The 55,744-nt window shown below is 52.2% G+C and carries 58 protein-coding genes and 5 pseudogenes; 25 read left to right on the top strand and 38 right to left on the bottom strand.

Annotation, left to right across the window (positions count from 1 at the left end; genetic code table 11):
• Positions 1 to 675 precede the first annotated feature (675 nt).
• The 4 genes from J2X14_RS19065 to J2X14_RS19050 form a co-directional block, all read right to left on the bottom strand.
• On the bottom strand, positions 676 to 1,239 hold the full coding sequence (locus J2X14_RS19065) for a methyltransferase (RefSeq protein ID WP_352412774.1): 564 nt from the start codon (positions 1,237 to 1,239) through the stop codon (positions 676 to 678).
• A 93-nt stretch (positions 1,240 to 1,332) separates the two neighbouring features.
• Positions 1,333 to 2,706 carry a DUF3560 domain-containing protein gene (locus J2X14_RS19060; RefSeq protein WP_352412726.1) on the bottom strand — a complete coding sequence of 458 codons (1,374 nt, stop codon included), beginning with the start codon at positions 2,704 to 2,706 and terminating at the stop codon, positions 1,333 to 1,335.
• Between the two features lie 798 nt (positions 2,707 to 3,504).
• A complete protein-coding gene (locus tag J2X14_RS19055; RefSeq protein ID WP_352412725.1) occupies positions 3,505 to 4,104 on the bottom strand; it encodes a hypothetical protein in 600 nt (199 codons plus the stop codon).
• A gap of 111 nt (positions 4,105 to 4,215) precedes the next feature.
• Positions 4,216 to 4,860, bottom strand: coding sequence for a hypothetical protein (locus J2X14_RS19050; protein WP_352412724.1), 645 nt, complete (start codon positions 4,858 to 4,860; stop codon positions 4,216 to 4,218).
• Between the two features lie 179 nt (positions 4,861 to 5,039).
• On the opposite strand from J2X14_RS19050, the gene J2X14_RS19045 reads away from it, so the two are divergent.
• Positions 5,040 to 5,300 carry an EexN family lipoprotein gene (locus J2X14_RS19045; RefSeq protein ID WP_352412723.1) on the top strand — a complete coding sequence of 87 codons (261 nt, stop codon included), beginning with the start codon at positions 5,040 to 5,042 and terminating at the stop codon, positions 5,298 to 5,300.
• 208 nt (positions 5,301 to 5,508) lie between these two features.
• On the opposite strand, the gene J2X14_RS19040 is transcribed toward J2X14_RS19045, so the two are convergent.
• From J2X14_RS19040 to J2X14_RS19020, 5 genes are all read right to left on the bottom strand, one after another.
• A complete protein-coding gene (locus J2X14_RS19040) occupies positions 5,509 to 6,081 on the bottom strand; it encodes a hypothetical protein (RefSeq protein WP_352412722.1) in 573 nt (190 codons plus the stop codon).
• Between the two features lie 285 nt (positions 6,082 to 6,366).
• A complete protein-coding gene (locus J2X14_RS19035; protein ID WP_352412721.1) occupies positions 6,367 to 6,771 on the bottom strand; it encodes a hypothetical protein in 405 nt (134 codons plus the stop codon).
• Entirely contained in the window at positions 6,768 to 7,310 is a 543-nt protein-coding gene (locus J2X14_RS19030) for a conjugation system SOS inhibitor PsiB family protein (RefSeq protein ID WP_352412720.1), read from the bottom strand. The genes J2X14_RS19035 and J2X14_RS19030 overlap by 4 nt, the downstream gene beginning before the upstream one ends.
• Positions 7,311 to 7,375: 65 nt before the next feature.
• Positions 7,376 to 7,606, bottom strand: a complete 231-nt coding sequence (locus tag J2X14_RS19025; RefSeq protein WP_352412719.1) for a DUF905 family protein — start codon at positions 7,604 to 7,606, stop codon at positions 7,376 to 7,378.
• A gap of 59 nt (positions 7,607 to 7,665) precedes the next feature.
• Positions 7,666 to 8,196: a single-stranded DNA-binding protein gene (locus J2X14_RS19020; protein WP_352412718.1), complete on the bottom strand. Its 531-nt coding sequence runs from the start codon at positions 8,194 to 8,196 to the stop codon at positions 7,666 to 7,668.
• A gap of 1,065 nt (positions 8,197 to 9,261) precedes the next feature.
• On the opposite strand from J2X14_RS19020, the gene umuD reads away from it, so the two are divergent.
• Complete coding sequence (gene umuD, locus J2X14_RS19015) at positions 9,262 to 9,702, top strand: translesion error-prone DNA polymerase V autoproteolytic subunit (RefSeq protein WP_352412717.1); 441 nt, start codon at positions 9,262 to 9,264, stop codon at positions 9,700 to 9,702.
• A gap of 1 nt (position 9,703) precedes the next feature.
• Positions 9,704 to 10,975: a translesion error-prone DNA polymerase V subunit UmuC gene (gene umuC, locus J2X14_RS19010; protein WP_352412716.1), complete on the top strand. Its 1,272-nt coding sequence runs from the start codon at positions 9,704 to 9,706 to the stop codon at positions 10,973 to 10,975.
• 153 nt (positions 10,976 to 11,128) lie between these two features.
• Here the strand turns inward: umuC (J2X14_RS19010) and J2X14_RS19005 are convergent, their stop codons facing one another.
• Together J2X14_RS19005 and J2X14_RS19000 are read right to left on the bottom strand one after the other, a co-directional pair.
• Entirely contained in the window at positions 11,129 to 11,548 is a 420-nt protein-coding gene (locus tag J2X14_RS19005; protein WP_352412715.1) for a plasmid partitioning/stability family protein, read from the bottom strand.
• Entirely contained in the window at positions 11,541 to 12,518 is a 978-nt protein-coding gene (locus J2X14_RS19000; protein ID WP_352412714.1) for a plasmid segregation protein ParM, read from the bottom strand. Before J2X14_RS19000 ends, J2X14_RS19005 begins: the two co-directional genes overlap by 8 nt.
• A gap of 847 nt (positions 12,519 to 13,365) precedes the next feature.
• Between J2X14_RS19000 and J2X14_RS18995 the strand changes: the two genes are divergently transcribed.
• Complete coding sequence (locus J2X14_RS18995; protein ID WP_352412713.1) at positions 13,366 to 13,557, top strand: hypothetical protein; 192 nt, start codon at positions 13,366 to 13,368, stop codon at positions 13,555 to 13,557.
• 124 nt (positions 13,558 to 13,681) lie between these two features.
• Here J2X14_RS18995 and J2X14_RS18990 read toward each other — a convergent pair whose 3' ends face one another.
• The 8 genes from J2X14_RS18990 to J2X14_RS18955 all read right to left on the bottom strand — a co-directional run bounded on the left by J2X14_RS18990 (position 13,682) and on the right by J2X14_RS18955 (position 19,866).
• Positions 13,682 to 14,071 (bottom strand): hypothetical protein, encoded by a 390-nt coding sequence (locus tag J2X14_RS18990; protein WP_352412712.1) that lies wholly within the window; start codon positions 14,069 to 14,071, stop codon positions 13,682 to 13,684.
• 917 nt (positions 14,072 to 14,988) lie between these two features.
• The gene (locus tag J2X14_RS18985) at positions 14,989 to 15,276 is read right to left on the bottom strand and encodes a hypothetical protein (RefSeq protein WP_352412711.1); all 288 of its coding nucleotides are present in this window, start codon (positions 15,274 to 15,276) and stop codon (positions 14,989 to 14,991) included.
• A gap of 214 nt (positions 15,277 to 15,490) precedes the next feature.
• A complete protein-coding gene (locus tag J2X14_RS18980; protein WP_352412710.1) occupies positions 15,491 to 15,988 on the bottom strand; it encodes a hypothetical protein in 498 nt (165 codons plus the stop codon).
• Between the two features lie 753 nt (positions 15,989 to 16,741).
• A complete protein-coding gene (locus J2X14_RS18975; protein WP_502890034.1) occupies positions 16,742 to 17,518 on the bottom strand; it encodes a site-specific integrase in 777 nt (258 codons plus the stop codon).
• 2 nt (positions 17,519 to 17,520) lie between these two features.
• Positions 17,521 to 18,195, bottom strand: coding sequence for a hypothetical protein (locus J2X14_RS18970; protein WP_352412708.1), 675 nt, complete (start codon positions 18,193 to 18,195; stop codon positions 17,521 to 17,523).
• A 93-nt stretch (positions 18,196 to 18,288) separates the two neighbouring features.
• Complete coding sequence (locus J2X14_RS18965; protein WP_352412707.1) at positions 18,289 to 18,588, bottom strand: hypothetical protein; 300 nt, start codon at positions 18,586 to 18,588, stop codon at positions 18,289 to 18,291.
• Between the two features lie 78 nt (positions 18,589 to 18,666).
• The gene (locus J2X14_RS18960) at positions 18,667 to 18,846 is read right to left on the bottom strand and encodes a hypothetical protein (RefSeq protein ID WP_352412706.1); all 180 of its coding nucleotides are present in this window, start codon (positions 18,844 to 18,846) and stop codon (positions 18,667 to 18,669) included.
• A gap of 63 nt (positions 18,847 to 18,909) precedes the next feature.
• Entirely contained in the window at positions 18,910 to 19,866 is a 957-nt protein-coding gene (locus J2X14_RS18955) for a FitA-like ribbon-helix-helix domain-containing protein (RefSeq protein WP_352412705.1), read from the bottom strand.
• Between the two features lie 532 nt (positions 19,867 to 20,398).
• On the opposite strand from J2X14_RS18955, the gene J2X14_RS18950 reads away from it, so the two are divergent.
• From J2X14_RS18950 to J2X14_RS18940, 3 genes are all read left to right on the top strand, one after another.
• A complete protein-coding gene (locus J2X14_RS18950) occupies positions 20,399 to 21,325 on the top strand; it encodes a hypothetical protein (protein ID WP_352412704.1) in 927 nt (308 codons plus the stop codon).
• Positions 21,326 to 21,369: 44 nt separating this feature from the next.
• Positions 21,370 to 21,624, top strand: coding sequence for a hypothetical protein (locus J2X14_RS18945; protein WP_352412703.1), 255 nt, complete (start codon positions 21,370 to 21,372; stop codon positions 21,622 to 21,624).
• Between the two features lie 497 nt (positions 21,625 to 22,121).
• Positions 22,122 to 22,466, top strand: a complete 345-nt coding sequence (locus J2X14_RS18940) for an abortive infection protein (protein WP_352412702.1) — start codon at positions 22,122 to 22,124, stop codon at positions 22,464 to 22,466.
• Positions 22,467 to 22,641: 175 nt separating this feature from the next.
• Here J2X14_RS18940 and J2X14_RS18935 read toward each other — a convergent pair.
• Positions 22,642 to 23,166 (bottom strand): annotated as a pseudogene (locus tag J2X14_RS18935) (DUF4238 domain-containing protein); the annotation flags it as partial.
• 314 nt (positions 23,167 to 23,480) lie between these two features.
• Here J2X14_RS18935 and J2X14_RS18930 point away from each other — a divergent pair.
• The 5 genes and pseudogenes from J2X14_RS18930 to J2X14_RS18910 all read left to right on the top strand — a co-directional run bounded on the left by J2X14_RS18930 (position 23,481) and on the right by J2X14_RS18910 (position 27,935).
• Positions 23,481 to 24,476 carry an SMODS domain-containing nucleotidyltransferase gene (locus J2X14_RS18930; protein ID WP_352412701.1) on the top strand — a complete coding sequence of 332 codons (996 nt, stop codon included), beginning with the start codon at positions 23,481 to 23,483 and terminating at the stop codon, positions 24,474 to 24,476.
• A gap of 3 nt (positions 24,477 to 24,479) precedes the next feature.
• Complete coding sequence (locus J2X14_RS18925; RefSeq protein WP_352412700.1) at positions 24,480 to 25,412, top strand: S-4TM family putative pore-forming effector; 933 nt, start codon at positions 24,480 to 24,482, stop codon at positions 25,410 to 25,412.
• A 323-nt stretch (positions 25,413 to 25,735) separates the two neighbouring features.
• On the top strand, positions 25,736 to 26,002 hold the full coding sequence (locus J2X14_RS18920) for a hypothetical protein (protein WP_352412699.1): 267 nt from the start codon (positions 25,736 to 25,738) through the stop codon (positions 26,000 to 26,002).
• A pseudogene (locus tag J2X14_RS18915) lies at positions 25,990 to 26,591 on the top strand (hypothetical protein). The gene J2X14_RS18920 and the pseudogene J2X14_RS18915 overlap by 13 nt, the downstream one beginning before the upstream one ends.
• Positions 26,592 to 26,615: 24 nt before the next feature.
• Positions 26,616 to 27,935 (top strand): annotated as a pseudogene (locus J2X14_RS18910) (DUF1173 family protein).
• 5 nt (positions 27,936 to 27,940) lie between these two features.
• On the opposite strand, the gene J2X14_RS18905 reads toward J2X14_RS18910, so the two are convergent.
• Complete coding sequence (locus tag J2X14_RS18905) at positions 27,941 to 28,198, bottom strand: DNA polymerase III subunit theta (protein WP_352412698.1); 258 nt, start codon at positions 28,196 to 28,198, stop codon at positions 27,941 to 27,943.
• A gap of 40 nt (positions 28,199 to 28,238) precedes the next feature.
• Positions 28,239 to 29,273 carry a translesion error-prone DNA polymerase V subunit UmuC gene (umuC, locus tag J2X14_RS18900; RefSeq protein WP_352412773.1) on the bottom strand — a complete coding sequence of 345 codons (1,035 nt, stop codon included), beginning with the start codon at positions 29,271 to 29,273 and terminating at the stop codon, positions 28,239 to 28,241.
• Between the two features lie 176 nt (positions 29,274 to 29,449).
• On the opposite strand from umuC (J2X14_RS18900), the gene J2X14_RS18895 reads away from it, so the two are divergent.
• Complete coding sequence (locus J2X14_RS18895; RefSeq protein WP_352412697.1) at positions 29,450 to 29,923, top strand: NUDIX hydrolase; 474 nt, start codon at positions 29,450 to 29,452, stop codon at positions 29,921 to 29,923.
• 35 nt (positions 29,924 to 29,958) lie between these two features.
• On the opposite strand, the gene J2X14_RS18890 is transcribed toward J2X14_RS18895, so the two are convergent.
• Complete coding sequence (locus J2X14_RS18890; protein WP_352412696.1) at positions 29,959 to 30,753, bottom strand: AraC family transcriptional regulator; 795 nt, start codon at positions 30,751 to 30,753, stop codon at positions 29,959 to 29,961.
• Positions 30,754 to 30,862: 109 nt separating this feature from the next.
• Between J2X14_RS18890 and J2X14_RS18885 the strand changes: the two genes are divergently transcribed.
• A complete protein-coding gene (locus J2X14_RS18885) occupies positions 30,863 to 31,654 on the top strand; it encodes a sulfite exporter TauE/SafE family protein (protein ID WP_352412695.1) in 792 nt (263 codons plus the stop codon).
• An 82-nt stretch (positions 31,655 to 31,736) separates the two neighbouring features.
• Here the strand turns inward: J2X14_RS18885 and J2X14_RS18880 are convergent.
• The 3 genes and pseudogenes from J2X14_RS18880 to J2X14_RS18870 all read right to left on the bottom strand — a co-directional run bounded on the left by J2X14_RS18880 (position 31,737) and on the right by J2X14_RS18870 (position 34,100).
• Positions 31,737 to 32,339: pseudogene (locus tag J2X14_RS18880) on the bottom strand (site-specific integrase).
• A gap of 150 nt (positions 32,340 to 32,489) precedes the next feature.
• Positions 32,490 to 33,383 carry a dihydrodipicolinate synthase family protein gene (locus J2X14_RS18875; protein WP_317519111.1) on the bottom strand — a complete coding sequence of 298 codons (894 nt, stop codon included), beginning with the start codon at positions 33,381 to 33,383 and terminating at the stop codon, positions 32,490 to 32,492.
• Positions 33,384 to 33,404: 21 nt separating this feature from the next.
• Positions 33,405 to 34,100 carry a B3/B4 domain-containing protein gene (locus J2X14_RS18870; RefSeq protein ID WP_230047214.1) on the bottom strand — a complete coding sequence of 232 codons (696 nt, stop codon included), beginning with the start codon at positions 34,098 to 34,100 and terminating at the stop codon, positions 33,405 to 33,407.
• Between the two features lie 43 nt (positions 34,101 to 34,143).
• Here J2X14_RS18870 and J2X14_RS18865 point away from each other — a divergent pair, with 43 nt between their 5' ends.
• The 3 genes from J2X14_RS18865 (at position 34,144) to J2X14_RS18855 (ending at position 35,814) form a co-directional block, all read left to right on the top strand.
• Positions 34,144 to 34,746: a helix-turn-helix domain-containing protein gene (locus J2X14_RS18865; RefSeq protein WP_048998203.1), complete on the top strand. Its 603-nt coding sequence runs from the start codon at positions 34,144 to 34,146 to the stop codon at positions 34,744 to 34,746.
• A 61-nt stretch (positions 34,747 to 34,807) separates the two neighbouring features.
• Positions 34,808 to 35,269 (top strand): GNAT family N-acetyltransferase, encoded by a 462-nt coding sequence (locus J2X14_RS18860; protein WP_116361278.1) that lies wholly within the window; start codon positions 34,808 to 34,810, stop codon positions 35,267 to 35,269.
• Between the two features lie 26 nt (positions 35,270 to 35,295).
• The gene (locus J2X14_RS18855; RefSeq protein ID WP_286596715.1) at positions 35,296 to 35,814 is read left to right on the top strand and encodes a GNAT family N-acetyltransferase; all 519 of its coding nucleotides are present in this window, start codon (positions 35,296 to 35,298) and stop codon (positions 35,812 to 35,814) included.
• 185 nt (positions 35,815 to 35,999) lie between these two features.
• Here the strand turns inward: J2X14_RS18855 and J2X14_RS18850 are convergent, their stop codons facing one another.
• The 5 genes from J2X14_RS18850 to J2X14_RS18830 all read right to left on the bottom strand — a co-directional run bounded on the left by J2X14_RS18850 (position 36,000) and on the right by J2X14_RS18830 (position 40,815).
• On the bottom strand, positions 36,000 to 36,986 hold the full coding sequence (locus J2X14_RS18850) for an aldo/keto reductase (RefSeq protein WP_171862872.1): 987 nt from the start codon (positions 36,984 to 36,986) through the stop codon (positions 36,000 to 36,002).
• Positions 36,987 to 37,011: 25 nt separating this feature from the next.
• Positions 37,012 to 38,040 carry an alpha/beta hydrolase gene (locus tag J2X14_RS18845; RefSeq protein WP_101737586.1) on the bottom strand — a complete coding sequence of 343 codons (1,029 nt, stop codon included), beginning with the start codon at positions 38,038 to 38,040 and terminating at the stop codon, positions 37,012 to 37,014.
• A gap of 16 nt (positions 38,041 to 38,056) precedes the next feature.
• On the bottom strand, positions 38,057 to 39,103 hold the full coding sequence (locus J2X14_RS18840) for an NAD(P)-dependent alcohol dehydrogenase (RefSeq protein WP_352412694.1): 1,047 nt from the start codon (positions 39,101 to 39,103) through the stop codon (positions 38,057 to 38,059).
• Positions 39,104 to 39,119: 16 nt separating this feature from the next.
• Positions 39,120 to 40,337 (bottom strand): MFS transporter, encoded by a 1,218-nt coding sequence (locus J2X14_RS18835; RefSeq protein WP_352412693.1) that lies wholly within the window; start codon positions 40,335 to 40,337, stop codon positions 39,120 to 39,122.
• Positions 40,338 to 40,464: 127 nt separating this feature from the next.
• On the bottom strand, positions 40,465 to 40,815 hold the full coding sequence (locus J2X14_RS18830; RefSeq protein WP_352412692.1) for a cyclophilin-like fold protein: 351 nt from the start codon (positions 40,813 to 40,815) through the stop codon (positions 40,465 to 40,467).
• Between the two features lie 227 nt (positions 40,816 to 41,042).
• On the opposite strand from J2X14_RS18830, the gene J2X14_RS18825 reads away from it, so the two are divergent.
• Positions 41,043 to 41,942 (top strand): LysR family transcriptional regulator, encoded by a 900-nt coding sequence (locus J2X14_RS18825; protein ID WP_035897671.1) that lies wholly within the window; start codon positions 41,043 to 41,045, stop codon positions 41,940 to 41,942.
• Positions 41,943 to 42,212: 270 nt separating this feature from the next.
• On the opposite strand, the gene J2X14_RS18820 is transcribed toward J2X14_RS18825, so the two are convergent.
• On the bottom strand, positions 42,213 to 43,232 hold the full coding sequence (locus J2X14_RS18820) for an alpha/beta hydrolase (RefSeq protein ID WP_308741539.1): 1,020 nt from the start codon (positions 43,230 to 43,232) through the stop codon (positions 42,213 to 42,215).
• An 824-nt stretch (positions 43,233 to 44,056) separates the two neighbouring features.
• On the opposite strand from J2X14_RS18820, the gene J2X14_RS18815 reads away from it, so the two are divergent.
• From J2X14_RS18815 to J2X14_RS18800, 4 genes are all read left to right on the top strand, one after another.
• Positions 44,057 to 44,479: a MarR family winged helix-turn-helix transcriptional regulator gene (locus J2X14_RS18815; protein WP_352412691.1), complete on the top strand. Its 423-nt coding sequence runs from the start codon at positions 44,057 to 44,059 to the stop codon at positions 44,477 to 44,479.
• Positions 44,480 to 45,098: 619 nt separating this feature from the next.
• Positions 45,099 to 46,571: an aldehyde dehydrogenase family protein gene (locus J2X14_RS18810; protein ID WP_308741537.1), complete on the top strand. Its 1,473-nt coding sequence runs from the start codon at positions 45,099 to 45,101 to the stop codon at positions 46,569 to 46,571.
• A gap of 116 nt (positions 46,572 to 46,687) precedes the next feature.
• A complete protein-coding gene (locus J2X14_RS18805; protein ID WP_223263938.1) occupies positions 46,688 to 47,314 on the top strand; it encodes a TetR/AcrR family transcriptional regulator in 627 nt (208 codons plus the stop codon).
• Between the two features lie 198 nt (positions 47,315 to 47,512).
• Positions 47,513 to 47,947 carry a MarR family winged helix-turn-helix transcriptional regulator gene (locus tag J2X14_RS18800; RefSeq protein WP_352412690.1) on the top strand — a complete coding sequence of 145 codons (435 nt, stop codon included), beginning with the start codon at positions 47,513 to 47,515 and terminating at the stop codon, positions 47,945 to 47,947.
• On the opposite strand, the gene J2X14_RS18795 is transcribed toward J2X14_RS18800, so the two are convergent.
• Positions 47,944 to 48,354: an ester cyclase gene (locus tag J2X14_RS18795; protein ID WP_308741535.1), complete on the bottom strand. Its 411-nt coding sequence runs from the start codon at positions 48,352 to 48,354 to the stop codon at positions 47,944 to 47,946. The genes J2X14_RS18800 and J2X14_RS18795 overlap by 4 nt on opposite strands.
• A gap of 191 nt (positions 48,355 to 48,545) precedes the next feature.
• Between J2X14_RS18795 and J2X14_RS18790 the strand changes: the two are divergent.
• Positions 48,546 to 48,809: pseudogene (locus tag J2X14_RS18790) on the top strand (alanine racemase C-terminal domain-containing protein); the annotation flags it as partial.
• On the opposite strand, the gene J2X14_RS18785 reads toward J2X14_RS18790, so the two are convergent.
• Positions 48,787 to 49,986: a multidrug effflux MFS transporter gene (locus J2X14_RS18785; RefSeq protein ID WP_352412772.1), complete on the bottom strand. Its 1,200-nt coding sequence runs from the start codon at positions 49,984 to 49,986 to the stop codon at positions 48,787 to 48,789. The pseudogene J2X14_RS18790 and the gene J2X14_RS18785 overlap by 23 nt on opposite strands.
• Positions 49,987 to 50,399: 413 nt before the next feature.
• Positions 50,400 to 51,386, bottom strand: a complete 987-nt coding sequence (locus J2X14_RS18780; RefSeq protein WP_308741533.1) for an aldo/keto reductase — start codon at positions 51,384 to 51,386, stop codon at positions 50,400 to 50,402.
• A gap of 157 nt (positions 51,387 to 51,543) precedes the next feature.
• Here J2X14_RS18780 and J2X14_RS18775 point away from each other — a divergent pair, with 157 nt between their 5' ends.
• Positions 51,544 to 52,497 carry a LysR family transcriptional regulator gene (locus tag J2X14_RS18775; protein ID WP_308741532.1) on the top strand — a complete coding sequence of 318 codons (954 nt, stop codon included), beginning with the start codon at positions 51,544 to 51,546 and terminating at the stop codon, positions 52,495 to 52,497.
• A 410-nt stretch (positions 52,498 to 52,907) separates the two neighbouring features.
• Here J2X14_RS18775 and J2X14_RS18770 read toward each other — a convergent pair whose 3' ends face one another.
• From J2X14_RS18770 to J2X14_RS18760, 3 genes are all read right to left on the bottom strand, one after another.
• On the bottom strand, positions 52,908 to 53,153 hold the full coding sequence (locus tag J2X14_RS18770; RefSeq protein WP_059341985.1) for an Atu4866 domain-containing protein: 246 nt from the start codon (positions 53,151 to 53,153) through the stop codon (positions 52,908 to 52,910).
• A 112-nt stretch (positions 53,154 to 53,265) separates the two neighbouring features.
• Complete coding sequence (locus J2X14_RS18765) at positions 53,266 to 53,487, bottom strand: hypothetical protein (RefSeq protein WP_059341984.1); 222 nt, start codon at positions 53,485 to 53,487, stop codon at positions 53,266 to 53,268.
• Positions 53,488 to 53,725: 238 nt separating this feature from the next.
• Positions 53,726 to 54,448: an SDR family oxidoreductase gene (locus J2X14_RS18760; protein WP_059341983.1), complete on the bottom strand. Its 723-nt coding sequence runs from the start codon at positions 54,446 to 54,448 to the stop codon at positions 53,726 to 53,728.
• Positions 54,449 to 54,546: 98 nt separating this feature from the next.
• Between J2X14_RS18760 and J2X14_RS18755 the strand changes: the two genes are divergently transcribed.
• Positions 54,547 to 55,446 (top strand): LysR family transcriptional regulator, encoded by a 900-nt coding sequence (locus J2X14_RS18755; RefSeq protein ID WP_059341982.1) that lies wholly within the window; start codon positions 54,547 to 54,549, stop codon positions 55,444 to 55,446.
• The last annotated feature ends 298 nt before the right edge of the window (positions 55,447 to 55,744 follow it).

Below are 55,744 nucleotides of genomic sequence, written 5' to 3'. Positions count from 1 at the left end.
CAGGTGGTTAATTCATGTTTCGGTGAGTTCATCGCGGCAGAGGGCAAGTAAGCGGCGTCAGGCGGGCAGTGCAAGGGCGCCGCAGGCGTGCATTTCACCCTTGCGCTGAACGAATGACGTTGCTACGACCAGCCCTCCGCGGGGAACCATCCGGAACATGAAGGCACCGTTCGTGAGGACAGCATGAACACTTCCCGGACGTCTCCGACGGCCGGTCCTTACAGGTTGCCGCGCAGCGGCGGCCTGCAGAAGCGCCAGCGTCAGCTGGCTGCAGGGGGTTGACCTGGCCCTTGCCATCAGACCCCAGCCGGCAGGCCCGAAACGCCGCTTCTGGCGGTTCGGCGGAGCTTACCGGCTCAGCCGGTTAGCGCAGTGGGGCTGACGACCCGGCAACGCCGGGGAGCCGGAGGGGGCCATCAGGCTGTTTATGTCTTTGACCTTCAGGGACAGGAAACCGGAGAAGCAGCTGCAGCGCAGCACAGGGATTAACAGCAGCAGGAAGCAGAGAGAGAAGACCATGAGACAGCGCCCCGGAGAGAGAAAGCGCAGGCAAAAGCAGAATAACCGCCGTGGCGGCGCAGCCGCCGCAGCCGTTATCAGCCGCCATTGACGTTAGCGGCCTCAGCTGACGTCTCAAATCCGGCCCCGCTCGCGCGAAGCCGGTAAGACTTACGATCAGGCATCAATGCGGACAATCATTGTTGAAACGTCCGTATATGCGAACGTCCCGCGTGGCAGCACCTCCTGATGCGTCGCAATATCCTTAAATTCCCGCTGCTGACGCGGACCATTTGCGCAGACCGCCACCAGGTTACCGCCCGGCGCCAGCATTTTCAGCGCGTGCCGGATGTGCTTCAGATCCTCACCGTTGCGGAAAGGTGGATTCATTAAAATTCGATCATAAACGGCCTCCGGGGCGCAGCTCAGAAAATCCGCGCAGGTTACGGGCACCTCCGGAAATGTGTCTTTAAGATGCTGCGCCAGCGCCGCGTTCATTTCCACACATTCACAGCGGACCGCCGGCACGGCGGCAAGCACTGCGCGCAGAATGGCGCCCGTTCCCGCACTGGGCTCCAGTACCCGGTTACCCGGCCGGATATCAGCCAGTGTGACAAGCTTCTGACACACCGGATCGGACGAAACAAACAGTTGCGTGTCAGCATGTACCCGAGCGACGGGCTGCCTACTGCTGAGTTTCTGTTGCATCTGCGCAATTCGCGCGCTGAGTTCGGTTCGCATTTCTTTTTCTCCCATGCCGGCGCTTGCCGGCATGCTTTGTATAGCTATTTGTATATGCACGATTTCCCCGACCGCGCCGGGGAGCCTGGTTTGTCAGCGCGGCACCTCTACTGTCTTCATATCGGTGATATACACCGGCGACAGGGTGTAGCCCGTGGACATGACGCGGCGTATCCGGTAAGCCTTGTGATCGTCACCGGCCGCAATGCCCTTCACCTGTTTAAAATCGGCGTGCTTTTTGCTCCATTCCTCCTTTGTCATGCTTACGAAGCCCTCACCCGGGTAGTTAACGATCGGCGGACGCTTCGCGGCCGCCTTAGCCGCTTTTGCTTCCTCTGCACTGGGCGCCTTATATTCGGTGATGCGATCGGGCGTGATGGTGGTTGTGGCTCCTTCCCGACCCATGAATGAATATTCCGGCGTGACCAGCGAGCTGATTTTTCCGCCGCTGCGGTTTACGCGAATGATGGTCAGCCACTCCCCGCGACTTTTTACCTGGCCGCCCGGCACCATTTCGGTATCTGAGGCCAGCACGCCGCCGTGCTCGTCCAGCATTGCGCGCTCATAGGCAATGCGGTTGCGGTAGTGCGCTGTCCAGCGGCTTAACCGTGTGATGGTGCGTTCATGACAGGGAATGCAGATATCCCGCGCCTGCTCAGCGGTAATAATGTCCTCTTCGAGGGCAGACCAGATGCTGCGGCTGCCTTCGTACTGGCTTTTTTCAGGCGGGCGCGGAAACTTTTCCAGGCTAAAGCAGCAGTGAAGGTGATCAATGTTCGCTATGACAAGAGCCATCGCGCGGTTAAGGTTTTCAGATGACCAGAGTTTGATAAATTTCTGACAGTCCTGCAGGCGGCGGTCTGCCTTGCGCAAATCGGCCTCAATCTTTTTGATGCGGCGCCAGCGCACGTCCGGGCGCTCTTTGTAGGCCGCGTGACGCAGCGAGGCCTCTGCACGGCGCTCCCAGTATTCTGACGTTTCAAACAGGTTGACCGCGCGGCGCATACCGTTTTCAATCTTCTGCGCGTGCTTACGGGCACGGCGCTCGCTGTGGTGCCCAACCAGAATTGGCTGACCGAAAGGAATAGCTGAAGCCAGGCTGTCAACGGCGGCCAGTACCTGCCCTGACTCGGCGGCACGTTTTTCGCTGTACTCTTCAAAACGTTCCGCGCGCTCCTCCTGACGGTCAAACAGAGTCTGATCTTCATCTTCAATTTCGCCCGCCAGTTCGATTAGCAGGTCTTCCCGATCGGGCGTCCACATCGGCGCCACAAAAAGTGCCTGGCGCGGCGCGTATTTAAAGCCCGCATCTTTCACGCGCTGATACGTTTCCTCATCCAGCCGGTGCAGCGAATACAGGCGCAGCTTGTTATCATCCGGTGAATACGTTGCGCGGTAGTTTTCGCGTTTAAAAAAAGATGATTCTTTAGATTCTGAAGCCGTGGTGTTGACGTTCTGCTGTGACATGTTGTTTCTCCTGTTCAGGGTTAAGTGATGTTTCTCTGAGTTCCTCGCCGTGAGGGCAGAACAGGCGACCGGGCATCAGGCTGAACGCAGGGGGAAACGGCAAAGCCGCAGCCCGCAGGGACCGGGTGCCGCCGTTTAGCGTGCGACCCTTGCGTGAAGACGCCCGGGTGCCAGGTTTCTGCACGGCGAAGGGGCTCAGGGGAACAAAACAGGACGGCAGGAGATGAACAGGGCACAGCCCCGGACGGCGGCTTTTCGCCGCTCCGGTCCTTACAGGCGGCCGCGCAGCGGTGGCCTGCAGAGGCGCCGGCGCCAGCCGGCTGCGGGGGTTGACCCGGCCGTTGCCATCAGACCCCAGCCGGCAGGCCCGAAACGCCGCTTCCGGCGGTTCGGCGGAGCTTACCGGCTCTGCCGGTTAGCGCAGTAGGGCTGACGACCCGGCAGCACCCGGGAGCCGGAGGGGGCCATCAGGATGTTGGCGTTTTTGACCTTCAGGGAAAGAGAGCTGACGACACAGCTGCAGCGCAGCAGAAGGATTAACAGCAGCAGGAAGCAATGAGAGAAGATCGTGAGGCAGCGCCCCGAAGGGAGAAAGCACAGGCGAAGGGCAACCCCCTATAAAGTCGTGTCATGCCGCACAGCGAGTTACCCGGTTATAATTTCTGCCGCAACCCATTCACTAAAAAAGTTGTTAGGAACCCGATAAACCGCCGCCAGGGAGGTCGTCTTTTTTCTGGGCTTCGGTAAAGCCAATTGCTCCATCCTTAATTAGCCCGTCACAGCGGGGTTGTTGCAGGATTAATAACAATCTACTGTGGATGAGCTACTGCCGGTGATACCCACGCAAACCTTGTCGCCGATCTGGGAGATGGTTTGAGTATATCCCCCCATATCCACCGTACTGGAATGCAGGTTTTTTGTCGGATGGCGCTTCATTTCGCGAATACGGGCATTAAGTTGTTCACCCAGTTCTTGAGCTGCGGCGCGTGCGCGGTCACTTATGGCTTCATCATATTGCTTAATACTGGCGACAATTGCCGGATCGGGACTGTAATGCCCCTCGGTTATGTTACAGGTGAACGATACCCGATAGTCTTTTCGTGTTGCCCCGTATCCCGACTCATAGCTTTCCCCCATAAACAGCGCCTTGCCATATAGTGCCGGAGCCAATGTTTTAACCGATTCATCATTAGTGGCTGAAAAATCCGCATATTTCCCGATGTTCATGCAATAAGCATCTGCCTTTGCCGAAGCTTCGCCACGGGTTTTAGCAGAATAAATATTAACGCGGGCGGAGCTATAGCTATCGCCAAACTCATCAGCAGGGATTATATGCGGGTGTGGTGCGCACCCGGCCAGGTGGACACCAATGACGGCAATTAAAATCATACGTTTCATAAGGTTCCTTGTATCTACGCAGGATATATCTAACAGCGGGCTTAACTCTTCACGGTAGCTCTAAGTCATCTATTATCAGGCAACACGCAGTTCTGAGGAACACCTGTCGTATCATTCCCGCCCGGTTGCTGATTTACGTGCCCTTGCCGCAACATGGCTTGCGTAACTTTCCATACGGCGTAACGTTATTTTCGATCTCGATGATCTTATCTTTATCAGGCGATTTCTAATGGATTCTGCCGGATTAATTCCCCCTTCCCATGAGGTATGCCTGATTTTAAACGTCCGACAAATATCTTCTGATAACTCGATCACGTAAAGACCAAGCTTCGCATACAGCTCCTGCCTCTCTGCGTAGTAACCCGGAAACTCTGGCGGGTCTTGATAATAATCATCATCAAGGTTAGCAAGTGTGTTGATGACTTGAATATGTTTAAATTCTATGCTGTGCAACCGATACAGCATATCAGTACTGAGATATTTAAACTCGCCTTTCACCGCAGATAGCTTTAAATCTGGCTTATCATAATCCGTTGACATAAATTTTAATTCTTGACTGTATATACCATCATTATACGCAAGAAAATTACATTCAGAAATATACTTATCAAGAATAAAAATAAGCTGAATAATAATATAACGCTCTTCTTTTTTCCTTTTTTTTGTTTCCCAGACAAACTCTTTGGCTGTATTAAAAATCAGTGGTACTGCTACCGCAGTCGCAGCTCCCAGTAATGTCCATATTTCCTTTTGCATTGCTCCCCCTGCTCATGAGGCGAGTATTCTTATCATGCAGTTTACACCGTTTTACAGGTTCGCCCGCTTAGCTTTCATCAAAGCTGGCCTGCCTCTCAGACTCTGATTCTACTGAACCCTGCCGCACAGCGGTTTACCCGGTTATAATTGCTGCCGCAAGCCATTTAAAAAAGGGCAAGATGATGAAAACAGGACTACTTTTACTGGGTCTTATGACCACTACAACAATGCTCACCGGCTGCGACACAGGCGCGCAGAGCCTTGAGTGGTACAAGGCGCATGATAAGGAGCGCAATACAAAAGTTGAAGAATGTAAGAAAGCATCCGATCCGCGCGGCACACAAGACTGCCGGAACGCCATTGATGCTTCTGTTCGTGCTGGCAGCAACATTACGCATAACAAGCCCAAAGCGTGGACTCTTGATGGCTCAGGGGATTAACAGATATTAGATCGCCGCCAGATGATTTTTACGCCACTTTCCATCGATTTGGTGAAAGGATGATTTTACAGCCGTGAAAAATAAATTAAAATTGGTCAGAATTAAAACTGGCTCCCTTATTGAGGCTGTAGCCCGGACAAATGACGGGTGGCAATAACATTGTTACGCCCGTATCAGCTTTACGGGCTACAGGCCTCAGGAACTACTATTACAGTTCTGTTCCCTTATCTTTTGCTTCCTTCACTTTATTAGCCCATGCTATTACGTAATAAATATCAACGGGCCGCATCGCTATTACTAAATCAGAAACGAAATATCCTGTTTTCCGTGTAACAATCAGCAAAGGGGTATTTGTACCAGTCTCATTCTCAACCCGAAAACCCAGTTCAGCATATCGTTTGCTTTCTGAAAGGGATCGTTTCGTTTTTTCTCTTTTTTCAAACGGTTGCGCCGCCCAGTCAAGAAAATCCCTGAAGGGTATAGTATCCTTTTCAATGTTATCGGTATTAATGGTAGGCAGCCCAACATAGCTCCCTCCCATATCGATCCAGAATCGAACATAGCTTTTATCATCAGCTACTTGCATAGGAAAATGGGAGGGATTCCATTTATCCGTGACCCTGGCGCCGTCCTTGAATTGCCAGTAAAGTACCTCTGTTTTGTACGTATCGAAGAACGTGAAGGTCGCATATTTAAAAAACATGTCGGTAGAGTGCTTTGAACATCCACTCATTAGCAAGCCTGACAGTAATACCAGGGTAAGCAATGCTTTATTTTTCATAATTTCCCTCAGAATCAAAACACTGTTCATCGACCATCGGCAGGAAATCTTTAATATGGGTAATCAACTACCTGATTGATCCTCATGCGTGTGTTCATCCGCAGGTTTACCGTTCTTCAGGGGAATACTGGATATTTTCACTGTATTATCAGCAATCTGCTGAGCGGTTAGCTCAGCAGAAGTTATGAATGTCGCAGCAAAGCTAAAATGATGTGACGTCGTGTCGGCTGACCGTAAGATCATTCCTGACGTCACATCACCGTAATTGCTATTTAAAAAGCAGCATCACCATGCGCGCTGGTGCCAGACCCACGTCATATCAAGCAGATCGTTAACCCGTACGCCACGGCGGCGCCAGCATGAAAACCATCTCCGGTATGTGCTGACTGTCTGTCTGGCCAGCGCCGTTTCTGCCTCGCAGATTAGCCTCTCCTGCGCCTCTGCCTGACGCAGCATGGCCTGCGCAGAACGCCCGGGCGTCGCTTCTCCGGGCCGCAGGGCTGTGTCAGACAGACCTGGCGCCGGGAGCGTCGGCGCGGGGCTGACATCACCGTTATCAGCTTTACCTGAATTCACAACCGGCGCGAACGTATGTACAGAACATCGCGCCACGTCGTACAGATGACAACGTTTTTGCGTCTGCGGGTAAACAGGTGGAACCATTAATGGCGTCATCATTACTGTACTCATACGCATCCCCCTTTTCTGCCCAGCACCGCCACGATTTCCGCCGGCGTGATACCCGCTGACACCATTTCCTCTATGCGCATCAGCAGCCGGCCGATGGTTTCCGGCTCAAACCGTTCGGTGTTCAGTACGTACAGCCCGGTGTGATCGGGATTTATCCAGATAAGCCCGTGCCAGAACGGAGACTCGTTGCCCGGGCTCAGGATATCGAGCGTGACGTGACGGTTTTTCCGGTGCGTCAGGCGCAGGTGAACCGGGAACACCCCGCCCCACTCCTCCCGGCACTCGCAGTCAGTGAGCCAGCAGTCACTGAGCGGTAAGGCATGGAGCACGGCGCCGCACAGCCGGCGGCGGAACTCCTCGCCGCGTGCGCTGTAGGCATCAAAATCGCCCGGCGAAAAGGCGTACAGCCGTTGCAGCGTCACGCTCTCATCGCGCGTCATCTCACTGCCGCTGCAGCTGCGGAAACCGACCGACCTGCGGCCGTAGTACGCGGGGGTCTTGCCGTTACGGATTTTTTCTTTAGACTGGATAGCTGACATACCTGATTCCTCACAGATGATGATTGTCCGGCCCTGCGGAGGTGCAACTCCGGCAGGGCACCTTCTTAATGCGCTTTTGTGCCGTTCAGCTCGATATAAAGTCCGAGCCAGAACCCGGCCTCCGGCTCAACATTGAATGCCTGCCAGAGCATATTTCCCCCTCTGCTGCGTACGACCAGACGAAAGTGCGTGCCCTGATCGTCTTCAATCGTGACGTTGTTGTATGTGCGGGCAACGGCCTCTGCCTGCTCCCGGGTAAAGGGTCCGTTGGGAAGTAATGGTGTGTGACTGGTCATGGTATTCTCCGGTAGTGCGCCTGCCCTGCAGCCGCAGGTCAGCGGCGCTGCGGCCAACTCTAGAACGGGATGTCATCGTCAAAATCTGCCGGCGGGTGGTTGCCCTGCGGCGGTGCCTGGGGGTCAGGCTGCGGCTGTGCCGCACCGCGTCCGCCCCGGTTCCCTTTGCCACCATTACCTGACGCTGCCGGCGGCTGCTGAGGCTGGCCGCTGAACTGCTGTCCGGTCTGTTCGCCGCCGCCGCGCCCGCCCAGCATCTGCATGGTGCCCCCGACGTTCACCACCACTTCCGTGGTGTAGCGGTCCTGCCCACTCTGGTCCTGCCATTTCCGTGTCTGCAGTGCGCCTTCGATGTACACCTGAGCGCCTTTACGCAGAAACTCACCGGCCACTTCAGCCAGCTTTCCGAACAGCACCACGCGATGCCATTCCGTTTTTTCTCTGGTTTCCCCGGTCTGCTTGTCGCGCCAGGATTCAGAGGTGGCCAGCGTGATGTTCGCGACCGCACCGCCGTTTGGCATGTAGCGCACCTCGGGGTCCTGCCCCAGATTGCCGACCAGAATGACCTTATTGACGCCCCGTGAAGCCATAACATTTCTCCTCATGTAATTGGTTTTTTAACCACGTCACCCGTTGAGTTTCGGGAGCCGCGGTGTTGACGTTTTGTGGAAATCGGCTGGTTTTTTCCTCCGGTATTCACTTCACCCGTTTGAGATCCTTCGCCGCGAGGGCGTAAACCAGCGCGGGTGACGGCAGGCGTCCGGGGCGACGGGGAAATTTATTTCTGGTCTAACGAAGTGGCCGGAAAAAAATTTTCACGGCGTTCATTTCACCCTGGACGACCACGGCGCCTGTGCTTGTCTCAGCCCCGGCGAAAGGACTTAAACCGGTGAACGGCGTCGGAAAAGCACAGCACGATGCAGCAGCAACGGCGGCTGAGCGGCAGCGAAACGGCGTTGCGCCTCAGAGCGACGGCGGACTCTGGCCGTCGCGGTTCGCGCCAGCCCTGGGGCTGGCTGCAGCCCCTGCTTTGCCCTGCCGTGTCTGTGTTTTGGTCTGTGTTTTGGTCTGTGTTTTTTCTGCGGTTTTGGCCGGCTGCTGTTCAGCCGTCACCGTGCCTGCGTACGCGCCGCGGATGCTGGCAGACGGAAATGAGAAAAGCGGGGTGACAGAGTTTCAGAACAAATTCCCTATGCGACAGCTCCCTGAAAACTAACAGTGATCATACATAACGGGTTTCGCTTAAAAACCCTGCGCCGGCGTTTTCAGAGGAGCGCCAGCACGATTTCTGCTTTCGGCCCTCAGACCCCAGCCGACAGGCCCGGAACGCGTCCCCGGCGGTCCGGCGAAGCTTACCGGCTCTGCCGGTTAGCCGAGTGGGGCTGACGACCCGACAGGGGAGCCGGAGGGGGCCCTTATCCACATCTACGCTGCACATCCGGCGCATAAAGCTGTGGATAAACAGCTGCAGCCCCTGCCCACTGACGCCTGAAAAGCGCTGGTCAATAAATAACCTGCCGTTTCGCTGTAAAACTTTATAAATCAATGATCTTCTTTTTTTGCCATGCAGGTGTGATTCACTGTGTCTTGCACAGCCCTGAAAGCCAGTTAATACTACTGTAAATACATACAGCGTTTTAACAGGGACTTTTGCTATGTTTAACGCCTTTAAGTTGATGCACCCGGCGGACAATCCGCCGCCCAGCTTCAGGCCTCTTTTCCTGGAACGTGTACCCTGCGGGTTTCCCTCTGCCTGCCAGGACTATGCGGAACAGGAACTCGATCTGAACGAATATCTTATAGCCCACCGGGCAAGCACCTTCTTCCTGCGCGCGCAGGGCAACAGCATGCAGGACATCGGCCTTTATGACGGCGACCTGCTTATTGTCGATCGTTCCCTCAGACCAGAGCACGGCGACATTGTCATCGCGGAGCTTTACGGCGAATTCACGGTAAAGCGGCTGCTGCTTTCCCCGAAGGGTCCCGTACTCCAGCCCATGAACCCTGCCTACCCCGTTATCATTCCTGATCCGGATACGCTGGAAATCTTCGGCGTCGTTGTGCATTTCGTTCATACCGCGCGCAGGAGAAACTGACATGTTCGGTTTAATTGACGTGAACAGCTTTTACGCCAGTGCAGAGAAGGTCTTCCGGCCTGACCTGAAAAATGCACCGGTGGCCATCCTGTCGAATAATGACGGCTGCGTGATTGCCCGCAGCAGGGAAGCGAAGAAGTACGTGAAAATGGGCGAGCCGTGGTTTAAAATAAAAAATCAGCAATTCCCCGAAAAAATACATTTCTTTTCAAGCAATTACGCGCTTTACCACTCAATGAGTACCCGGGTCATGTCCTGTATCGAGGAGGTTGTGCCACGCCTGGAGGTCTACTCGGTGGACGAAGGTTTTTGCGACTGCCGTGGTATGGAGATGGCCATGCCCTATGAAGATTTTGGTCGCATGATCCGCAACCATGTCAAAACCTGCACCGGGCTGACGGTCGGCGTCGGGCTGGGCCCGACGAAAACACTGGCAAAGTCAGCGCAGTGGGCCGGGAAGGAATGGTCGCAGTTCGGCGGCGTGCTGGCGCTCACGCCGGGGAATCCGAGGCGGACCGAAAAGCTACTGTCTCGTCAGCCCGTGAGGGAACTCTGGGGCGTGGGCTCCCGGCTTGAAAAGCGCCTGCAGCTGCTTGGCGTGACAACGGCGCTCGATCTGGCGCGCACCTCCCCTACCCTTATCCGTAAAAACTTTGGCGTGGTGCTTGAGCGCACGGTACGTGAACTCAATGGCGAATCCTGCATCCCGATGGAGGATGCACCCCCACCAAAGCAGCAGATAGTGGTCAGCCGCAGCTTTGGCGAGCGCATCACGGAATACGATGCGATGCGTCAGTCAATTTGCGCTTATGCCGAGCGCGTAGCGGAAAAGCTGCGTGAGGACCGCCAGTTCTGTCATCACGTCTCGGTTTTCATCCGTACGTCGCCCTTCGACACCACCCAGGCCGGATACAGCAACACGGCATTCGTAAAGCTGCACATCGGCACGCAGGACACGCGAAACATTACTGAGGCAGCGGTGAAGTCCCTGGACGCTATCTGGCGCCCGGGCTATCGCTATGCGAAAGCCGGCATCATGCTCAGCGAGCTGCGGCCGAACGGCGTGGCGCAGCTGAACCTGTTTGATGATGAGGCGCCGCGTGCCGGCAGTGAAGCACTGATGAGCCTGATGGATTCGATGAACCGCTCCGGGCGCTACAGCATAGGCTTTGCGGGTAAAGGCATTGACCCGGAATGGAAGATGAAGCGGGAAATGCTGAGTCAGGCCTGGACGACGAACTGGAAAGATATACCGGTAGCAAAAGTGCGTTAAGGATGTTTACTGGATATCTGAAGGGATGACTCTCAGTTCATGAAGAGGTAAAAGTTTTCATATTAAGTGTCAGGCTGCCGGACTGCAGTGAAGGAGATTTTCTTTGCGTGCAGCCCGGCGCCTGTTTTAACTATCTGGAAAAAAACAGGCCCATCATTCGTCGTCCGGAAACATCCTGGAGCTGTTTGCGCGGGTATCGGCGACGTTTTTATCTTCCTGATGTACCGGTTTTTCTGCCTGAGCAGAATCTGTCGCACTGGCAGCCGGACCGAGTCTGGTCAGTAATGCCCGTATCACCGAATCGTCCGGCGTGAATGCATCAGGGATCACGCTGCTGATAATACGCTGGATATCCTGCAGCGTAACGTTTTCGGTTGCCAGCTCAGCGATCAGATTGGGGAGCCGGCGATCAATGGACGCCAGTGCGGCACCGGTGAGGAGAAAGGCGCGCATAGCGCGCCCCCGCTCTTTGAGGCGCGTTTCATCCAGCAAATCGACCGCTAACCTGTCCCCGGCCTGCTCATCCGGATACAGGTTAAACGCGATTTTGCGTGGTGAGGATTTTTCAGTCATTCGCGCTGCCTTCCTTCATTTCCAGCATGCCCAGCACCAAATCAAATTGTGGATCGTTGCTCGTGAAAAAGCGATCTGAGGGCACGTTGGTAGCTTTTTTTACAGCATCGGCAATCAGCTTTGCACCGCCGCCTACGCACATTACATGCGTATAGCCGGTAAAACGGTCGAGCGTATCCACCACGCGGTTAGTCAGAATGCGCTCTTTCTCTTCCATCGTGTTCAATACGGCCTGACGCAATTTGGCATCCGGAAGGCGATGTTCAATCCAGGCCTTTTCTTCACGGTGAACGATGATGTTATCTGCCTGAAGAGAACTGATGCGCGTATGCCCGGCGAGTGCGTTTTTAATACCGTTAGTGATAATGGAGACGCCAATTTTAGGATCGCACCAGGTATTCGTAATGCCGGACATTTTGCTCCGAACATGTGAAACGTCCAGGGTGGTACCGCCCAGATCCACAATAAGCAGTGAATCATCGTCCTGCAGTCCGGTCAGGACGTTGAAGCCTGCCGGAATGCTTTCAGGCAGAACAGTGACTTTGTCGATAGTGAAACCCTGCCTGTTTCCCTGCAGAGTAACGTCACGCTTAACGCTTTTTTTCTTGCGGGTAATATTTTCAGTTTTAGGCTGGAAATCAGCATTAAGGTATTCAGACAGCGGTAGCGTCACCACAACATCTATCACCTGTGGTTCTATGCCTGACTGCAGCAGTGCGTGATGAATTGCCACCGTATTAACCTGGCTGTACTGATAACGTGTTTCTGTTGTCACGACTGCATCGGCACTGCCTGGATCAAAGCTGAACTTTTCACCTTCGATTTCATAGTTTGCAGACTGACCATCATCAAACAGATTCAATGACCATTCTGGTTTAAAGCTGTTAGGGCTGATGAAGGTTTTAACCTCCCCATTTTCTTTCCACGCCAGCTTGATGTTAGTAGAGCCGTCGTCAACAAAAATGCGCATCGCAAACCTCACAGAAGTGGTTAAAAGTTAAAGTTCAGCAGAGATTACAACGTATCCTGAAATTGAAATGTATATAACACGAAATGGATAGTACCAGGTATCACCCCCCCTGTAAAGCAAAGATAGCAACTCTTACAACCCAAGTTAATGACATATATATATCACATAGTGACCTTCAAATGAGCGAGATACGAGTTAAGCACCATCTAATCTCTACATACATGACATATAATTAACATATACATATCTTTATCTTTTTTTGTACGAAGCCTAACAGGTAATCACATCAGGCTGTTTTGCTCGTTTCCTGATGAAACGCCGGTAAGCATTTGTCGTCAAAAAAACATACGGCTGGCAAACCTCGCCATCCTGGACAGCACCCCCTTCAGGCTTTTTATAACGCTTAACGGTACTGAGGGTAACATCAGATTCTTCAGCCACGCGCGGATGCTCCCATTACATGCGGCTTCTCCATAATCTCATCTCTAACCTTCTTTATTACCGTCCTATTAGCGCATCCGGTCCGCTGCACCACCCGTAAGGCCTTTATTAAGCAGAGCCTTAGCACTATTACAACAATGGCAACTGTTTAATGGATAAAACGAAGAAAATGGCTGTGAGACTTTTACTGGCAGGTTTAATGTGGCACTGCAGCTGGCGGACGCAGAACAGCACCTTGTTCTGTCAGACAAGCATCTGGCATACAATGAAATTTCGCTCACGCGTACTGGGAATTATATTTCCGATAGCATTACTGGGAGCCATTGTGTTGTTTTCCGGCAAATGACGTATGCTCCGTGTTCTTTATTCTCAATAAGAGCTTGAACGGCTGAAATCAGAGCTGAGAGTGTTACAGGATGAATATGACAGGCTCGCTGCTGAAGGCCCGGACGTTCTGGAAGAAACACGGCAAAAGAATCCCCGCGTATCAAGCGAGTTGCACATTCTTGAACAGGTAAGATACAAAACCGGACGCCTAAAGGCAGATCTCAATTACAAAAAAATCATTGTTGAAAAAGCAACAAAACACGCTCAATAAGCCGCTGCGAGGCGTTTTTTTACGTTGTTCTGCCCCCGTTCGGTAAAATGTCTGTGTTTCCAAAATAAAAATGCCGCTTCAGTAGCGGCATGATAAGCACCTTAAAGTCTCACTCTTATCAATTTCAGTCGTCACGGTAGCGATGGATCAGGTAGCTAGCCACAAGGATTAGCACCACAGCCAGAAACTGATAACCGCCTACACCGTACCACGGCCGTTCGTCGAAAAAGCCCATTTCCCTGGCACGTCCAACCACGCTGCCGAACTGTTCTTTATCTGCAACATAGTTAAGCAACGGGAACGTACCTGCAATGAACCAGGCTGCCAGAACGCCGTTAACCAGCCATGAAGGAAACAGGTCAATAAAATCTGACAGGCCGCCGCTGTGCCATGAAGACCGCCGCGCCATACTGAAAAAGTTATACCAGGATGCTATACAGAACGTCACCCATATAAGCACTGCAAAAACCATCGCCTTGAAAAAATTCACCCCGTCATAAATCGTATCAAGCATGTTGCCACCTCCTTTATCGCCTGAATGTTTAGCAGGGCTTATTAAATCACTTTTTCCCTTATAATTCGCGTTCTAACAATGAGTGATCGTCTCCAGATGTTTTTTATGCCATTCACCGGCCATTGGGTAAAACGCCAATTCAGCTGAACGCGGCGCAGATACGAAAAAAGGCGGGGTGGTCAGCCCCCGCCTTTGTTCAAGTTCCATCAGCCCTTAAGGGCGTCCGGTCAGTTGCTTAACGGCAACGATAATCTGCAATGTAACGTGAATTATCTTCAGCGCTACAAGGATAGTAGCCAGACTTATCACTTCGGCAGCCTCCTGTTATGGAGAGCGCCACACGCCGCAGGTGCTTTTGGGTTACCCCCCTGCGCCGCGTACCAGTAGTTAGCAGGTACAAGCAGCACTCTTTTGGGTGGAAGCAAACCGGACAGCACCACCTGTTTCCGGTCGGGGTAAAACTCTGCGCGTCTAAGCTTTAACCCACTTTTGAGAGGCTGCAACAGCGTAGCGCTGCCAACTGCGACGAGTATAAAGCCGTGCGGCCCAGGCCGCAACGTTGACGGGATCGTCAATCAGCGTTAATATTGAATACAGTTAGCAGGTACAAGCAGCACCGTACCGGCAGTGGTTACCAGCCGCGCCCGGTACAGAAAATTAACTCGGTTTACCAGACCGGGTTTTTTTTCGCCTCAAATATGCCGTTTCCGGCACAAGTCAGATCCTAACCGCTTTCTTTTGACTCAACAATTTTTTTACACCCCATTTTGTCCCCTTTTCTTTTTTTTATGGTATTCAGTAAAACGCCCATTCTGCAGAATCGTCTTTTACTACCGTCGGACACAAAAAAACCGCCTGTGAGGCGGTAGTTTTTGTAAAGCGGGCTCTGAATCCCTGCCATACTTTTAGATAAATCATCAAAGAATATAAAACAGGCAGAAAACGGCACATAATGAAAAAATTACTGTAATTGCCAGTGAATAAGCAACCTTTTTCCTTTCTGAGTCAATAATGCTATTTAACGTTGCTTCCTTGTTTTGTATTACCGACTCCCTGGGTAAATCATGCCAGTTTTTGAACTTTTTCATCTCTTCATATCTGCTAAGAGAGTATCGGATATAAAAATGATGCAACCAGAATAAAATAACCAGGCACAACGGTACCAGTTTGGAAAGGTTATCAAGGACATCGGTTGTTTCAGTCATATATTTACCTCTTTAACGTTCGGATTTTAGCGCTTCAGTTAGCGCCTCGACTGCCCATTTCGGGCACGTTCTGGAGCTGGGCTTGTCCGGATCATTTACCCACGATCTGACCGTTCTGACGGAGCATGGGCGGCGCGTGTACTCGCATATCAGCGTGGCGGCCTTGGCCTGCGTCAGCCCGTTTTCAGCCAGCAGGGCAAGAAACGCGGCTCTGTTATCTGACACAATAAGCACCGTTCTTTATAAATGTCACGCTGACCTTTCCTTTTGTCGGCACTTCCATTACTTCTCGTATTTTCTGACTGATCGCAATTTTTGACGGGCTTAGGCACTCTGGCACGCGGCCAAAAATCAGCCTGAACATGTAATACATAATCGTCAGGCAAATGCACATTGTAGTAATTGTACTGATGGTATAGGCCAGCCCTTCTGGCGTGGCACTTTGGATCTCTTTAATAAAGCCTGCCACTTCAGTTTCAGGACGGAACAAGCATGCAATCATAAATATCGCGGCAATGACGCCCAGGCTGCGAATAAAAGTAAAAAGAGCATGTTTAGCGAATTTAAAATAAATCCTGAAGTTGTCTAATACGGTACAGGCACGTATCCGCCAGTCTTTGTTTACCGATCTCACGATTTCTTCATACTGCTCAAGTGGCATCGCACCGACCTCGATACCGTTTACGCTGATAACTACCGTCCCCTCGCGCATCTAGCCGATCTCCGGTTACTGAGTGAAACAGGCACAATTGCCTGTTACAAATACAATAGGCACAAGTGCCTATCATGGCAAACACTTTTTCTCGTTTTTTTCGCCGTTCGGCAAAAGCCGCATAAAACCGGAGCCTGATTTAACAATGTCTCCCGCCCAGCAGTTTTTATCTGAGTCCTTAAAATAATCATATGGTAGTCTGTACCACCTGTTACTACAGAGGTTTATTCAATTGAATTGGTTCAAGATTTATAATCCAAAAACAAGAGAGTGGCGTCAGCAACATGAGGTTCAGGGGGTATATGGCCCTCTGATTGCCTTCACACAAAATGAATCCTGTGCAGGGTTCTGGTCTGAATCAGAAATTAGAGACATGACCATTCCAGCCGGAACAGAACTCATTGCGTTCAGCCCGACCCGGCATGATATCCGATACCGGGAGTGGTTCTGAATTACCCCGGCAGGCCTGTCCGTTTACCGCGCAGGGGTGATCACAGTGAATTTTCGTCCCATTCGGTAAAATCCTTATATTACCGAATGCACCCCGCAGCCACCGCAGAGAAAATATACTGTGGTTTTCCAGGCGGCTGCCGATACTACATATAGCGGCGAAGGGGAAGCCGGTGAGCCAACACCAGGGCAAAGCGTGCCGGTTCCCCTGCTGTGCCGTTCGGTAAACCTCCGGCAAGAGAGGCTTTAACCGAATGAGATTTACCGCCAGCATAAAAATAAAGGTTCCGGATATTTCCGTCTTCACAGCTTCTTAAGCATCGCCACTGCGTCAGTTCCCGGCATATGAAACTGCACTCGGTGCCGGGCAGCCACGTCCAGCGCAAACACCTTCGTGTACACTTCGGTGGACTTCATGCTTTTATGTCCCATCAGGCTCTGCAGCGCCTTCAGCGGAATGCCGGCGTACAGCATGTGCATGGCGTAGCTGTGGCGAAACGTGTGCGGCGTGACCGGCACGGAGAATGTCACGCCGTCAGCTGCTGCGGCCTCAACGGCTTCATTCAGCCAGGTCCGCACAGTCCTGTCCGTAACTGTCCATAAACGGACCTTCTCGGTACGCCCGGTCTCCGGATGACGCCGTTCCAGCGGAATGCGGAGCGTGGCAACCATCATTTCTAGCTGCGCGATAAACTGCGGATCGGATAACGGAACGAGGCGATGCGGAACCATCCCGGCCGGCATCCGGCCGGCACCCCGGGCGGCCTTTTCGCCCCGCTGCTTCAGGGTCGCCAGCTGCACATACGGATAAGGCGGCGCCAGGCTGAAATCCCCCCGGGTCAGCGCCAGCGCTTCGTTAATGCGCGCGCCCGTATTCCAGAGGGTGGTGAACAGCATCTTGCGGTGCAGATCCGGCACGTAGTGAAGCAGCGCACTGATTTCTGGCGCCAGAAGGTACTGCGGATATTCATCGTGCTGCGCGGCCATCTGGCGGAGTGCTAGCGCCGCCGGATAGTCGATGGCGACCGGCAGCTGGGTGACAGGCTGCTGTGAATAAAGTGATGGCAGTGTCATGATCATTCCTAATAATTATGTCGTTTTTCATGAGCCAACCGGGTAATCTCAAAAGCACGCGTCACTCGGGTTCGTCTGGCAGCGAAGATAATTGCCCTCTGCTCCCGGTACTGGGACCAGAGGTGGAGTGGTGCAGACCAGCTGTTCCCGGCCCCTTTCATAGCTGGCATTTTACAAAGTTTTCGCAGCCTGGCTGCGATAATAAATGCACGTATACCCAGCCTTACGGCCTGTTGCCGGTGCGCGAAGAAACCTTCGATGAAGTCGGGCGGATCGGCATCATCAAATGCTGTGCTGACAACGTTACGCGACTCTGCAATCATCGTTTCTAGCTCACGAATCTGATACATCAGATCAGACGGAAGTGAGCGCCAGTCGCCTTTGACGCCGGAAAATTCGATCCCGGGTATACTCGTCTCGAGGACTGCCAGGCCAGATCCATCCTCAGCATCTCCGTAGTCCGTGGCGGGCGGTACGCATTCTTCACCAAACCGCTCAAGCTGAAAAACCAGTTCGGTGGCAATAAAATACTGTTCCCTCTGAAGTTTTTCGCTTGCTGCTTTTCTTTCACGTTCAGCCGTGAAGTGGTGTGAAAGCCACTGACTTCCCAGCGCGCCGCCGATACCGGCCAGCGCTGCAATTGCCGGCATCCAGGCGGAAATCCCCTCAGCTGCGATGGTCATGAGCAAACTTTCCTAATATCGAGTTCCCAAGCAGTAATGCTGGTAATGGTCGGATTAATGGTAAATTCTTCCATATAGGCAAGAAACTCGTTGTCAGAAACAATCACCGTCATCCCGGAAACGAGCGTCCTCCTGAAGAAGTGTTTCTGCTGCTGCTTCAATAAAGCCGGAGACACGTAGGATGGCATCTGGGACCCGCTCTGGCCAGATATGTACAGGCTCATCAGCTAGAGTAAATCCATTGCGGTGAACCAGATCGTTACAATTGTCGATCACTACTCCTAGTTCTTCATAATCCCAGGCATGAGGCGTACTGAGCATGAGTTCAAAATAGCCTTTGATAGCATTGGGGTTCTGGAAGGTTTTTTTGACATAATGGCTTGGGCACGCCATGTAAAGGCCTTTTCAGGTGTTTCCTGTCAGAGCTTTTGCTCGAACCACTTTTTATTAAGCAGGGCCTTTCTTTCTTCTTCACTGCGCACCAGTTTGGTTGCATTTTTCATAAAAAAACGCAAAGTCGCTCCAGTGCGCCAGCTCCGGATACAGCTGACGCATGGCGCTCACTTCATCCACCGTTTCGGCACTGAGATCCGGCAGACCATCACCCGGGCTGGTAACAAACGTCATTTCATCAAACTCAAACGTATTCATAAAACATTCCTTTATGTCTGGCTTTTGTGCGCAGAATCAGGTGCGGGTTACTCGCGGGCAGGGTCATACTTTCTCTGCTCCACTGGCATCAGCCGTCATATCGCCCGGATTAACCTTCTCGCGGCCACCGAAAGGCATGTCCCGGATCTCCTTAAGATCAACTTCCCAACCGGTGAACCAGCCGTCCGGATCCTGCCCGGTCAACACCTGCTGCAGCCACCCGGACGTGGCGCGGCGGCGGAAATCCTGAAAATAAACCGGGTGATGCTGACCCACCACGGACCAGAAATCGAAGCTGTCATCCACCTCCCAGTCAAACGCGTTCATGGAGCAGTGTGCGCAGCGTTCTTTAAGGAAAAGCATAAAAGCGAGCAGCTTGCCGTGGCCGGTTCCGCCCGATCCGTCTTTACAGAGGTTAAATTCTGCGGTGACCGTTCCCAGCGCCATGTGTCCCGTTTCCGGATGAATACGCAGGCAGATCAGGGTGCCCTCGTGTCGCCCGCGGCTTATCCGGATAAACTCAAAGGCATACCGGGCATTATCCCCGGCCGGCAGAAAAAAATCGTGATAGTCCATGCCCAGGTCAGCCACCGGGAACGGCGCTTTACTGCCGTCAAGCAGCCATTCGGCGCGGGCATCAAAACTTTCGGCGATTGCATCGGCCAGCACAAACGGCAGCTCCTCCTTTCCCTCCATAATATCCATCAGAAGGCCGGGCGACGTATCCAGTTGCCGGGCCAGCTGTACGAGTTCAGGCACGCCTGCTTTATCTGCACGTCCGGACGTACGGTAATAGTTATCCGCCATCAGGCGATCAAACAGCCAGCGCAGCCGCCGGCCGGTGTCCTGCTGCCAGCGGGCGCGATCAGACAGGAGCGGACCGCTCTGTCCGGGAGGGGGATAGGCCGTCGCCAGCGCCATACGGATCTCGCCTTCCAGGGAGCGCTCATTTTTCATCGCTGACTGCTCAATGCGCTGATAAAGCCCCTCGTCAACGTTACGGGCCTGAATTTTCGCCATGACTCAACCTTTATTCCTGGTGTATGCGACAAATGGCAAACTGCACAAAAAGCAGAATGCGTCATATTAGAGGGTTATGAGTAACATTGTATTCATTATGAGTCAATAAGAATGCAAATAAGAGGCGGGAAGGATAATAACCATCACAACTGTTACTGAACGGAATTACCGTATCCTCTTATCCGCCACTTCCGACTTTTTCCGGATACGGCCGTTTCCGGAAGCGTAGCACGGGCGCCGTGCCGGGAAAAGCCCCGCGTCACCGGCTGCCATCACGGCCGCAACCCCATATCTGGTAGCTTACATGGTTGATCCTGCCACTACATGTAGTACGCTGCGCAAAAAACCGCCGCCGGAGGCAGCAGATCCGGTTCTAGGGGTTTTCGGATCTTAGTAAAGGAGGTGAACATGAAACATACAGAACAGTATACGAATTTTAAAAACGTATGCTTCGCAGTATTTAAATACGCTCCTATCTAGGATAGTTTATGAGTATTGCAGTAATGCACCCTCATATGAAAAGGTACGTTGGATGAGTGAAAAAGAACATGACATGACAAACGTCGGTGGAGAGAGCGTAACGTATACCCTGCGGAACATTCCTGCCGACATCGACCGGATGATCACCGACCTGGCAAATCATGCCCGTAAGCCAAAAGCGACATTTCTGCGTGAGTTCCTGGAAGAAAGCTTCCGCGACGTGATCGACAGTTTCTCCCTGAAGAACCCGCTCATTGCTTCCCTGGACGAGGAGCTGGCCTGTTACTTGGGCGCCGAGGTAATGGAGAAGCGCTTCCAGAGCCACTATATTACCCGCTCGAACCAGGAATACCAGAAGCTGCTGGGGATCTCGACCGAAGATGAGCTCCGCCGGGTCGTGCTGAACAATACGCCCTACCTCCAGGTACGTGCCGCCCAAGTGCTGAAAGGTTGGTCACGCATTCCGCGCGGGATCTCCCTGACTTTTTCCCTGTTTGCAGAGATTGCAGGGCGCGACAGGGAAACCATTGACCGTGCCTGGAACAGGATTTTCTACTCGCAACTGCAGGAGAAAAAACACCGCTTTTACCAGGATATCGAGGCCATCCGTGCCCTGAAAAAGCTTCCTGTCCTCTCTGGCTACCGCTGGACGAAGGATGACATTACCGTGCGTATCTACCGCCCAGAAGACTACGCCTACGGCGCATGGCGTGTTGTGCTGACCCTCCCTGAAAATTACGACATCCAGATGTGGAACATTCCGTTTCCCGAGCTTGAAAGCCGCCGCTTTACCGCCGACCCGGGCTACAGCGTCCTGATCAGCGCCGAACCCGACAGATGGGATCAGGCATTCCGTTTCGTGGACGGGACTTGTGAGCTTCATCTTTACACCAACGGCGTGGAAGAAGACCAGAATCCCACCCCGCTACCGGATGTCGCTCAGGCGTTGCTCAAAGTAGTGGCATATAACCTGCTGTAACGGTCCCGCGTCTGCGGGCACAACTGCATCATCAGGAGGGTGCAATGAAAAGACGACAGAGCCGCTATGTCAACGGCGGAGAGAGTTTCGCGGAGATCGCCCGTCGCCCGGCCGGGACGGTGGTGATGCTCAGCCTGAACACCGGTCTTGAGGATGCGCTGCGGGAGGCATCCAAATCCCTCAAGTCAGCCTTCACCCGTTCCGGGCGGAAATGCCGGCTGTCAGCGGGAACAGCCAAAGGACCGTTCTGCGGACGCCAGCAGGGCGTGGCAACCCATCTGTTTGTGGCGGTACTCTGAGGGGGCTCGGGCCAAAAAACTGGAAGATGTATTCGCTTGGCTGCCCTGTTTCAGGCGAGAATAAATAGGCAGAGACGGAATGAATAGCACTTTTTGCTAAAATCACACTAACAATATCATGCTATAGTTAGCTTAATGGATAAATTCGTCTTGCTAAACGATAAATTTTCCGTTAACCTTCCTTTCATAGTATTGCTCCGTCCTGCTGCCCCTCAAAAACCTTCAGAAATCCCGACCAGATGAGCATCCTCATTCCGGCCTGGCTTTTTTATGGATTTTTTCCGGGGGGGCATGGGTGACGCGCTTAAAATCAGTCTGACAAACAGGAGGATGAAAATGAACACACCATAGCTGAAGCGAAAGAAACAACATTCTGTACGGTATCAACAGCGTTCACATCAGTGAGGCGCGCGGTGCCTTTTACGAAAAAAACGAGGTCAAGAAGATGCTCATCACTAACACATCAGTGTTAACACCAACCATCCGATGGAGGATATATGGATTTTCTGAACGACACCGAGGGAACGGTTCTATTCCCGTACCAGACTGAAATCGCTTTTGTTCTGACGATTTTCACCACCGCTAAAAACCTTTCCGTCAGTGCCTGTGGGCATATCGGACAGAAGCAATACTGGAGCGCGAGTCTCTGTATTTTGCTTCTGCTGGCTTATGTGGGACTCTCTGCTGCGGTGGTTTGGGTTGTAATGCCCTGGCTGAAGGCCTTTGTTGTATCGAAATTTGCCGTTTCGGCACTGTGGGTCTCGCCAGCAAAAGGTGCGTTTCTCTGGGGTATCGGTAAGATGGTTGCAGCCATCCTCCCAAAACTAACGCCAAGCAACTAAGAGACGCAACTTATCTGAATAGAGGGAAAATGTCAACAGACATTTCCCCTCACCTCATGGCAGTGGCCCTGTGGTCACTGCCGCTTTCGCGTGGGTGCTACACGGCAAAATACCTCTGAGCAACAGTGTCTCCCGCCATCATTCTCCGACACAGGTGAGGCCGGAATTCGGACTGAAACGTAAACCGCGGGCCAGTCCGGTAGCGTTCATTATCGGCCAGCATTCTCTCAGCCAGAGAGAAATCCTTTTCACCGCAGAACACGTACTGTTCCGCATACTCCACCTGCAGCGCGTTGTAATGCGTCACATGATCAGGGGTAAGCGGCATGAGAAGATAGTCTGTATACCTCCGGATATGCTCGAGTCTTTCAAAAGGCTGAATATGACGCGGGACCAGGTGTGGTGCTCTGGCAAGCAGATGAAGAAGATGCTGCTTTTGACGAATCATCTGTTCACGGATGGAGAGGCAATACATGGCCAGCATCAGCGTCGATGACAGGGAGAGGTAGATCTGTATCCCGCGAACGGCCAGACCGATATTACCGTACGGACCTAAGTCATTGCTGTTCTTCATTACCACCGGATTATCTGACACGTAGAACGGATGTTCTGGTGCGGTTTCCAGGAGGTACCAGTCCTTCTTCAGCAGGTACTCAATATGCGGCACCTGCTGGACAAGCTGCCGCAAAAAAACGTCTCTTTGGGGGGGTGGGATTTTCGGATCTTAGAAGAAAAAGGAGTGGATTAATGCCCAAACTACAATAATGAAACAAGATACTTAACGAAAGTGCATTATTGTAAAATGAGCATCAATAATAGATATTGTTTACTTAAATGTGAATAAAAGAACACGACTCATATTTACCATATAAATTATGTACCCTTATGATGAACGAGACGGTAGTGTACTTGCGAAAATAAGAATAAACTTTACCAACCTTTCGTGGGAACTGGAGTATTCAGATATACGACAGAGCCCTGTGCCTTTGGCATTAAAAAATTAAAGGACTGAACATGGCGACCACAGTAATAGCTGCCTTTAACGAATTTATGAAAGATACCGTAAATCTAAAAAAGACAGATACCGATGACGCGCGTGCAAGTCGCGACTGGCTTATCGGTAAGATTAATGATTTTGAGAAGGACGATAAATTTCCGATGAGTTATCCAGCGATCCATATTGCCTTTGGATCCTTTGCCAGAAGAACCAAAATCCGTCCTTTGGACGATATCGATCTGATGTTCGGCTTATCCGCGCAGAGTGCCACCTATAACGTTCTGAGTGACCGGATCACTCTGACCTCTTCCGGCGAGGGGTCTCGCCTGCACGGGTATCGGCATTTGGGAGCTGACACTATCTGCTCCGTCAGAATTCTGAATGCCTTTAAAAAACGCCTGCAGGATATTGCCCAGTACGCCCAGGCTGATATCAGGCGTAACCAGGAAGCCGTCACGCTGAAACTGGTCAGCAAGGACTGGAATTTTGACATCGTACCCTGCTTTATTACCAGCGAAGATGCCTTTGGACGGACTTACTACCTGATCCCCGACGGCAACGGCCACTGGAAGTTTACCGACCCACGCAAAGACAGGGACAGAGTCACAACTATCAACGTGCAGAATAACGGCAATGTGCTCAATGTCATTAGAGCAGTCAAGTACTGGCAGCGGCGACCGACGATGCCCTCCATGAGTTCCTACCTGCTGGAAACGTTGATTCTAGACTATTACGCCGGCAGGACATCCTGCTTATCGTTTGTCGATATGGAGCTGGAAGCGCTTTTCCGCCATCTTAGTCTTTTCGTACAGTTCTCCGTCAACGATCCCAAAGGCATACAGGGAGATATCAACTCTCTTTCAGCCGAGGCTCGTAAGGCGATATCGGACAGATGTTATCTCGATGCGCAGAAGGCATCGGAGGCGAGACGGTTTGAGAATAATAAAGAGTATGAAAAATCCATCAATAAATGGCGCGACGTGTTCGGGCCGTCCTTTCCTATTTACGGGTGAACCATGAATGCCATTTACACGAACCAGTCGACCAGAGAAAACCTGGATTTACTGTATGCACAGGCCCGTGTCTACGACAGGGTAAAAAACTGGAGCAAACTGAATTTTCTCTTCAGCATCATCGTGCCACTCCTGCTTTCGCTCGTTACCGTATACAACCGAAGCCGGGGATTTGTCGATTCAGAGCTGCTATCTTCGCTGTTGGGGTTGTATGGACTCTTGGTGCTTACCTTTAACATTGCTATCAGCGGACACATATCGGCACTGCGCAGGAAGGCAGCCTCAATCCAGGAAATGTACGACTGCCGGGTACTTGGCATCCGGCGCAATGAACTGAAGGTGGAGGAGATCTCTCGGGATGAGATCATCCGGGCAGCTGCATATTTCAGAGACAGCCCGGAAAAAGCACGAAAGCGATTTGGCGAAGAGGGGTGGTACGTCAGTAAGGTGTATGACGCGCCACAGGCTGTAATGGCGCTCCTGTGCCACGGAAAAAACCTCGGCTGGGACAAATCGCTCAGGGAGGTGCTGCACGTGTTTTATCTTTCAGCTTTCATTGTCTCGCCTGTCGCGATGCTTGTTTACGGCATCGCCATGAAATCCGGGCTGAATGAGATCCTTTTCTATGTAGTGTTCACTTTGCCGGTCATCCGCTATTTCTTGCTTCAGTTTCTGGATAATCGCAGCAGTATGAAAAGAAGCGAGAAGCTGAAAAAGTACGTTGAGAAGGAATTATCCGGCATCAGGGTTTCCGGAAGGGCAGAAGAAGAGCAACTGGGTTATATACTTCGGAATATCCAGGATGAAATTTTTGCCTACCGAGCCTCATGCCCGCCCGTACCTAACGGTATTCAGCTGATAATGAAGCCCAAAAATGAGCGAATTTATGTTGATTACTTTGAAACGAATCTGAAGGAGATGCACCTTCAGGAGTAATACCCTTAGCTCCGTTATATGCTTTATCTATGCCGGAGCCACATTATAATAAACCATTCAGGTTGCCTGAATGAATGTCGGCGTAAACACATAGTCATCTTCACCTCAGATGGTTAGCATCCGGCTTTACCTTTTTTCGGATCTGCGAGTAAAGGAAACGGTAAGAAATATGATCTTATGTCGAATGCCGTAAATTCATATCTAATATGATGTTTATCACTTTATGTAATTTAATATCTGATATAATTTTTGCTTAATACTTATATGATCATCCTCAGTATGAATTTAACTCTTAAGGCACATGACCAGATAGAGCATTCAGAATGGATGAAAAAATATACTTTCGTCTCAGTTATGAAACGATGACCGGCGACACGGAAGATTTGGTTAACGGGTGTCTTGAACGGGCAAACCGCACGGGCAGCGATGTCAATGCGGAGATTGCCCGGGCACGCAGCGCCATTGAACTCTGGTACTGCCTGGCGCTGGCGGGTCGTGCTCCTGACGACGTCACTGACAGGGACCATCTGAGGCTCACCGAAATGATCCTGCACGCTCCAACGGAAGAACAACGTTCATGGCAGCAGTAACTTCCCGGCGGCCGTCACCGCTGCAGCGGCGTATTCTTATCGTGCTGGCCTCCCTGGCTGAACGCCGTCCGGGGCCGGTAGCCACGCGGGATATTGAGCGGGTACTGGCGCAGGGCGGTGATGCCCCGGTCTACGGGCCTAATCTGCGCGCCTCCTGCCGCCGCATGGAAGCCGCGGGCTGGCTGCGCACCCTGCGGGCACCTAACCTGCAGCTGGCCGTCGAACTCACGGACACAGGCAGGGAGGCTGCAGCGCCCTAGCTGCAGGCCGAGCGCGACGCTCAGGAGAGCGGCAGCGGGAAACCACTGTTCGCGTGCTGGCATCGCTGCCGGGCAACGCAGCGGACGGCGAATACGGCCTCCGGCTGGACGGTCAGGACTTCGTGGCCCGAGGCGCGGCCTACGTGGTGCGCCTGGACGGCACGACCTGCCTGCTGCTCAATCTGCAGGACGGCGCCACAAAGACGCTTTCGGGCGACGCCCTGCAAGTGGCGGACTGGTATCAGGCCTGCCTTCATGCGGGCCTGCCGGTGCGCGTGCAGGTTAACCCGGACACGCCGCTGCCCAGCCCGGAGAACGGCGCACCGTGAACGCAACGCAGAGAGGCTGAATTAATGTCAGACATAAAAACCTATCCCGTCTGCTTCACGGGTCAGGTAAAGACCGTTGAGTGTGACGCGACATTTCAGAAAGAGCAGGCTGACACGTTCAAACGCTATATCAGGTTTGCCCGGCAGAACAAGGCGACCACGCTGATAACCTGTCAGTGTATGAACGGGGGTGAGGAAGAAAACCGCCGCAGGCTGAAAGCCTGCTCTTCCTCCACGCATGATAACTACTGGCTGGCACGCTGGTCCTACAGTGGCGCCGAACATGCCCCCGACTGCCGTTTCTATTCTGTATGGTCGGACGAAAAGCAGAGCGAGATCTACACCTCAGACGTCGTTAAAACTGTCTCTCCCGGCTGCTTTCGTATCAAGCTGCCTACCGGACTGCAAAAAAAAGAGGCGATGGATCGGGATGCGCCGGCTCAGCCGCCCGCTACGAAAGCAGGGGGCAAACGCCGGCGTCAGTCAGCAATGCGTCTTCTTGGCCTGCTTCACTTCATGTGGGAACAGGCTGAAATCAACCACTGACATCCTAATTTTGACAAGCGTACCCGTGACGATGCCTGGGCTGCATGGCGCCTGAAGCAGGTGGCGGAGAAAATCAGCGTGGGGAAAACACCTCTGAAGTCTGTGCTGCTCATGATGGCACGCCCCGGTACGCAGGGGATCAAAAACAACTGGGCCACGGTTGATGCGGCCGCTGCGTCAAACAGACGCCTTGTGATGATTACCTGTCTGAAAACGTGCGCGCGTGAGGAGGAAGGTCACCTCAGCGGCACACTGCCGCTCGGTCAGGCCGCAGGTTTTCCGGCTCTCGACGTACCGGCAGATTTAATCAGTCGCCTGAACAGGAGTTTTGCCCGTGAGCTTGGCGACTGGCGGCGCGGACAGAAAGTCATGTTGATTGCCGAAACCGATCCGCCGGTGAAAAAATTCAGACAGCGTGACGGGAAACCTGTGCCGTACAGCACCTGCAGGATCATCGATGCAGCCCTGATGACCGTCAGTGACCGGTTTATTCCTCTCGACTCCTCCTGGGAGGGTGTGATCGAAGAAAAACTGTGGCAGGAGAAGCGGCATTTTATCAAGCCCCTGCGTTATGACGGCGAGGCGGACGTTTTCCCTGATTTTTTGCTGAAAGATGTGCCGGGCAGGGAGATCGTGCCGCTGGAAGTATTTGGTATGAACACGCCTGATTATCTCACGCGTAAGGCGGTCAAGCTTGCACATTATCGCGAAGAGTATGGCGAGGGAAACTGGTGGAGCTGGGATGCCTGTCTAGCGAATGCGGCAGCTGACATTCCAGCCTTTCCGGAAAAGGGATGATGCAGCTATTTATCAGTCTCAGGTTTTGCATAAACCGCATCGTTTCCTGAAGGGAACCGTCGGGACAGTTCCCTGTAAAAAGTAAGGCGCTCCCGAAAATACTCCCGATAATGCTCCGGCTGCTGTCGCTCTACCTCAGCAGCCAGCACCGGCATGTTCATGCGCTCTTTGTACGCAACGCCGGAAGCTGCGAGATCAATATTTACCCGTTCACGTTCTTCAGAAGAGCGTGCGGCAATGTTGTGTTCACTACGTTCTGTCATGATGCATCCTCTCTGTCGCATAAAATAACAGTTTTACGCGTTATTTTACTGTGAGTATTTCTGTAAGGCGCGTTGTGTAGCGGGGTGACAGCATCTCACGTTTCATCTGCCAGGCATTATCCGTTCCCTGTCCGGCAAACCAGACCTTACCCAGCCCGGACCGGTTGATCCGGTCCACAGCGGACATCAGTGCATCAGCGTTTGCGCGCGGCAGCTGCTGACTGAACATATCGAGCTGTGCCACGCCGGACTGATAAAAATCCCCCAGAGTAACGCCCGCTTTTGCATACCGGTATCCTTCTCGCCATATGCTTTCGAGAGCCCGCAGGGCAAAGCTGATGATGTCCCGGGTGTCACTGGTGGGGTATTCACAGGTCATCGTCGCTGCGTTCGCATACTGAGGCTCGTTTCCGTATCGACCGGTGGCAACTGACACACTGATATGCCGGCATTTAGAACCCTGCTCACGCAGTTTTTCTGCTGCACGGGTGGCATACGTGACTACGGCCTGCTGCAACTCGTCAATGCCTGTCACACGCTGTCCAAAACTACGGCTCACTACAATCTGCTGCTTTGGCGGCGGCGCATCTTCCAGTGCGAGACAGGATTCGCCGTTAAGTTCTCGAACGGTACGCTCCACTATCACGTCAAAACTTTTGCGGATCATGCTGATATTACTGTCAGCCAGCTGCAGCGCCGTACTGATACCCATTGCATGCAGACGTTTACTGAGCCTGCCACCTATCCCCCAGACATCATCCACGCTTACCAGAGCCAGTAGCTTGCGCTGCCGTTCAGGGCTGGAGAGATCGACTATGCCATTTGTAAGGGTCCATTTTTTGGCGGCAAAATTAGCCAGTTTGGCCAGCGTCTTGGAAGGGCCGAATCCTACGCCAATAGTCAGCCCGATCTCTTTCTTAACCCGAGCACGAATCTGGTGCCCAAAGGCTTCAAGAGGCATATAAGCTGCAATGCCGCTGACATCGAGAAAGCTTTCATCGATCGAATAAATTTCCTGCCCGGGTGCCATTTCTCCCAGGATAGCCATCATTCGCGCAGACATATCGCCATTTATGTGGAATGGAAAATCTACAGGATTATTTCGACTTTGAATGGCTGCTATGAGCGAGGAGCGGACGTTGAGTGAGATTCAAGCTCTCAGAAAATGCAGACCTTGAGGGCGATTCAGGCTGCAATTTATGTTTATATAAATATCGAGATTAGTAATAGAGTCTTTTTTAGGGGGGGTATGTGCGCATTCGACCATCATCTCGATTGATCATTCTTTCGCCTGAACATCACGTATTGCTCTTTAGGTTCTGTCATAAAGATGATGCTCTGAGGGGAAAAACATACTGGGCAACGCCGGGTGGAGGGCTTGAAAAAAATGAATCTTTCGAACAGGCCGCTATACGCGAATTATTTGAAGAAACGGGTTTGACAAGAACATTAGCAGGACCACAAATAGCGTCCCGAACCTTCACAATGATGCTACCAAGTGGGGAGACCGTACTTGCTAAAGAGCGTTTCTTTATGATTAATGCAAATACAGTAGATCTCGACCGCTCAGGGTGGAGTAGCAATGAAAAGGAAGTCATTCGCGATCATCATTGGTGGACACTAGAAGAGCTCATACACACCAATGAGACTATTTTCCCACGCGATTTAATCATCAGCATTCTTGAAAACAAGTCAGCCGGATCCTCGACGTTAACTGCATCATGATATCCCGAATGTCAGCTTCCGGCACATAACTGACGTTATGAACGGTGCCCTGTGAAGCTTTTGAAATCAAACCGATAATACGAAGGCGGCTGTCCCGTGACACGGCGGAACATCGTGGCGAAAGATGATGCATTGTCGTATCCGAGAGTGAGTGCCACTTCATTCACCGGTTTACCTGTTATCAGCAACGTCAGTGCACTGACGACACAGGCTCGCTGTCGCCATGCAGAAAATGACATGCCGGTTTGCCGTAAGAAAAGTCGACGAAAGGTACTGGCGCTCATAAACAGCGTACTGGCCCAGCGCTCAGCAGGGTCATGGATTGAGGGGTTGAGTAAAAACGCCTGACAAAGAGCCAACAGAGCCGGATGTTGTGGCAGCGGAATATCGAATTCGCGAACCGGCATTTCCGCCAGTTCCAGTAACAGCAGATTTACCAGCGCACGGTCGCGTGCGCTGTCATACATCAGCGGCAAATCCACGGCATCAAGCAACAACTGACGTAACAATGGCGATACGCCGATCACCTTACAGTGTCGATGCTTAATCGATCCCGTCACACATGTTGGTTCAATATATAAGCTACGCGTGGTCACACCTACAAACCGGACAGCGTGAGGGGTTTCGGGTGGGATCCATACTGCATGTTGTGGGGGAACAACCCACTCTCCGTTACAGGTTGAGACGTACATGAGACCCGTTGCGCCATACAGCAGCTGCGCGCGGCGATGTTGGTGTTGTGGCAGTATAAATCCCTGCGCATAGTCATTGCCTAACGCCACCACTTCACGATCGAGCTTATCGACATCTTCAATTTTTACGTTGCGCACACCGGTCTCCGTCTGAACGATTTACAAAGGTAATTGAGCGCTGCGCAAATGGGAAGCAGGATGCTACCGGTATAAGCTGCTCGCTCATTTTCAGGTCGGGGATATTCTTTTGAACGATATCGCAATTATTGCACTGGCAGGCTTTACTACCGGTATCACCACGGTGCTCTTTGGTTTTGGGGGCGGTTTTGTCGTGGTGCCATTTGTTTATCAACTGATGCTGCGGCAGTCTGAGCTGGCAGGAAACGCCATGCATATCGCGGTTGCTACCTCAACGGCGGTGATGATATTTAACGCGGGCTGGGTCAGCTATCGAAACTGGCGCGCCGGCAAACTTCCAGCGCAGACATTGTTCCCATTATTATGGTTTATCGCCATCGGGGCTGTCGTGGGTTCCTGTCTGGCGGGAGTCTTCAGCGAGAATATTGTTCGCGCACTGTTCATTCTTTATATGCTGGTAACCATTGGCGATTGTTTGTTGCGCAAAGGTTTTTTTAGCTGCAGTTCCCCGCGTCGCTTGTCACTTTCTGTGGTAACGGGCGGCGGAGTGATCATCGGCATGATAGCCGCATTGCTGGGCGTGGGTGGCAGCGTGATGACAGTGCCATTATTACGGCGACACGGCTATGCGATGGGTGAATGTATTAGCGCTTCTAACCCGCTTTCTCTGCCTGTCGCGCTGTGTGGTGCCGTGACGTATGCAGTCATTGGTTGGCAAAATATTCCGGTGAGCGGATTTCTCGGTTTCATCAGCCTGAAAATTTTAGGCCTGTTGGTACTGACGGGCTGGGCTGGAATAGTTTTTAGCCGTCGGGTTATACCTGCTTTACCTGACATATGGCACGCACGAATCTATGTAATACTGCTGTGCCTGGTGCTACTGGCGATGCTGCTCCAGTAAATCCATCCATCGCGGCGACTACTGGGCTACCTGTACCAACGTCCGCTCCTGGCACAGGGCTGCTGTTGCAGCCCTGACAACCTTAGACTTCAATCGATTCAGATATCTCTAACGCATCATCGACTTCGATGCCCAGATAACGGACTGTGCTTTCCAGTTTCTTATGGCCCAACAGAATTTGTATCACCCGGAGATTCTTGGTTTTCTTGTATATCAAGTAAGGTTTTGTTCTTCTCATGGAATGTGTGCTGTAAAGCGAAGCTTCGAGACCAAGCTTTTCTACCCACCCATGAAAAATTCGGCTGTATTGTCGGGTTGATATGTGCCGGTTAGTTCCGATCCGAGACCGAAACAAGAAGTCTTTACTGTGCAAATTGCCAAGCTTTATCAATGCAGCAACAGCTTCTCTTGTCCCTTTGGTTATCTCAAATTGCACAGGGCTACCGGTTTTCTGTTGCAGCACCGTAGCTCTGCTTGAAACCGAGCTACCATATGCAACATCAGATACTTTGAGGCTCACCAGATCGCAGCCTCGTAGCTTACTGTCTAAGGCCATATTAAACAGAGCTAAATCACGCGTTTTACCTTCCAGTTCAAGCCGGATTCAGATCCCCCAGATATGAGATATCTGAAGTGGTCTTTTTTGGCCTATGATACGGTCTTTATTCCACGGTGACGTGTTCATACTCAAATCTCCTGCAATGTAGGAGATTTGAGTATGGTTGTCCTTTATGAGCGATGAGCTGACCTAAAGATATAGCTTCAAACATGCGATGATGATTGATATCCAGCCAGATTTCAGAAGGACCGACAGACTGCCGGTCCTGCGGGGAGATTACTTCAGCTCCAGCATACTTATCACATGGGCAATATCCGCGATATCGCCTGCTGACAACGGCTGCAAAGGACGAGGCAGGCAATCCATGTCGGTTAGCCCAAGCACTCCAGCAGCTGTGGCAATAACACGAAGACTTCCACCATGTTTACGGAACAGCGCCCACAAAGGTTCAAGGCGGGCTGTCAGGGCAGTAACGCGTTGATGATCCTTTACCGCCGCGGCTTCAGTGATTTGTTTCGCCATCTCAGGGAACAGACCGCCACAGACGGAGTACCAGACTTCACAACCAGCGTTTAATCCCAGCCCCGCATAAGCGTCGCCACTGATACCGATTGTTACACCAGGGCGCAGATGTTGACGTAACTCATTCACCCGCTCAGTCGCTGCAGCGGGGCTATCCGGTACGCCAGGGATCTTGACCGAGCGAATCCCCTCAAGTGATGAGAGTCGACCGTGGAGTTCATCCGTAAAGGTAAAATGCGTAGTGCCCGGATTATCATAGATACACACCGGTACAGACACGTGCCGTGTAACGGTCTCAAAGAGTGAGAATACTTCTTCGTCACGGAGTGGCTGGTAGCTGACCGCCGGGAGTAACAGAGCATTCGCGCCTGCTGCCTGCGCGTCATCTGCCAGATGCAGGATAGCATCGGTACTGACCGCTCCCACACATACCATCATTGGGATATCCCCGGCATGCTGTTTTGCCAGCGTTGCTACGCGCTTGCGCTGCTCCCGGGTCAGATAGGCGTAGCTTCCGGTTGACCCCAGGATGCCCATAGAATCAACCCGAGCTTCTGTCAGGCGGGAAAGAATATGGCTGAAACCCTTTTCATCCACGCCGCCGGCGGTGACTGGGGTTAATGGAAACGCCGACAAACCGGTAAACATAAAAGTTTCTCCTGAATGATATTACTGCTGTTGTTCTTCGATGAGAGCAACCTCAAACCACAGACCGGGCATCATTTTTTCCAGGCCGTCGGTCAGCATCTTCCCGGCTTCGTGAAGTCTCTCCAGCGGCATCTGCGGCAGGCTTTCCAGAATAAACCACATTTGCTGAGCTTCCACACCTAAGCGGGTTCTGATCCCCTGTCGCCAGTTCCAGCGACGGCAGGTCACGCCGATATCATCACACCAGATGATCTCGCCTTGTGAAGGATATTCAACGGCCTTTTCCCCCTCTTTGACTGTATCAAAAGGCTCTGTTCCTTTTGCCACAGCCAGACATGGTGAACCCTGATAGGCAGCGATATTCTCTCCACCCACCGGAACGGCGTAGCGGAGACTAACGGCATTATAAAGATCAACGATGGGATCAAGTGCTGGCATCGTTCCGTCACGTAATACGCGCTTGCGTAACGCATCCGCTGAGCAAGGGGTTCGTTTAGGTTTAGCACCAAACTTTTGAAAAACCTCTGCCCATGCGGTCAGATGCGCTTCCGCCCACTCAGGCTCACTGGCCAGAACCGCTTCACAGGCTTCTCGCAGCGCTGTTTCTCCGATATCGGGGTTAAGCACTGGTGCTGCTTTTACGTAGACACTGAGTGCCCTAAAACCAGGCGCAATGCGATAAATTTCAGGGGCAATTGACGGAGAGACTGTTAACACGTGATAATCCTGTAATGACCAATTTATCCCATGATAATGACCGATGACCAAGAAAGTCAATTTAATGACCGATGCAGATTCTATCGTCAGCACCGTAAATGAAGCCGTATCTCAGCGGATTAAGCTGTATCGTAAGCAAAAGAAAATATCGCTCGATGAACTCTCCCGCCGGGCGGGCGTCAGCAAGGGCGCGCTGGTTGAGATTGAGGGATGCCGGGCAAATCCCAGTATAGCCCTGTTATGCCGCCTGGCTGCCGCGATGGGGGTTTCGGTAGCCGATTTTGTGGATGTCAGTTCCAAACCGACCGTGCATCTCATTGCTGAAGATGAGATCCCAGAATTGTGGGCTGGTGAAAAAGGAGGGAGAGCAAGGTTGCTCGCTGGTTCGGGCGGCCCTGATATGACCGAGCTCTGGATGTGGGAAATGCAACCGGGGGAAAAGTTTGCTTCGCCCGGCCACACGGAAGGGACGCTTGAGCTGTTTTATGTTCAGACAGGCACGCTCACGCTGGGTGTGAAGGACCACCTGTATCAGGTAAAAACCGGCTGTTCAGCAACAGCCAGAACGGACGTTCCTCATTTCTATGAAAACCAGGAGGAGGGACCATTGGTGTTCATCATGACAGTACATGAGAAAACATCCTGATTGTCGCCCGGCAAGCAATAGGGCTTGTTTTATCACAGGTAAGTTTGCATGGAGTGGTTCAGTGGATAATCAACATCTGAGTTTTGCCAAAAGCCAGTTTACTGTCACAACCGATCCCGCTTTTTTTCAACTGGAAGCCATTCACGATTACCTCTCGCAATCGTCCTGGGCTCCTGGCATTGATGCCGAAACGGTCAGAATATCAATCCAGAACAGCCTTTGTTTTGCGCTTCTGGATGGAACAAGACAAATCGGCTTCGCCCGCCTTGTCACAGACTATGCCACTTTTGGTTATTTGTGTGACGTCTACGTATTAAACGATTATCAGAAAAGTGGTCTCGGCCGCTGGCTGATCGAATGCTGTCACGCCCATCCGTTGATGTCACGCCTGCGACGGATAATGTTGGTCACTGACAGCGCGCCCTGGCTATACCAAAAACTGGGTTATAACCCATTGAACCGGAAAGATTTTGTCTGGCAGATCAATCGGCCAGACATTTATCGTAATGCCGGACAAAAATAAGAATACTTTTCAGAGAGTAATGATAAATGTTAATCCGTAGGGCCAGTTCCTCTGATGCAGAAGAGCTGGCTATTTTAGCCGAGCGAACCTTCAGAAAGACTTTCCAGGATGGTAATACTCAGGAGGATATGGATCTTCACTGCCATGCAAGCTATTCAACTAATATCCAGTTGAAAGAAATCCTCAGACAAGACTGGATTACATTAGTCTGCGAATACGAGAGCAAACTGATTGGGTACGCTCAACTAAGGTGGGAAGAGTTTCCTCCCTGTGTCAATAGCATCCATGCCGGAGAAATTCTGTGCCTGTATGTCGATGAGCCCTACCATGGTAAAGGATTTGCACAGGCACTGATGCAAAAGTGCTTTGCTGAATTTGAGGCAAAGGGATCGGATCCTGTCTGGTTAGGTGTCTGGGAACATAACCCAAGGGCCATCTCTTTTTACCGTAAGTTTGGGTTTACCGAGGTGGGTGAGCATATCTTTCAGGTTGGGTCAGACCCGCAGAGAGATATCATTATGAAACGCTCAACTTACGCTAGCTGAACACACATTTTGACGTCCGCTTTTGGCACGAAGCGGACCAGGCAACTGAGCTGAAGGTCCGCTGTGAGCGAAAAGCGGACCTCAAAGCAGTAAGACAAAAACACGATCTTCAGGTAATAAATAAATCTGACTTAAAAACATAATTACCGACCCGAAGGCCGGTAATTGTTAACACTGATAACCTTTTACCACGCGTAGGCTTCAGGTGCCTCTCCGCCTGGCCCCGGCCAGATGGTATCCAGCCTTTTGAGCGTATCGTCTGAAAGAGACAGCGTCAGGGCATTGAGATTCTGACGGAGCTGTTCAACTGTACGCGGACCACTGAGCACGGCGCTAACCACCGGATTCTGCAGTAGCCAGGCCAGCGCGACGTCTGATGGTGTTTCCCCCAGCTCATCACACAGTGTTTCCCAGGCCTCCAGTTGTGGCCGCAGGCGGTTGATTTGTGCCTGCAACTGCGGTGATGCCCGGCGGCCACCGGCAATTTTCTTCAGAACACCGCCCAGCATCCCCATCCCGACCGGGCTCCAGGGGATCAGGCCAATGCCGTAATGACGCAGCGCCGGAATGACTTCCAGCTCAATCGTGCGCTGGGTCAGATTGTACAGGCTCTGTTCCGATGCCAGCCCCAGCAGGTTGCGCGCGTCGGCCTTGCACTGTGCAGTGGCAATATCCCAGCCAGCAAAGTTACTGCTGCCAACGTAGCTGATTTTACCCTCACGGATCAGCTGTTCCATGGCCTGCCAGATCTCCTCCCAGGGCGTGTTCCGGTCGATATGGTGCATCTGATAGAGATCGATATGGTCCGTTTTCAGCCTTTTCAGGCTGGCCTCACAGGCCCGGCGGATATGGTAGGCAGACAGGTATTTGTCGTTCGGCCCCGTGTCCATCGGCTGGTAAACTTTCGTGGCCAGCACTATCCGGTCACGCTGACCACTACGCGCCAGCCAGTTACCGATGATTTCTTCGGATGTTCCGTAACCCTTTGCCATATCCGGCGACTGCGGCCCGCCATAGACGTCAGCGGTATCGAAAAAGTTGATACCTGCATCCACGGCTTCATCCATGATCCTGAAGCTGGCCGACTCATCCGTCAGCTCACCGAAATTCATGGTACCGAGACCGATGCGGCTCACCCGCAGACCGGTACGCCCCAGATGTTTGTAGTTCATGTCAAATGCTCCTTAACTGAACGTGTTATTGCAGATTCTTACGGAAAAAGTCTGTCAGCTTGCCAAAAGGGATGACGTCGGTACGGTCATACAGATCGACATGCCCTGCGCCCGGTACGATGTACAGTTCTTTAGGCTGACCGGCGCGTTTGAAAGCGTCCTCGCTGAACTCTTTTGAGTGTGCCTGATCGCCGGTAATAAACAGCATCGGGCGCGGAGAGATGGTTTCAATATCGTTGAACGGATAGAAGTTCATAAACTTGCCAATACTGCTCAGCATCGGTTTCGTCGTCAGTTCTTCTTTCTGACCCTGTGGGGTGTAGCCGCCGCGTTCGGTGCGGTAGAAATCAAAGAACTCGCGCTGAATATCAGGCGTTGAAGCGTCCAGTGTATTCACGGTACCGGGAATGTAGGCCGTCTCGCCTCCCTGAAACTCTGCTAAACGCTGCTCTGTGGCTGACCGGATAAAGGCCTTTCGTTGTTCCGGCGTCTGGGAATGGTTGAGGCCGTTGCGAAATGCAGCCCCCATGTCATACATGCTGACGGTGGCAATGGCTTTCATACGCGGGTCAATCTTGGCAGCACTGATAACAAAACTTCCGCTGCCGCAGATACCTAATACACCGATGCTATCCGGATCGACAAACGGCTGTGTGCTTAGATAATCAACCGCCGCGCTGAAATCATCTGTGTAGATTTCCGGTGAAATCAGGTGCCCCGGTTTGCCCTCGCTTTCTCCCCAGAAAGAGAGATCGATAGCCAGCGTGACAAACCCCTGCTCCGCCAGCTTCTGCGCATAGAGATTCGAACTCTGTTCCTTAACGGCTCCCATCGGGTGACCAACGACGATCGCCGGGTGTCGGGTATTCTGGTTCATCTTTTTCGGGATAAACAGGTTGCCGACCACGGCCATCTGATACTGGTTTTTAAAGGTGACTTTTTGCTGCGTCACCTTATCGCTTTTATAAAAATTATCGGCCCCACGGGACATATCCGCCGCAGAGGAAGCAAATGCACTGATCAACAGCCCCAGCGCTAACGTAAATTTTTTCATGATGGTCTCCTTATCATTAAGCCAGGGTGGCGTTATCAATGACAAACCGGTAATGCACATCGCCCCTGAGCATGCGCTCATAGGCATCGTTAATCTGGTCGGCGCGGATAAGCTCAATGTCGGCGACAATGCCGTGTTGGGCGCAGAAATCGAGCATCTCCTGCGTTTCAGGAATGCCGCCAATCATCGACCCGGCAATCGATCTGCGCTTCATGATGAGGCTGAACACTTCTGGCGAGCCATGCGGCGTGGCCGGCGCACCCACCAGGGTCATCGTGCCATCGCGTTTCAGCAGCGCAGTGAACACGTCGAGGTTATGCGGCGCAGCAACGGTGTTGAGGATAAAATCGAAGCTCTTTGCATGGGCTTCCATTTCGCTGGCATGACGGGAGACCACCACCTCATTTGCACCAAGCGCTCTGGCGGCGTCACGTTTGGACTCAGACGTGGTAAAGGCCACGACATGCGCGCCCATGGCGTGCGCAAGTTTGATCCCCATATGCCCCAGTCCACCGATACCGACCACTCCGATCTTTTTGCCGGGCCCCGCCTGCCAGTGACGCAGCGGTGAGTACGTTGTGATCCCCGCGCACAGCAGCGGAGCCACGGCGGCCAGTTGTGCTTCCGGGTGAGTGACGCGCAGGACATAGCGCTCATGCACCACAATCTGCTGCGAATATCCGCCCAGCGTGTGGCCCGGCGCATCCGGCGTCGGGAAATTGTATGTCCCTGTCATATGGTCGCAGTAGTTCTCCAGTCCGTCGTCACAGTCACTGCAGTGCCGGCAGCTGTCGACAATGCAGCCGACCCCCACCAGGTCCCCTGCACAAAAACCGGAGACGTGATCGCCAACGGCCACTACGCGGCCGACAATTTCATGTCCCGGTACGCAGGGATAGAGCGTTCCGGCCCATTCGGCGCGTACCTGATGGATATCCGAATGGCAGACTCCGCAGTACGCGATATCAATCTGCACATCATGGTGGCCGGGGGCGCGACGGGTGATATCCATCGATTCCAGCGGCAGTGTGCCCGCATGGGCACCGTAAGCCTTAACTGTCATGGCATTCTTCCTGGGTTTATGAATGGTCTGCGGCAGAAGTGTCTGCGCGCGAGGTCAGAAAAATCAGTACGGTTGCGATAATCAGCATTGCGGCGCTGGCCAGGAAGGTACTCTGGTAGCCGTGATGGTCGAAAAGCAGGCCGCCTACCGTCGAACCGAGGGCTATGGACAGCTGCACCATCGCCACCATCAGCCCGCCGCCCGCTTCGGCGTTCTGCGGGAAGGTACGCGGAACCCATGCCCACCATCCCACCGGGGCGGCAGTGGAAATCAGCCCCCACAGCCCAAGCAGCGCCGTCACGATGGCTACCTGACTGCCGAAGGCAATCAGTGCCAGCGCGGTGATGGCCATCAGTACCGGAATGGCCATCAGGGTCGGGTAGAAACCGCGTTTCAGTACCCGGCCAATCAGGGTGGTGCCGATGAAACCCGCGCCACCGATAACCAGCAGGATCAGGGTCACCGTTGCGGCATCCACTCGTGTCACCGTCTCAAGGAAAGGCCTGATGTAGGTAAAGAGCGTGAATTGCCCCATAAAGAAGATCCCCACACCCAGCATGCCCAGTGTGACCACCCGGCGACGAAACAGTGAGAAAACGTTGCGGGAAGCCGCCAACTGACGGGTGACCGGCATGGAAGGCAGACTGAGTAATTGCCAGACAAACGCGATGATGGCGACCGGCACCAGGCAGAAGAAGGCTCCCCGCCAGCCAACCACCGATCCGAGCCAGCTGCCCAGGGGGGCAGCCACGACGGTAGCCAGAGCATTGCCACTGTTGAAAATAGCCAGCGCCAGTGGAACACGATGCACCGGGACCAGACGCATTGCCGTCGCGGCCGACATCGACCAGAACCCGCCGACCACAATGCCAATCAGGGCCCTGCCCGCCATATAGGTCAGGTAATTGGGTGCCATCGCAATAACAGCACCGGAAATTGCCATAATGCAGGTCAGGCCGAGCAGCAGCGTTTTCCGGTTAAGCGTGCCTGCCAGCACGGAAATAAACAGGCTGGTTACCACTGCAAATGCCCCGGAAATGGCGATGCCCTGTCCGGCCATGCCTTCGGTGACACGAAGGGTCTGCGCCATCGGTGTCAGCAGGCTGACCGGCATGAATTCGGAGGCGATCAGGGCGAAGACGCACAGCGTCATGGCAAAGACACCACCCCAGTGCGCAGGCTGTTTCCCGCTTCCGGTGTTTTTTTTTCTGTTTTCGTCTGTCTTATTACTCATTCAGGGATTTCTTTTCAGTAGATACATGAAGTCTGTGCCCCGGAGCCTTCAGCGCTGCAGGAAGAGCTGAAACGGCATACGGGAACGGGATTAAGAGGGATAATCGCGGTACGGAAAGTGCTGCGGGTCAGTTGGCGACTCTGATCTGCACCGCAAGAGGTCCGTGGCGCTGCAGGACCGGCAGTCCGGCATCCACTTTCCCTAACGGGATCAGTGAACGGGCGTAAGCCCTGCCCCGGGCAAAAATCGCCAGGTTGCCCCAGGGCGCGTAGTAAGTGATATCTCCGGCTTCCGGCGTCATGCCGTCCGGTGCCTGCACCGTGGAAAGCCTGCGCGGCAGGTCGCTTATACGCTCAATATCGTCATAGTCTTCCAGCGTCAGGCTGAGGGGAAGCAAAGACGCAAAGTCCCGGCCTGTTGGCGTATCAAAGAGGGTGGCGGTGGCGGTTTCTCCCTCCACAATGACCTCAATTTTCATAAGCGTCTCCTGCGCCACTCCCCGGTCGTTGTCACCTGCCATAGCGGACTGCGTGACGAAAAGCAGGCCGGCAAGGAGCAGCAGTGATGTTCTGCGGTAAGCGTTTTGCATAAGGGTTAGCGTTGACTTTTTCATCGCATTATTGTTACCAATATGCAGCGGGTTAACTAGCTAATGAATACTTAATGCCCTTATAAGTAAAATTTATAAATGGACTGAAAACGAGCATGGCCAGACGCAATCTCAACGACTTACTCTCTTTCGTCACCGTGGCGCGTGAGGGCAGCTTTACGCGCGCTGCCGCCCAGCTCGGCGTGACCCAGCCCGCACTGAGCCAGGCGATTTCCGGGCTTGAAGAACGGATGCAAATCCGCCTGCTGACAAGGACCACGCGCAGTGTGTCAGTGACGGCTGCCGGGGAGCGACTGCTGCAGTCTGTGGGCCATCGTATTGATGAGATTGAAGCCGAGCTGGACATGCTGACGGCACTGCGTGATAAACCTGCGGGGACCGTCCGTATTACATGTGGACCTAATGTTCTGAAGACCACGCTGCTGCCAAAGCTGACACCACTGTTACGCGAATATCCTGATATTCACATTGAGTTTGATGCCAACCACGGGTTCCGGGATATCGTTGCGGATCGTTTTGATGCCGGCGTGCGGCTCGGAGACACTATCGACAAAGATATGATAGCCGTACCCATTGGCCCGAAACTGCGCATGGCGGCTGTAGCTTCTCCTGAGTATTTTGCCCGGTGTGCAGCCCCTCAGACGCCACGCGATCTGATGCAACACTGCTGTATTAATGAACGCATGGTTCAATCGGGGAAAATTTACGCCTGGGAGTTTGAGCAGGAAAACGGTAAATTTCACGTTCGGGTTGAAGGGCAACTGACGTTTAACACATCGGAACATGTCGTTGACGCAGCTCTTGCCGGACTGGGCATTGCCTTTTTACCTGAAGAGGAGTTCGGCACACATCTGCAGGAAGGAAAACTGATCCGCGTGCTTGAAGAATGGTGCCGTCCTTTTCCCGGCTACTATCTTTATTATCCCAGCCGTAAACAGCCTTCCCCAGCGTTTTCACTCGTTGTGGATGCGTTGCGTATTAACCGGAAAATTTAACGCTGAATTATCGGGCCAATATTTCATGAACGGACGTGAACGTCCGCTTCTGGCACCAGGCGGACATATTCACGGTGTTACAGGTCGCCTATGAGCGAAAAGCAGAATTCAGACATCAAGATGGATGCGGGGACTTACAGCAAAGATAACATGGCTGCGTAACCGGGTTTGCCCGGTAGCGGTTTTTCTGCCGGAATTAGCGAAGACAGGCGCCAGGTTCATACAAAACAGCACGGCCTCTGGCCGCGCTGTTTATACCTTATGCGGATATTATTTCAGGTGGTTCTGCAGCGCTGCGCCCGCCTGCTCCAGCGCGGTTCTGACGGTGGGCTCCTGACTTAACGGGTTCAGCAGCCCGTAGTCATGGATCATGCCGTTGTAGCGTGTCACGGTCACAGGCACGCCGGCGGCATCGAGCTTGCGACCGAACGCTTCACCTTCGTCACGCAGAACATCCAGTTCCGCTGTCTGGATTAAGGTTTGCGGGAAACCTTTCAGCTGTTCCGTGGTGGCCCGCAGTGGCGAGGCAAGAATATTATTACGGTCTGACGCGTTAGTGGTGTAGTTATCCCAGAACCATTTCATCATGTTTTTCGTCAGGAAATAGCCGTTTTCATACTGGTTATAGGATGTGCTGTCAAAATTCGCATCCGTTACCGGCCACAGCATCACGTTATAACGAATCTTCGGTCCGTTAAACTGTTTAGCCTGCAGCGCCACGGAGGCCACCATATTCCCCCCGACGCTGTTACCGACCAGGCCCAGACGGCTGCCATCGACGCCAATTTCCTGACCGTGTTCAGCCACCCATTTGGTTGCTTCATACGCCTGGTTAATCGCGACAGGGAAGTGGGCCTCCGGTGACGGCGTGTAGTCAACATATACCGCCGCAGCGCCGGATGAACGAACCAGGTCCCGGATCAAACGTTCATGGGTCGGGAAATCTCCCAGCACCCAGCCGCCACCATGGAAGAACATGAATACAGGAAGGGTGCCGGTCGCGTTGTCCGGTTTCACGATTTTCAGTTTAATGGATTGCCCGTTTACCGTGATGATTTTTTCTGCAACCTGCGCAGATGGCAGCGTAACGCCCTTCTGTGCCCCGATCAGCACCTGACGGGCCTCCTGCGGGGTCATCTGTTCCATAGGCTTGCCGTCACCGGAGTTCAGCACGTTGAGAAATGCCTGCACGCCGGCTGTGGGAGCAGGAAGATTAACTGGTTTTTCGGAAGCCACAGCGGTGGCGGATGCGAAAAGAGCAGAAGTCAGGACAGCTGATACGGTTTTCATGATTAAGCCTCGTTAGATATGTGTTGATTGTATGATTCGGTTGAGTGCCGGTTGTTGCTGGCACTTGCCTTGTGTGAGTAATACTTGCACGCAATATTCTTTCGGTCAAACCTTATTTAAATAACTTTTTCTGAACATCCTGGTCTTCAGTTAATTAAGTGTTTAAAAACAGTCAATTAGAAGATACTGCATTTTGTTATCCTGATTTACCTGCTGATCCGCTCTGCCGCCAGCTACCTCTCTTCACAGCCAATGTTCTGCTAACTGCCCTGCGGCTGGCCGGTCTTAGGGCTGACTCAGTCAATACGGTTCTGCGCAGTTTCGTTGAAATCCGGACGTTCCTTGCTATCTCTCCTCAAGACATGTGACGTATTAACCGACACAGACCCGGGGCAGGTAATCCCTTGTCTGCCTGGCTGACGTCTGAGCGAGTGGTCTCTCGTTTACGTTGAATACAAAAGTAAATGATCACTTATATAAATATAATGATTTTTTATGTGCTTTTTTCAGGAGTTATGTGAATGACGCCGCTGGCGTTCATGAGAAGAGGTCAGTAAGCATGAGATAATCACGGTATTCAAAGACATGCCCTGCCCTCGCTGCTGAACAGAAAACAAACCGGTTGCCCGGAAAATGCCTCAGGGGGAATGCAAATAAGGCAAAATTCAGGACACCTGACCCGGCTTTTATGACCGGGCCTTAGTAAAATTATGCGCATCGCCTTGTTACCGTCATTTAACTTTTGCGAATTTAACTTGCATGCAATATTCTTTATAGAAAATATTATTTAAACAATTCTGGTGTGTTTGCATGGAGAAAATTAAATGCGAAAAAACAGCATCTTAGAGGAAAAGCTCTGCTTTTCTTTGTATTCGGTAACAAACGCGCTAATCCGCCATTATCGGCCCTTGCTGAAAGAGTTTGACCTGACCTACCCACAGTTTGTCGTGCTTATGGCCCTTTACGAGCAGGACAATATCCCGTTACGGGCGCTTGGCCAGAAGACATTATTTGACTCGGGAACGCTGACGCCGCTTGTACAAAAACTTGAGGCGAAGGGGTTTCTGAAAAGGATGGCTGTTGCCGGAGATGAAAGGATGAAAAATGTCGTTCTTACTGAAAAGGCGAATGAGATGAAAGAGGCTCTGCTGGATCTGCCTGGTAAGATGAGATGTACCATGCAGATGAATGATGAGGAGTTAAATCTGCTTCGGCAACTGTCGGCTAGTCTGCTTAAAGACTTGTAAGGCTTAGTGCCGGTGTGGCATGAACAGGAAGCACAGTCCGGCAATTCAGCGGTACACCAGAAGATTGCGGCAGCCGTCCATTTTTCCCAGAGGAAATTGCTCTGACGCAGAGCAAAAGCGATGGCCGGAGCAGTGTCAAAAATGTTATGAGCGGCGGGATGAAGGATGCATCCTGACTCCCCGTCATGAATGGGACGGAAATCCGGGATCCCCGGCCGGATTTAAGCCCGTTACGCGCAGAATGCATGCTCTTTTTGAGCATAATCTCCTCGTTTGAACCTAGTAAAAATTTCGCTTACTTAAAGATTCACATTTGGGGCAGTTACAACCCATCTGTACCGGGCGGCAAAAGATTTGCGCTGCCGCCCCAGGGCGATGCGTATTCGTTCCATGACCATCTATCCTCGGCAGGACGAGTCCCGTCCACGCCTGCAGTGTTAATCCCATAATATCTGAGCGCTGTAAAATAACGTTGCATTTATATAAATGATCACTTACTTTTATATTTGTCGCGACGCAAACGGGCAGCTTTTAGCTTCGGCGTCAACCAGGCAGACAAAGGATTACCCGCACCGTGTCTGCATCGTTCAATCCGCGGGATACCCGGAAAGGAAATATCATGGAACACCCGAATATGACTGAAGCTGCAGGAAACTGGATCAACGGTAACTGGAACAACGGAGGCACGATAAGACAGGCGATAAGCCCTTCAACAGGCCAGCCACTGGGAAACTACCTTGACATCGGCACTGACGAAGCACGTCAGGCGATCGAAGCCGCCCGTACTGCCTTTGACACGACAAGCTGGTCCAGAGAACGCTCCCTGCGCTCACGTGCCCTGTTTGAACTGGCCGACGAGGTCGCAAAACGGGTAGACGAGATAGCAATCCAGCTGGCACGCGAAGGGGGCAAGCTACTGGCGCAGACTCAGTGGGAGCTGGCATTAACGGTGGAGTGGCTGCGTTATGGCGCCGCCACGGCACTGCTGCAAACCGGCGGGCGCGCCCTTGAAGCCGCTCCGGAAATGCATTTCCATTCCGATCCCGAACCTCTTGGCGTTGTGGGAGTTATTTCGCCATGGAACTCACCAATCATACTGTCAGTGCGCGCTGTCGCTCCCGCCTTGGCTGCCGGATGTACTGTGGTGCTGAAACTGCCGCACCAGACCGCGCTTACCAATGCCCTGTTTTCCCGGGCAATCGCTGCAGTCAAATCGCTGCCACCGGGTGTACTGAATGTGATCACCGAAACCGGGAGTACAGGCGCTTCCATGCTGGTCGACTCCCCTCTGGTGAACATGATCAGCTATACCGGCAGCACTAAGGTAGGCCGCCTCATTGCCGCCAACGGTGCCAGAACGCTCAAACGTCTGAATCTGGAACTGGGCGGCAAAGCGCCGCTGATCGTATTTGATGATGCAAATCTGGATGTGGTGGTACCGCAGATCGTCATGGCACTGGTCGCGATGAATGGCCAGTTCTGCTGTACCGGTTCACGGGTACTGGCCCAGCGTGGCATCGCCGACCGGTTGCGCGCTGCACTGATCGAGGCTTATCAGAATGTCCGGCTCGGCGAAAGCGAAGACCCGCAGGCGCAGCTTGGCCCGCTGATCGACAAGGCCAGTGTTCAGCGCGTTGATGCCGTGGTCGCGGCAGCAGGATCGTATGCAAACATTCTGGTGCGCGGCGGCCCCGTGAATGAAGGCCCTCTGGCCTCAGGCGCGTTCTACCGCCCCACCCTGATCGAAGTACAGGACCTGAGCACTGATGTCATCCAGTCTGAAGTCTTCGGGCCGGTCCAGACTTTCGAGATTTTTGATGACGAAGCTGATGCAATCATGCGTGCAAACGCTACCGAATTCGGTCTCGCCGCGTCGGTGTTCTCAGACGACACGGCGCGTGGCCGGAGAGTTGGCAAGTCTGTTCAAGCCGGTCATATCTGGCTAAACTGCTGGGGCGTTATGTCCGAGCACTTCGAACAGAGCGGCTTCAAGCAAAGTGGTATCGGCGTCCTCTGCGGGCCACGTGCGATTGAGCAGTTTCAGGAAATCAAGGTCTATGCGAGCGTTGAGGCTACGCCGGCGTCACTCTGACGTTTATCGCCTCGTATCGCCAGTTCGTCCACTGCGTGGCTGACCTGACCTGCAAACTGAGGACGACACCACTCCGGTGTCGTCCTTGTGTTACCTGAATGGAATAAAATGTGAAAATGAAAACTGATGCAGACAAGCCCCTGCGCGGGCGTCCCGTGAATGAGCATGCGCGTGAAGAACGCATGACCCAGATCCTCAACGGGGCCCGAACCTGCTTTATACAACGCGGGTTTCACGCCTCATCCATTTCCGAGATTGGTGCGGCTGCAGGGGTCAGCGTTGCGAACATTTACCAGTACTTTCCGAGCAAGGACGTCCTCATCACGGCGCTTATCGAACTCGACCTGCAGCGGCATCACAATCTGATAAGCCGTTTCTGGAGTACTGATTTCAGTCGCAAGGCGATTGAAGAGCTGCTGGCAGAGATTTTCCTCACACCCGAGGGACACGCGGTGGCAGTTTTACGTGCTGAAATCGCCAGTGAAGGTGCGCGTAACACGCATGTTGCCGAACTCCTTCGTGATTCAGAAGCTGGCCTGATTGACAGCGTCCACAGCAGGATACGCGCGGCCCAGAGCAGCGGCCAGATATCTGCTGGACTCGATCCGCATGCCGTGACAGAGCGCCTGTCCCTTGTTTTTGAGGGCCTCATGCGCCTGTACCTGTTCTCCCCGGACAATGGACAGAAACTCATCGAGCTGTATTACCGCCAGTTTGCCGATACGCTTCAACTGAAGTTTTGACTTCCTGCCCACGGTAGAAAATGAAGGTCGCGCCAGGCTAACCAGGGCTGAATTATCGGCTGGTACCGGAGCCTGGCATAACGATAATACATGCACGTTGCTGGCACAGAATGACAGCCCCGCCTGTCCGTTAAACCAACTTTCACACCTTTTTAAGATGCCCCTGTATGCCAATTAAATGTAGGTTAACCTCCCGTAATGAACGAAAAACCTCCTGTGACAAGTGAATCGGAAGTACTGGCCGAAGAACTGCGCGAGATAGTGAGCGCGTTTATTCGAAATGTACGCATATCAACCGGCACAATTCGCACATCCCAGTATGAAACTCTGGATCTGCTCGATACGCACCATGCGCTGTCTATCGCTGAACTTGCCAGCCTGCGGGGTGTAAAACATCAAAGCATGCGTCTGGTAATCAATGAACTTGAGCTTCAGGGTCTGGTGCAGCGGCAAAAAAATCCGCAGGATGCGCGGGCACAACTGATTGTACTAAGTGAAAATGCACGTGCCCTGCTGGCCGACGCACGTGCAAAGCGAGTTGAGTGGATTGCAGCACGGTTAGATGCCCGGCTCAGTGAAGCCGAACGCGGGGATCTGCAGAAAGGTCTGGCTGCACTGCACAAACTCCTTTAGTTCTGCTTTAGCTGACTCAACACCTGTGCCAGTGTATTTAGTCCCCAGTGCTCTACGTATTTTCCTTCAGCAATCCGGACCATATCTATCACTGAAATGATGACAGCTTTACCGGTTGGAGCGACCCCCATCAGTTCACCTGTATGCCTGCCCGTTATCGTTTTACGCGTGGTGACCCAGTCTCGTTCGGCAATCTGATCTTCTATATTGACCTGTAAATCTGTAAGCGCGGGGCGAAGGATTTGGTCAAAGGTACGCCACAGACTTTCACGATCGCCGGCAGTGCCTTCCGGGGCGGATCGATTGATAAAACGGTCAGCCACTAATGCGTCAAATGCCTCGCGGCTGCCTTCGGCAATAACGTACTGATTGAAGCGTTGCACGACAATTTTATTTTGCTCAGACATGAAAACCCTCACATATACAGTTTAACTGTATATATTAAAGCAGATCCTGGCCCCCTTTGAATAGCGATGTTGTGCGGTTAGATGTTCAGGACTTACCTGAGTTTTTCTCAGTTTGTTTCTGGCATAAAGCGGGCCTGCCTTGAGGATTATGCCCGCGTTGAAGAAAAGGCGGAGAATCGGTTGTCCTGGCAGGAATACCCGCTACGCGCCCACACGTCCCTCCGGTCTGGACTGATGGGGTCAGAACGCAAGTGGCTGGGGCAGTTTCAGTGGATATGATTACTGTGGATTTGATCCCTTACCAGCAGGCAGGTATCGGCAACAAGGTGGAGTTGTGGGGTAAAAAGGTCCTGATTAATGAGGATGCGTACGCTGCCGGTACCGTTGGTAATGAGCTGACGTGTGCGCTTGCTCCGCGGGTACCGGTCGGGTTTATTTGGTTTTCAGCGCGGTAAGCGTACCGTGCACATTCCTGCTGCATTTCCACGCAAGCGCTGCGAGTACGGCACCAATAATCATCATCGCACTCAGCGCAAGCTTCTCGTTTACCGGCAGAGCCATCGCCAGTAAACCGGCAGAGGAGCCGCCCGCCATCTGAATAAATCCCGCCAGGGCCGAAGCCACGCCAGCCTGCTGTTTATAAGGTTCCAGGGCATAGCTGGTTGCCGGACCGACCGTAAATGCCAGACCGGCAACCGATATAGCCACCGGGAACATATACAACGCCCAATTGGTTTGCATCTCTGCCGGGAAGATGGCCATGCCTGCCAGCATCGTCAAAGCACCACAGGCCATTGCCAGACTGCCAAAAGCCAGACAGATGGACCGGCCCAGCTTGCGGATTATTTTATTTACCAGCATGCTGGCAAGCATGATCCAGAAACCATTAGCGCCAAAGGCCATGGAAAACTGCAGGGCAGAGAGTTTGCCTTCGGTCATCAGCACCTGCGGAGCCAGTGATACGTAGGTCAGCACCATGCCCATTGCACCCGCATTAGCAAACGTAAAAGCAAGGAATCGGGGTTCACGCAGGATTCGGGCGTACTGGACAAGCGGAAGACCTTTGACTGCCAGCGTTCCGGCTGGGCGTGTTTCAGGCAGGAAACGCAGGATCATCAGGCCAATGACCAGCACATAACTGGCAAGAAACCAGAAGGGGGCACGCCAGCCAAACGCACCGGCCAGGAAACCACCCAGCATCGGTGCTAGTGCCGGAACAATATTCAGGGCACCGTTAAGGAAACCGTAGGCTCGTGCCGCTTCCTCGCCCTCAAGACGATCCCTGACTCCGCTGAACGCCACCACGGAGGTACAGCAAACCGCGCAACCCTGAACAATACGCGCGGTAAGGAACTGCGGCCAGCCGGTTGCAGTGGCAGCAAGAATACTACCCACCAGATATAGCAGGATCCCGGCTATGGCTACAGGTTTACGGCCAAAATTATCAACCAATGGCCCAGCAACAATCTGACCTAAACCCATTACCAGCAAAAACAGGGGAATGGTTGTCTGGATCGTGGTCACGGGCGTGTTTAGTCCCACCGCAATATCTGGCAGGGTAGGCAGGTAGAGGTCAATGCCCAGCGGGCTCAGAAGCACCAGGCTAAGTAAAAGAAGTGTGAATTTTTGCATCGTGCGTGACAGCATCCATATAAAAACAAGCCGGACAGGTTAGCGCAACCGCAGAAAAAGAAAAGGGTAAGTCAGCACGTCGATCATCGCCTTTGCAGACAGCGAACTGCCGGGTTTCATCGTCGCCCTTATGGCTATGACATTTCCCGGAGCACCACCCTGTCCTTCATGAGTTCACGCCGGTCCGTTACCTTTTTCTTATTCATAAATACCTGTCAAAAGAGCCGACAGGCTATCGCATCCCGCCCTGTGGGCTGAATTTATCACAAAGTCCGGTGGCGACCTGTATCTACAGAGGTTTCAGCCGGGACAGATCAATTTTTTGCTCAGCGTGAAACAGGCCGTGACGTATTGCATCCGCAGATACCACTCAGCTGAACTTTCTGTTTTCGGTGTAAATTTGAAAACGGTATCTACCAGCGCTGATGAACCCATGGGGATATTTTTTGCTGGTAAATCTTCTGCAGGGCGGTCATCACTTCATCTGAAAGAGCATTGATATTACCTGCCTGCGCATTAGCCTCTGACTGAGCCTTGTTTTTGGCACCAGGGATCACGACAGAAACATTCTCATTCATGAGAATCCAGCGCAGGGCGAATGCGGCCATTGTGATATCACCAGGTAAAAGGCGTCGTATTTCCTCCACGGCATCGAGCGCAACGTCGAAAGGCACACCAGCAAAGGTTTCCCCCTTATCAAACTGCTCTCCATTACGATTAAAAGATCGATGGTCATCGGCTGAGAATACCGTGTCCGTTTTCATTTTGCCGGTCAGCAGGCCTGAAGCCAGCGGGACGCGAGCAATGATTCCTACCTCCCGACGCCTGGCCTCACGCAGCAGCAACTCAGCAGGACGCTGCCTGAAAATATTGTAAATCAGCTGAATGGATGAAACGTTCGGGTACTCAAGTGCCTTAAGCCCTTCTTCCACTTTTTCAACAGAAACCCCATAGCTGCGAATTTTTCCTGTCTTCATCATTTCATCCATAACGGCGAAAACTTCAGGCGTGTAATAAGTTTCGGTTGGCGGACAGTGCAGCTGAACCAGATCCAGCGTTTCTGTTTGCAAATTATCGCGGGAGCGATCGACAAACTCGTTGAGATTTTTTTCTGTGTAACCCGAGGCTACATGGGGGGAAAGACGGCGGCCGATTTTAGTCGCAACAAAAGGACGTTCGCCGCCCCGATCTTTTAATACCTCGGCAATGATTTTTTCAGAACGTCCGTCACCATAAACGTCAGCGGTATCAATAAAGGTCATACCCGCGTCCAGTGCCGCGTGCAAAGCGCCTTTCGCATCCTCCAGGCTGACTTCCCCCCACGTTCCACCGATAGCCCAGGCTCCGAAGCCAATTTCAGATACGCTTTTACCGGTTTTACCAAGAATTCTGTTCTTCATACGTTATCCCTTACTGGCTGAACTGCAATGAACGCGTCGGCTTTAACCACCTGCGTTTACGACTGTGATAACAGAGCTTAGCGTTTACCAGGGCTGAATTCTTATGCTAAAAGATGTGCCAGATTCATTGAAGCGATTAATGAGGTTCATCTTATAAATGGAACGTATTGATTTCGCCGATCTTCAGGCGTTCGTTACCGTTTTACGCTGCCGAAGTTTTAAACTTGCGGCCATCGAGCTGGGCCTGTCATCTTCAGCAGTAAGCCATGCTATCAGGCGACTTGAAACCCGGCTGGGAGCCAGACTGCTAAACAGAACCAGCCGTTCGGTATCGGCAACGGCGCTGGGCCAGGAGATAGCCGAAAAGCTTTCGAGCGGGTTTGATACGATTTCTTCTGCGCTGGATACTGTCAACGCGCCTGGCCGTGGACGCTTTGGTGTATTGCGTATTAACGTCTTTGCCGACGCTGCTGCGCAATTGATTTCGCCTTCCCTGAAAGAGTTTGCGACAAGGTGGCCTGATGTCCGGCTGACTGTTGTCGTAGAAGACCGGCCTGTCGATATCACCGCCGAAGGATTTGATGCAGGTATGCGGTATGGGCATCTGGTACCCGAAGACATGGTCGCCGTGGCTCTGACCGGCTCTCAGCGCTGGATAGTGGTAGGCTCACCTGATTATGTAAATCGTTATGGAACTCCGAACAGGCCAACTGAATTATCCGCGCATAACTGCTTACAGCTGTTACTTGGGAATAATGCCAGTTTTCGCTGGGAGTTTGATGCGCCTGAAGGAAATTTCACTATGCGTGTACCGGGTTCTATCACTCTGAAAGACACGGCGACAACAATTGCAGCGGCCAAAGCCGGGATTGGTCTGGCTTATGTGCTGGAATCTCGTGTTCAGACAGAGCTTACAGAGGGAACTCTTATCAATGTCATGCCCATGCATTCTGCTTATGGCGATCCTTTCCACATGTATTACAGCTCTCGTCGATACGTCCATCCCGCTCTGCGAGAGCTTATCAATATCATTCGCGCTGACAACGGGTTGCAGTCTTTACCGGATTTACCTCATCAAAAGCAGAATAGCCCGCAAAGTAATTTTAGATAACGTGCGTTGCGATAAAAAAATGATGTCAGTAACGTCTGTTATTGGTCCCGGATGGACATCTTCATCGCATGGAAGGCCGGATATAAGCGAGATGCGAATGATATCTGATGATTAGATACAACGCCACCTGCGTTAATCCGAACAATAACCTCTCTCCGAATCTGACCGGAACATCAAATTAATTATTTAAATGGTTTGTGGATGTTACATAATTTTTGGGGGAAGATGTGGTTTATTGGCATAAACATAAGAAAGATAATATTGTTATGCAGGTCTATTATTATTGCATGCCGTATATACAATCGCTATTAATCGGCAGTCCATTGCCATAATGGCCCATAGCATAAGTAGGCATGCATCCAAATGCTATGTTGTGAGCTATTTCCTATGGTTGTCTTGAAGGCATAAATTTATTTCTGACGGAAAAGCACCATTCCAGCATGATGAAGTTCGTCAGTACTGACAAAAATCCCATCAGCTGTAAAACCAGTATCGTCCTGATAATAGATCCTGTTTTCGCGAATGTCGTAGTCGCCCTGATAAGCACTGGATTGATTGCCCCGGGCTTCATCATAACGTCCCTCAGGTAAAAGTTCATGGCGAATGAATCCATCTTCAGTTATCCAGAGGCCTGTATAAATATGCTTTTCTGTCATGCTTTACCTGTTTTGTGTATGCGTTTTAGAGATAAATGATTATATTGGCGTGGATTTGCGACGCCTTTTGAACAATGCCAGTCACGGAAAGATTCCAGCGTATGTGTAAGCTCTATTTTTTATTAACAGGAGTTAACTCTGCTGTCATATAAACTCTGTTTTTAAAAGAAGCCCCAAGGATTTCATATGATTTTCCTTCTTTAGTTGCCAGTGTGGAAATTTTTTCCTCAGCGCCCTCGATGGTTGAATCGACTGCAGTGACGGTTTGGGCCATAGTGCTGAAAGATAATAAAGATAAAGTTGTTGCCGCAGTTAAATAATAGATTTTATTCATGATGGTTTACCTGTTGATAAAAGTTGAGGCATTATTTCAAAAAGGGAGTAATGTAAGTTTTCATTTGCTCCCTGCGCCATTCTGATTTCTGTGATTAATGCAATATAACTGTTGCTTGAGAATAATGTAATGAATTCACTATTTCTTGCAAATGATCATTTCATTCAGCAGGCGTCCTTCAAGAGGCATTGAATAAATAATAATTGCATATATTTACTTTATTCTGTTGTCATACGCTTCAATTTGCTGAGGCTGTCGGCCTGATGGTTATTTCAGTTGTGTCAACACTTTCAGCAGCCTCAATTACATGCCGTACGGCCCGGGCAATATCAGCGGGTTTCAGTGCAACAGATCGGTAGGCATCCATCACCGCCATGGTTTCCGCATGTGTAATGGTTGAGGCAAGCTCACTTTCCACAACGCCGGGGTTTACGCAGGTCACGCGGATTTTCGAACTTTCCTGCCGTAACCCGTCGGAAATAGCCCTTACTGCGAACTTGGAGGCACAATAGACGGCGGCTGTTGGCACAACAGAAAGGGCTCCGATAGAACCAAGATTGATTATCTGACCGCAACCCTGAGCTTCCATCACCGGAAGTACAGCGCCAATTCCCCACAGCACGCCCTTGATATTAACGTCAATTGTACGTTCCCATTCATCCTGCTTGCCAGCTGCAAGCGGTGAAAGTGGCATGATGCCCGCATTGTTAATCAGAACGTCAACACGGCCCCAGTAATCGAGCGCAGTTTGTACGAACTCAGCCATGGAAACTCGGTTTGTGACATCCAGTTCCCGCGCCTCAGCGATACCGCCGTGGTTGCTGATTTCTGCTGCAATGGCTTCGATACGCTCCAGTCTGCGAGCACCCAATAACACCTTCGCGCCTGCATTTCCAAGCTCTCTGGCAATACCTTCTCCGATACCGCTTGATGCGCCAGTAATTAATATAACTTTATCCATGATGTGCTCCTTCAGTTGAGTTCACACAGATGATAGAACTTTAGGTTTGGTTCCAGTATCCTGCTTCTACTGGACTCAGTAGTTAGCAGAATTAAACAATGAAAATTGATCTCAACCTTTTACCTGTTTTTATCGCCGTCGCTGAAGAGAGAAATTTCACCACAGCCGCAGCCCGGCTGGGAGTTACCCGCTCGGCAGTCAGTCAGGGAATAAGGCGGCTAGAGGATTTTTTCGGCACAATGCTTGTGATGCGGACGACGCGCTCAGTGAATTTGACGGAAGCGGGGGAACGACTGCGTCAATCACTGTCACCACCTTTATCCAGTATTGAAGCTGCGTTCGAAGATATTGCTTCTGACAACATGCCACGTGGACTACTCAGGATCGCAGTAACCTCCATAGCAGAAGAATTTCTTTCCGGTCCGCTAATTGCTTCGTTTGCTGCAGCCAATCCAGCCGTGATGATTGATATTGTTGTGACAGACGAGGAATTTGATATTGTGGCCGCAGGTTATGACGCCGGAGTAAGACTTGGGGAAGTAATCGAAAAAGACATGATTGCCGTTCCCCTGACCGGCCGTCAACGTGAAATGGTGGTTGCATCCCCATCCTATCTCGCAGCCAATAGCGCACCGGTTCATCCGCTTGATCTTGTACATCATCAGTGTATCGGCTGGCGTTCATCCCCGGATGTTGCGCCTTATCGCTGGCCATTTAAGGAGAACGGGAGAGCTTTCGACCTGGCGATTGAACCGCAGATTACTACTAATGATCTGCGTCTGATGTTGAGGCTGGCTCTTGCCGGTGGGGGGATAACAATTGCCACGCAGGAGACATTCAGGCCATATATTGAAACAGGTCAACTTATATCAGTGCTTGATGATTTTCTTCCACAATTTCCAGGCTTCTATCTGTACTTCCCTCAACGTCACAATATTGCGCCAAAACTCCGCGCCCTGATCGACCATGTCAGGCAGTGGCGGCAGCAGTTTAGTTAATCGTCATCGCTTGTCACTGTTTCATGTTACCCAGTCGGATAGTTTTTTTTGTTTCCAACGTCCGCTATTGGCACAAAGCGGACATTAGCATTAAAAATTCAGTGACTTCCTCCTGCTCCCCAGCGCTGCTGGGTCGTCAACCCTACTGCGCTAACCAGCAAGTTCGGTAATCTTCGCCGGACCGCGCAAGCTCGTTCCGGGTTTGCCAGCTGGGCTCTGATAGTGAAGACACGAGATGCTTACGCGCCCGAGCAATAATCGCTTCAGAACTAAAAGTGGGATCGTAAAGCAAGCATCG

Source organism: Mixta sp. BE291 (genome assembly GCF_031457955.1).
In the GTDB taxonomy this organism is placed as follows: domain Bacteria; phylum Pseudomonadota; class Gammaproteobacteria; order Enterobacterales; family Enterobacteriaceae; genus Mixta.
This window is presented reverse-complemented; position numbering and strand designations above follow the sequence as displayed.

Bases quoted from the DNA above. Each gene is read 5' to 3' on its own strand.
- J2X14_RS18930 (WP_352412701.1), top strand. From the start codon at position 23,481: ATGGCGACCACAGTAATAGCTGCCTTTAACGAATTTATGAAAGATACC.
- J2X14_RS18905 (WP_352412698.1), bottom strand. From the start codon at position 28,198: ATGACAGAACGTAGTGAACACAACATTGCCGCACGCTCTTCTGAAGAA.
- J2X14_RS19005 (WP_352412715.1), bottom strand. From the start codon at position 11,548: ATGACTGAAAAATCCTCACCACGCAAAATCGCGTTTAACCTGTATCCG.
- J2X14_RS18755 (WP_059341982.1), top strand. From the start codon at position 54,547: ATGAAAATTGATCTCAACCTTTTACCTGTTTTTATCGCCGTCGCTGAA.
- J2X14_RS19055 (WP_352412725.1), bottom strand. From the start codon at position 4,104: ATGAAACGTATGATTTTAATTGCCGTCATTGGTGTCCACCTGGCCGGG.
- J2X14_RS19025 (WP_352412719.1), bottom strand. From the start codon at position 7,606: ATGACCAGTCACACACCATTACTTCCCAACGGACCCTTTACCCGGGAG.
- J2X14_RS18835 (WP_352412693.1), bottom strand. From the start codon at position 40,337: ATGAGTAATAAGACAGACGAAAACAGAAAAAAAAACACCGGAAGCGGG.
- J2X14_RS18920 (WP_352412699.1), top strand. From the start codon at position 25,736: ATGGATGAAAAAATATACTTTCGTCTCAGTTATGAAACGATGACCGGC.
- J2X14_RS18980 (WP_352412710.1), bottom strand. From the start codon at position 15,988: ATGCGCGAGGGGACGGTAGTTATCAGCGTAAACGGTATCGAGGTCGGT.
- J2X14_RS18985 (WP_352412711.1), bottom strand. From the start codon at position 15,276: ATGACTGAAACAACCGATGTCCTTGATAACCTTTCCAAACTGGTACCG.
- J2X14_RS18940 (WP_352412702.1), top strand. From the start codon at position 22,122: ATGGATTTTCTGAACGACACCGAGGGAACGGTTCTATTCCCGTACCAG.
- J2X14_RS18970 (WP_352412708.1), bottom strand. From the start codon at position 18,195: ATGACCATCGCAGCTGAGGGGATTTCCGCCTGGATGCCGGCAATTGCA.
- J2X14_RS18770 (WP_059341985.1), bottom strand. From the start codon at position 53,153: ATGACAGAAAAGCATATTTATACAGGCCTCTGGATAACTGAAGATGGA.
- J2X14_RS18965 (WP_352412707.1), bottom strand. From the start codon at position 18,588: ATGGCGTGCCCAAGCCATTATGTCAAAAAAACCTTCCAGAACCCCAAT.
- J2X14_RS18820 (WP_308741539.1), bottom strand. From the start codon at position 43,232: ATGAAAACCGTATCAGCTGTCCTGACTTCTGCTCTTTTCGCATCCGCC.
- J2X14_RS18960 (WP_352412706.1), bottom strand. From the start codon at position 18,846: ATGAATACGTTTGAGTTTGATGAAATGACGTTTGTTACCAGCCCGGGT.
- J2X14_RS18840 (WP_352412694.1), bottom strand. From the start codon at position 39,103: ATGACAGTTAAGGCTTACGGTGCCCATGCGGGCACACTGCCGCTGGAA.
- J2X14_RS18925 (WP_352412700.1), top strand. From the start codon at position 24,480: ATGAATGCCATTTACACGAACCAGTCGACCAGAGAAAACCTGGATTTA.
- J2X14_RS18955 (WP_352412705.1), bottom strand. From the start codon at position 19,866: ATGGCGAAAATTCAGGCCCGTAACGTTGACGAGGGGCTTTATCAGCGC.
- J2X14_RS18800 (WP_352412690.1), top strand. From the start codon at position 47,513: ATGAACGAAAAACCTCCTGTGACAAGTGAATCGGAAGTACTGGCCGAA.
- J2X14_RS19040 (WP_352412722.1), bottom strand. From the start codon at position 6,081: ATGAAAAATAAAGCATTGCTTACCCTGGTATTACTGTCAGGCTTGCTA.
- J2X14_RS18865 (WP_048998203.1), top strand. From the start codon at position 34,144: ATGACCAAGAAAGTCAATTTAATGACCGATGCAGATTCTATCGTCAGC.
- J2X14_RS19060 (WP_352412726.1), bottom strand. From the start codon at position 2,706: ATGTCACAGCAGAACGTCAACACCACGGCTTCAGAATCTAAAGAATCA.
- umuC (WP_352412716.1), top strand. From the start codon at position 9,704: ATGTTCGGTTTAATTGACGTGAACAGCTTTTACGCCAGTGCAGAGAAG.
- J2X14_RS18945 (WP_352412703.1), top strand. From the start codon at position 21,370: ATGAAAAGACGACAGAGCCGCTATGTCAACGGCGGAGAGAGTTTCGCG.
- J2X14_RS18830 (WP_352412692.1), bottom strand. From the start codon at position 40,815: ATGAAAATTGAGGTCATTGTGGAGGGAGAAACCGCCACCGCCACCCTC.
- J2X14_RS18845 (WP_101737586.1), bottom strand. From the start codon at position 38,040: ATGAAAAAATTTACGTTAGCGCTGGGGCTGTTGATCAGTGCATTTGCT.
- J2X14_RS18825 (WP_035897671.1), top strand. From the start codon at position 41,043: ATGGCCAGACGCAATCTCAACGACTTACTCTCTTTCGTCACCGTGGCG.
- J2X14_RS19065 (WP_352412774.1), bottom strand. From the start codon at position 1,239: ATGCGAACCGAACTCAGCGCGCGAATTGCGCAGATGCAACAGAAACTC.
- J2X14_RS19050 (WP_352412724.1), bottom strand. From the start codon at position 4,860: ATGCAAAAGGAAATATGGACATTACTGGGAGCTGCGACTGCGGTAGCA.
- umuD (WP_352412717.1), top strand. From the start codon at position 9,262: ATGTTTAACGCCTTTAAGTTGATGCACCCGGCGGACAATCCGCCGCCC.
- J2X14_RS19035 (WP_352412721.1), bottom strand. From the start codon at position 6,771: ATGAGTACAGTAATGATGACGCCATTAATGGTTCCACCTGTTTACCCG.
- J2X14_RS19000 (WP_352412714.1), bottom strand. From the start codon at position 12,518: ATGCGCATTTTTGTTGACGACGGCTCTACTAACATCAAGCTGGCGTGG.
- J2X14_RS18810 (WP_308741537.1), top strand. From the start codon at position 45,099: ATGGAACACCCGAATATGACTGAAGCTGCAGGAAACTGGATCAACGGT.
- J2X14_RS19020 (WP_352412718.1), bottom strand. From the start codon at position 8,196: ATGGCTTCACGGGGCGTCAATAAGGTCATTCTGGTCGGCAATCTGGGG.
- J2X14_RS18975 (WP_502890034.1), bottom strand. From the start codon at position 17,518: ATGATCATGACACTGCCATCACTTTATTCACAGCAGCCTGTCACCCAG.
- J2X14_RS18990 (WP_352412712.1), bottom strand. From the start codon at position 14,071: ATGCTTGATACGATTTATGACGGGGTGAATTTTTTCAAGGCGATGGTT.
- J2X14_RS18780 (WP_308741533.1), bottom strand. From the start codon at position 51,386: ATGAAGAACAGAATTCTTGGTAAAACCGGTAAAAGCGTATCTGAAATT.
- J2X14_RS18875 (WP_317519111.1), bottom strand. From the start codon at position 33,383: ATGTTTACCGGTTTGTCGGCGTTTCCATTAACCCCAGTCACCGCCGGC.
- J2X14_RS18950 (WP_352412704.1), top strand. From the start codon at position 20,399: ATGAGTGAAAAAGAACATGACATGACAAACGTCGGTGGAGAGAGCGTA.
- J2X14_RS18775 (WP_308741532.1), top strand. From the start codon at position 51,544: ATGGAACGTATTGATTTCGCCGATCTTCAGGCGTTCGTTACCGTTTTA.
- J2X14_RS18795 (WP_308741535.1), bottom strand. From the start codon at position 48,354: ATGTCTGAGCAAAATAAAATTGTCGTGCAACGCTTCAATCAGTACGTT.
- J2X14_RS19045 (WP_352412723.1), top strand. From the start codon at position 5,040: ATGATGAAAACAGGACTACTTTTACTGGGTCTTATGACCACTACAACA.
- J2X14_RS18765 (WP_059341984.1), bottom strand. From the start codon at position 53,487: ATGAATAAAATCTATTATTTAACTGCGGCAACAACTTTATCTTTATTA.
- J2X14_RS18760 (WP_059341983.1), bottom strand. From the start codon at position 54,448: ATGGATAAAGTTATATTAATTACTGGCGCATCAAGCGGTATCGGAGAA.
- J2X14_RS18815 (WP_352412691.1), top strand. From the start codon at position 44,057: ATGCGAAAAAACAGCATCTTAGAGGAAAAGCTCTGCTTTTCTTTGTAT.
- J2X14_RS18855 (WP_286596715.1), top strand. From the start codon at position 35,296: ATGTTAATCCGTAGGGCCAGTTCCTCTGATGCAGAAGAGCTGGCTATT.
- J2X14_RS18850 (WP_171862872.1), bottom strand. From the start codon at position 36,986: ATGAACTACAAACATCTGGGGCGTACCGGTCTGCGGGTGAGCCGCATC.
- J2X14_RS18785 (WP_352412772.1), bottom strand. From the start codon at position 49,986: ATGCAAAAATTCACACTTCTTTTACTTAGCCTGGTGCTTCTGAGCCCG.
- J2X14_RS19030 (WP_352412720.1), bottom strand. From the start codon at position 7,310: ATGTCAGCTATCCAGTCTAAAGAAAAAATCCGTAACGGCAAGACCCCC.
- J2X14_RS18805 (WP_223263938.1), top strand. From the start codon at position 46,688: ATGAAAACTGATGCAGACAAGCCCCTGCGCGGGCGTCCCGTGAATGAG.